The 54,827-nt window shown below is 66.3% G+C and carries 61 protein-coding genes and 1 pseudogene (2 of these 62 only partly in view); 35 read left to right on the forward strand and 27 right to left on the reverse strand.

The features are described from left to right. The 4 genes from sepX to G6N67_RS03870 all read right to left on the reverse strand — a co-directional run. A protein-coding gene (sepX, locus tag G6N67_RS03855; protein WP_036438174.1) for a divisome protein SepX/GlpR crosses the window boundary here: on the reverse strand, positions 1–14 show its beginning. 1,033 nt of this gene lie to the left of the window's left edge; only the first 14 of its 1,047 coding nucleotides appear in the window; it begins with the start codon at positions 12–14; the stop codon falls past the left edge of the window. A 244-nt stretch (positions 15–258) separates the two neighbouring features. After that, positions 259–912 (reverse strand): GNAT family N-acetyltransferase, encoded by a 654-nt coding sequence (locus tag G6N67_RS03860; protein ID WP_036438175.1) that lies wholly within the window; start codon positions 910–912, stop codon positions 259–261. A gap of 2 nt (positions 913–914) precedes the next feature. Continuing rightward, complete coding sequence (gene glp / locus G6N67_RS03865) at positions 915–2,174, reverse strand: molybdotransferase-like divisome protein Glp (protein WP_036438177.1); 1,260 nt, start codon at positions 2,172–2,174, stop codon at positions 915–917. Between the two features lie 45 nt (positions 2,175–2,219). After that, positions 2,220–3,155, reverse strand: coding sequence for a UTP--glucose-1-phosphate uridylyltransferase (locus tag G6N67_RS03870; RefSeq protein WP_051579076.1), 936 nt, complete (start codon positions 3,153–3,155; stop codon positions 2,220–2,222). A gap of 39 nt (positions 3,156–3,194) precedes the next feature. On the opposite strand from G6N67_RS03870, the gene G6N67_RS03875 reads away from it, so the two are divergent. From G6N67_RS03875 to G6N67_RS03895, 5 genes are all read left to right on the forward strand, one after another. Beyond that, complete coding sequence (locus G6N67_RS03875) at positions 3,195–3,782, forward strand: 5-formyltetrahydrofolate cyclo-ligase (RefSeq protein ID WP_036438180.1); 588 nt, start codon at positions 3,195–3,197, stop codon at positions 3,780–3,782. 19 nt (positions 3,783–3,801) lie between these two features. After that, positions 3,802–5,043, forward strand: a complete 1,242-nt coding sequence (locus G6N67_RS03880; protein WP_036438181.1) for a PucR family transcriptional regulator — start codon at positions 3,802–3,804, stop codon at positions 5,041–5,043. A 129-nt stretch (positions 5,044–5,172) separates the two neighbouring features. Next, positions 5,173–6,993 carry an amino acid permease gene (locus tag G6N67_RS03885; RefSeq protein ID WP_036438183.1) on the forward strand — a complete coding sequence of 607 codons (1,821 nt, stop codon included), beginning with the start codon at positions 5,173–5,175 and terminating at the stop codon, positions 6,991–6,993. Continuing rightward, positions 6,990–7,877 (forward strand): universal stress protein, encoded by an 888-nt coding sequence (locus G6N67_RS03890; protein WP_036438185.1) that lies wholly within the window; start codon positions 6,990–6,992, stop codon positions 7,875–7,877. Before G6N67_RS03885 ends, G6N67_RS03890 begins: the two co-directional genes overlap by 4 nt. 29 nt (positions 7,878–7,906) lie before the next feature. Further along, entirely contained in the window at positions 7,907–9,283 is a 1,377-nt protein-coding gene (locus G6N67_RS03895; RefSeq protein WP_036438186.1) for a sensor histidine kinase, read from the forward strand. Here the strand turns inward: G6N67_RS03895 and G6N67_RS03900 are convergent. The 3 genes from G6N67_RS03900 to G6N67_RS03910 all read right to left on the reverse strand — a co-directional run bounded on the left by G6N67_RS03900 (position 9,244) and on the right by G6N67_RS03910 (position 11,413). After that, positions 9,244–9,933 (reverse strand): response regulator transcription factor, encoded by a 690-nt coding sequence (locus tag G6N67_RS03900; RefSeq protein WP_036438188.1) that lies wholly within the window; start codon positions 9,931–9,933, stop codon positions 9,244–9,246. The genes G6N67_RS03895 and G6N67_RS03900 overlap by 40 nt on opposite strands. A gap of 121 nt (positions 9,934–10,054) precedes the next feature. Next, positions 10,055–10,708 (reverse strand): porin MspA, encoded by a 654-nt coding sequence (locus G6N67_RS03905; protein ID WP_036438190.1) that lies wholly within the window; start codon positions 10,706–10,708, stop codon positions 10,055–10,057. Positions 10,709–10,807: 99 nt separating this feature from the next. Beyond that, on the reverse strand, positions 10,808–11,413 hold the full coding sequence (locus G6N67_RS03910; protein WP_036438192.1) for a TetR/AcrR family transcriptional regulator: 606 nt from the start codon (positions 11,411–11,413) through the stop codon (positions 10,808–10,810). A 14-nt stretch (positions 11,414–11,427) separates the two neighbouring features. Between G6N67_RS03910 and G6N67_RS03915 the strand changes: the two genes are divergently transcribed. Further along, positions 11,428–11,832, forward strand: a complete 405-nt coding sequence (locus G6N67_RS03915) for a DUF6463 family protein (protein WP_131524797.1) — start codon at positions 11,428–11,430, stop codon at positions 11,830–11,832. Here the strand turns inward: G6N67_RS03915 and G6N67_RS03920 are convergent. After that, positions 11,829–12,530 (reverse strand): HNH endonuclease family protein, encoded by a 702-nt coding sequence (locus G6N67_RS03920; protein ID WP_230023780.1) that lies wholly within the window; start codon positions 12,528–12,530, stop codon positions 11,829–11,831. The genes G6N67_RS03915 and G6N67_RS03920 overlap by 4 nt on opposite strands. 62 nt (positions 12,531–12,592) lie before the next feature. Between G6N67_RS03920 and G6N67_RS03925 the strand changes: the two genes are divergently transcribed. Then, positions 12,593–12,913, forward strand: coding sequence for an FmdB family zinc ribbon protein (locus G6N67_RS03925; protein ID WP_036438194.1), 321 nt, complete (start codon positions 12,593–12,595; stop codon positions 12,911–12,913). A 72-nt stretch (positions 12,914–12,985) separates the two neighbouring features. After that, positions 12,986–13,639, forward strand: a complete 654-nt coding sequence (locus tag G6N67_RS03930; protein WP_036438197.1) for an SAF domain-containing protein — start codon at positions 12,986–12,988, stop codon at positions 13,637–13,639. Here G6N67_RS03930 and G6N67_RS03935 read toward each other — a convergent pair. Next, entirely contained in the window at positions 13,636–13,848 is a 213-nt protein-coding gene (locus G6N67_RS03935; protein ID WP_036438199.1) for a hypothetical protein, read from the reverse strand. The two genes, G6N67_RS03930 and G6N67_RS03935, sit on opposite strands and share 4 nt — an antisense overlap. Positions 13,849–13,982: 134 nt before the next feature. Here G6N67_RS03935 and mscL point away from each other — a divergent pair, with 134 nt between their 5' ends. Continuing rightward, positions 13,983–14,450, forward strand: coding sequence for a large-conductance mechanosensitive channel protein MscL (mscL, locus tag G6N67_RS03940; protein ID WP_036438201.1), 468 nt, complete (start codon positions 13,983–13,985; stop codon positions 14,448–14,450). 70 nt (positions 14,451–14,520) lie between these two features. Here mscL and G6N67_RS03945 read toward each other — a convergent pair whose 3' ends face one another. The 8 genes from G6N67_RS03945 to G6N67_RS03975 all read right to left on the reverse strand — a co-directional run bounded on the left by G6N67_RS03945 (position 14,521) and on the right by G6N67_RS03975 (position 21,124). Then, entirely contained in the window at positions 14,521–15,165 is a 645-nt protein-coding gene (locus tag G6N67_RS03945; RefSeq protein WP_036438203.1) for a porin MspA, read from the reverse strand. Positions 15,166–15,559: 394 nt separating this feature from the next. Next, the gene (locus G6N67_RS38755) at positions 15,560–15,718 is read right to left on the reverse strand and encodes a hypothetical protein (protein WP_165572182.1); all 159 of its coding nucleotides are present in this window, start codon (positions 15,716–15,718) and stop codon (positions 15,560–15,562) included. 135 nt (positions 15,719–15,853) lie between these two features. Next, positions 15,854–16,348 carry a MogA/MoaB family molybdenum cofactor biosynthesis protein gene (locus G6N67_RS03950; RefSeq protein ID WP_179976800.1) on the reverse strand — a complete coding sequence of 165 codons (495 nt, stop codon included), beginning with the start codon at positions 16,346–16,348 and terminating at the stop codon, positions 15,854–15,856. A gap of 80 nt (positions 16,349–16,428) precedes the next feature. Beyond that, complete coding sequence (locus tag G6N67_RS03955; RefSeq protein ID WP_036438205.1) at positions 16,429–17,790, reverse strand: S1C family serine protease; 1,362 nt, start codon at positions 17,788–17,790, stop codon at positions 16,429–16,431. Between the two features lie 158 nt (positions 17,791–17,948). Continuing rightward, positions 17,949–19,424, reverse strand: a complete 1,476-nt coding sequence (locus tag G6N67_RS03960; protein WP_036438824.1) for a HAMP domain-containing sensor histidine kinase — start codon at positions 19,422–19,424, stop codon at positions 17,949–17,951. 8 nt (positions 19,425–19,432) lie between these two features. Then, positions 19,433–20,119 (reverse strand): response regulator transcription factor, encoded by a 687-nt coding sequence (locus G6N67_RS03965; protein ID WP_036438826.1) that lies wholly within the window; start codon positions 20,117–20,119, stop codon positions 19,433–19,435. A gap of 153 nt (positions 20,120–20,272) precedes the next feature. Next, a complete protein-coding gene (gene rpmF, locus G6N67_RS03970; protein ID WP_036438829.1) occupies positions 20,273–20,446 on the reverse strand; it encodes a 50S ribosomal protein L32 in 174 nt (57 codons plus the stop codon). Between the two features lie 123 nt (positions 20,447–20,569). Then, positions 20,570–21,124, reverse strand: a complete 555-nt coding sequence (locus G6N67_RS03975) for a hypothetical protein (RefSeq protein ID WP_131524798.1) — start codon at positions 21,122–21,124, stop codon at positions 20,570–20,572. 285 nt (positions 21,125–21,409) lie between these two features. Between G6N67_RS03975 and G6N67_RS03980 the strand changes: the two genes are divergently transcribed. The 6 genes from G6N67_RS03980 (at position 21,410) to G6N67_RS04005 (ending at position 29,806) form a co-directional block, all read left to right on the forward strand. After that, positions 21,410–23,119, forward strand: a complete 1,710-nt coding sequence (locus G6N67_RS03980; RefSeq protein ID WP_036438210.1) for an acyclic terpene utilization AtuA family protein — start codon at positions 21,410–21,412, stop codon at positions 23,117–23,119. Further along, entirely contained in the window at positions 23,116–24,264 is a 1,149-nt protein-coding gene (locus tag G6N67_RS03985) for an acyl-CoA dehydrogenase family protein (RefSeq protein WP_036438212.1), read from the forward strand. Before G6N67_RS03980 ends, G6N67_RS03985 begins: the two co-directional genes overlap by 4 nt. Next, positions 24,261–25,856, forward strand: coding sequence for an acyl-CoA carboxylase subunit beta (locus tag G6N67_RS03990; protein WP_036438214.1), 1,596 nt, complete (start codon positions 24,261–24,263; stop codon positions 25,854–25,856). The genes G6N67_RS03985 and G6N67_RS03990 overlap by 4 nt, the downstream gene beginning before the upstream one ends. 91 nt (positions 25,857–25,947) lie before the next feature. Further along, positions 25,948–27,885, forward strand: a complete 1,938-nt coding sequence (locus G6N67_RS03995) for an ATP-binding protein (protein WP_036438216.1) — start codon at positions 25,948–25,950, stop codon at positions 27,883–27,885. After that, a complete protein-coding gene (locus G6N67_RS04000) occupies positions 27,882–29,039 on the forward strand; it encodes an acyl-CoA dehydrogenase family protein (protein ID WP_036438217.1) in 1,158 nt (385 codons plus the stop codon). The genes G6N67_RS03995 and G6N67_RS04000 overlap by 4 nt, the downstream gene beginning before the upstream one ends. Beyond that, the gene (locus G6N67_RS04005; protein ID WP_036438219.1) at positions 29,039–29,806 is read left to right on the forward strand and encodes an enoyl-CoA hydratase family protein; all 768 of its coding nucleotides are present in this window, start codon (positions 29,039–29,041) and stop codon (positions 29,804–29,806) included. Before G6N67_RS04000 ends, G6N67_RS04005 begins: the two co-directional genes overlap by 1 nt. On the opposite strand, the gene G6N67_RS04010 is transcribed toward G6N67_RS04005, so the two are convergent. Beyond that, on the reverse strand, positions 29,803–30,381 hold the full coding sequence (locus G6N67_RS04010) for a DUF4304 domain-containing protein (protein ID WP_229481281.1): 579 nt from the start codon (positions 30,379–30,381) through the stop codon (positions 29,803–29,805). The genes G6N67_RS04005 and G6N67_RS04010 overlap by 4 nt on opposite strands. Before the next feature lie 221 nt (positions 30,382–30,602). Between G6N67_RS04010 and G6N67_RS04015 the strand changes: the two genes are divergently transcribed. The 7 genes from G6N67_RS04015 to G6N67_RS04045 all read left to right on the forward strand — a co-directional run bounded on the left by G6N67_RS04015 (position 30,603) and on the right by G6N67_RS04045 (position 35,780). Continuing rightward, entirely contained in the window at positions 30,603–30,944 is a 342-nt protein-coding gene (locus G6N67_RS04015; protein ID WP_036438223.1) for a YciI family protein, read from the forward strand. After that, positions 30,899–32,134 carry an RNA polymerase sigma factor gene (locus tag G6N67_RS04020; protein ID WP_308289827.1) on the forward strand — a complete coding sequence of 412 codons (1,236 nt, stop codon included), beginning with the start codon at positions 30,899–30,901 and terminating at the stop codon, positions 32,132–32,134. Before G6N67_RS04015 ends, G6N67_RS04020 begins: the two co-directional genes overlap by 46 nt. 3 nt (positions 32,135–32,137) lie before the next feature. Continuing rightward, positions 32,138–32,434, forward strand: a complete 297-nt coding sequence (locus tag G6N67_RS04025; RefSeq protein WP_036438225.1) for a hypothetical protein — start codon at positions 32,138–32,140, stop codon at positions 32,432–32,434. A 2-nt stretch (positions 32,435–32,436) separates the two neighbouring features. Next, entirely contained in the window at positions 32,437–33,018 is a 582-nt protein-coding gene (locus tag G6N67_RS04030) for a carboxymuconolactone decarboxylase family protein (RefSeq protein WP_036438226.1), read from the forward strand. A gap of 13 nt (positions 33,019–33,031) precedes the next feature. Then, positions 33,032–33,526 (forward strand): nitroreductase family deazaflavin-dependent oxidoreductase, encoded by a 495-nt coding sequence (locus tag G6N67_RS04035; RefSeq protein ID WP_036438227.1) that lies wholly within the window; start codon positions 33,032–33,034, stop codon positions 33,524–33,526. 226 nt (positions 33,527–33,752) lie between these two features. Beyond that, a complete protein-coding gene (locus tag G6N67_RS04040) occupies positions 33,753–34,199 on the forward strand; it encodes an ester cyclase (RefSeq protein ID WP_036438228.1) in 447 nt (148 codons plus the stop codon). A 165-nt stretch (positions 34,200–34,364) separates the two neighbouring features. Further along, positions 34,365–35,780, forward strand: coding sequence for an FAD-dependent oxidoreductase (locus G6N67_RS04045; RefSeq protein WP_051579079.1), 1,416 nt, complete (start codon positions 34,365–34,367; stop codon positions 35,778–35,780). Here the strand turns inward: G6N67_RS04045 and G6N67_RS04050 are convergent. Then, entirely contained in the window at positions 35,746–36,639 is an 894-nt protein-coding gene (locus tag G6N67_RS04050; protein WP_036438835.1) for an aminoglycoside phosphotransferase family protein, read from the reverse strand. The two genes, G6N67_RS04045 and G6N67_RS04050, sit on opposite strands and share 35 nt — an antisense overlap. 84 nt (positions 36,640–36,723) lie before the next feature. On the opposite strand from G6N67_RS04050, the gene G6N67_RS04055 reads away from it, so the two are divergent. Further along, positions 36,724–37,749 (forward strand): GNAT family N-acetyltransferase, encoded by a 1,026-nt coding sequence (locus G6N67_RS04055; protein WP_081812728.1) that lies wholly within the window; start codon positions 36,724–36,726, stop codon positions 37,747–37,749. Positions 37,750–37,793: 44 nt separating this feature from the next. On the opposite strand, the gene G6N67_RS04060 is transcribed toward G6N67_RS04055, so the two are convergent. Together G6N67_RS04060 and G6N67_RS04065 are read right to left on the reverse strand one after the other, a co-directional pair. Next, positions 37,794–37,994: a hypothetical protein gene (locus tag G6N67_RS04060; protein WP_131524800.1), complete on the reverse strand. Its 201-nt coding sequence runs from the start codon at positions 37,992–37,994 to the stop codon at positions 37,794–37,796. 36 nt (positions 37,995–38,030) lie between these two features. Next, a complete protein-coding gene (locus G6N67_RS04065) occupies positions 38,031–39,089 on the reverse strand; it encodes an NAD(P)-dependent alcohol dehydrogenase (protein ID WP_036438231.1) in 1,059 nt (352 codons plus the stop codon). An 83-nt stretch (positions 39,090–39,172) separates the two neighbouring features. Between G6N67_RS04065 and G6N67_RS04070 the strand changes: the two genes are divergently transcribed. The 6 genes from G6N67_RS04070 to G6N67_RS04095 all read left to right on the forward strand — a co-directional run bounded on the left by G6N67_RS04070 (position 39,173) and on the right by G6N67_RS04095 (position 44,516). Beyond that, complete coding sequence (locus tag G6N67_RS04070; RefSeq protein ID WP_036438233.1) at positions 39,173–39,772, forward strand: TetR/AcrR family transcriptional regulator; 600 nt, start codon at positions 39,173–39,175, stop codon at positions 39,770–39,772. A 183-nt stretch (positions 39,773–39,955) separates the two neighbouring features. Further along, positions 39,956–40,219 carry a DUF6221 family protein gene (locus tag G6N67_RS04075; protein ID WP_036438235.1) on the forward strand — a complete coding sequence of 88 codons (264 nt, stop codon included), beginning with the start codon at positions 39,956–39,958 and terminating at the stop codon, positions 40,217–40,219. A gap of 148 nt (positions 40,220–40,367) precedes the next feature. Beyond that, complete coding sequence (locus G6N67_RS04080; protein WP_036438237.1) at positions 40,368–41,261, forward strand: acyl-ACP desaturase; 894 nt, start codon at positions 40,368–40,370, stop codon at positions 41,259–41,261. Positions 41,262–41,374: 113 nt separating this feature from the next. Then, positions 41,375–43,108: an amidohydrolase family protein gene (locus G6N67_RS04085; protein ID WP_081812729.1), complete on the forward strand. Its 1,734-nt coding sequence runs from the start codon at positions 41,375–41,377 to the stop codon at positions 43,106–43,108. Further along, positions 43,099–43,719: a TetR/AcrR family transcriptional regulator gene (locus G6N67_RS04090; RefSeq protein ID WP_051579081.1), complete on the forward strand. Its 621-nt coding sequence runs from the start codon at positions 43,099–43,101 to the stop codon at positions 43,717–43,719. The genes G6N67_RS04085 and G6N67_RS04090 overlap by 10 nt, the downstream gene beginning before the upstream one ends. Before the next feature lie 113 nt (positions 43,720–43,832). Beyond that, positions 43,833–44,516: a Crp/Fnr family transcriptional regulator gene (locus G6N67_RS04095; RefSeq protein WP_036438239.1), complete on the forward strand. Its 684-nt coding sequence runs from the start codon at positions 43,833–43,835 to the stop codon at positions 44,514–44,516. 5 nt (positions 44,517–44,521) lie between these two features. Here G6N67_RS04095 and G6N67_RS04100 read toward each other — a convergent pair whose 3' ends face one another. The 4 genes from G6N67_RS04100 to G6N67_RS04115 all read right to left on the reverse strand — a co-directional run bounded on the left by G6N67_RS04100 (position 44,522) and on the right by G6N67_RS04115 (position 48,539). Further along, the gene (locus G6N67_RS04100; RefSeq protein WP_036438240.1) at positions 44,522–45,325 is read right to left on the reverse strand and encodes a class I SAM-dependent methyltransferase; all 804 of its coding nucleotides are present in this window, start codon (positions 45,323–45,325) and stop codon (positions 44,522–44,524) included. Between the two features lie 601 nt (positions 45,326–45,926). Further along, a complete protein-coding gene (locus G6N67_RS04105) occupies positions 45,927–46,406 on the reverse strand; it encodes a hypothetical protein (protein WP_063835169.1) in 480 nt (159 codons plus the stop codon). A gap of 103 nt (positions 46,407–46,509) precedes the next feature. Next, complete coding sequence (locus G6N67_RS04110; protein ID WP_131524801.1) at positions 46,510–47,409, reverse strand: hypothetical protein; 900 nt, start codon at positions 47,407–47,409, stop codon at positions 46,510–46,512. Next, positions 47,406–48,539 carry a hypothetical protein gene (locus G6N67_RS04115; RefSeq protein ID WP_051579085.1) on the reverse strand — a complete coding sequence of 378 codons (1,134 nt, stop codon included), beginning with the start codon at positions 48,537–48,539 and terminating at the stop codon, positions 47,406–47,408. The genes G6N67_RS04110 and G6N67_RS04115 overlap by 4 nt, the downstream gene beginning before the upstream one ends. Positions 48,540–48,697: 158 nt before the next feature. Between G6N67_RS04115 and G6N67_RS04120 the strand changes: the two genes are divergently transcribed. The 4 genes and pseudogenes from G6N67_RS04120 (at position 48,698) to G6N67_RS38965 (ending at position 51,669) form a co-directional block, all read left to right on the forward strand. Further along, positions 48,698–49,345, forward strand: coding sequence for a hypothetical protein (locus tag G6N67_RS04120; protein WP_036430471.1), 648 nt, complete (start codon positions 48,698–48,700; stop codon positions 49,343–49,345). A 66-nt stretch (positions 49,346–49,411) separates the two neighbouring features. Beyond that, positions 49,412–50,861 (forward strand): annotated as a pseudogene (locus G6N67_RS04125) (DDE-type integrase/transposase/recombinase). Next, the gene (locus G6N67_RS04130; RefSeq protein WP_197747949.1) at positions 50,858–51,523 is read left to right on the forward strand and encodes an ExeA family protein; all 666 of its coding nucleotides are present in this window, start codon (positions 50,858–50,860) and stop codon (positions 51,521–51,523) included. The pseudogene G6N67_RS04125 and the gene G6N67_RS04130 overlap by 4 nt, the downstream one beginning before the upstream one ends. Then, a complete protein-coding gene (locus G6N67_RS38965) occupies positions 51,520–51,669 on the forward strand; it encodes a hypothetical protein (RefSeq protein WP_197747950.1) in 150 nt (49 codons plus the stop codon). The genes G6N67_RS04130 and G6N67_RS38965 overlap by 4 nt, the downstream gene beginning before the upstream one ends. A gap of 147 nt (positions 51,670–51,816) precedes the next feature. On the opposite strand, the gene G6N67_RS04135 is transcribed toward G6N67_RS38965, so the two are convergent. After that, positions 51,817–53,040, reverse strand: a complete 1,224-nt coding sequence (locus G6N67_RS04135; protein ID WP_036434050.1) for a TPR repeat domain-containing protein — start codon at positions 53,038–53,040, stop codon at positions 51,817–51,819. A 4-nt stretch (positions 53,041–53,044) separates the two neighbouring features. Then, positions 53,045–53,359: a WXG100 family type VII secretion target gene (locus G6N67_RS39615; protein ID WP_368859016.1), complete on the reverse strand. Its 315-nt coding sequence runs from the start codon at positions 53,357–53,359 to the stop codon at positions 53,045–53,047. A 411-nt stretch (positions 53,360–53,770) separates the two neighbouring features. Here G6N67_RS39615 and G6N67_RS04145 point away from each other — a divergent pair, with 411 nt between their 5' ends. Then, entirely contained in the window at positions 53,771–54,610 is an 840-nt protein-coding gene (locus tag G6N67_RS04145) for an AraC family transcriptional regulator (protein ID WP_036435883.1), read from the forward strand. After that, positions 54,564–54,827 carry the 5' portion of a VOC family protein gene (locus tag G6N67_RS04150; RefSeq protein WP_036434048.1) on the forward strand. The gene runs 138 nt beyond the window's last position, so only the first 264 of its 402 coding nucleotides appear in the window; its start codon is at positions 54,564–54,566; the stop codon falls past the right edge of the window. The genes G6N67_RS04145 and G6N67_RS04150 overlap by 47 nt, the downstream gene beginning before the upstream one ends.

A 54,827-nucleotide genomic window follows, 5' to 3' on the forward strand; every position in this document is an offset into this window, starting at 1 on the left:
GGGATGCTTGGCATGACGCCTGCTCCTTTCCCCTCCAGGCTAGGTCTCGCGACCAGCGCATCCGTAGCGGCGCGCCGAGCACAATTACACACCTGTAATTCGCTGGATACAAGCACCAACAGTCACAAATGTCACATCTGTAACACGATCCAGCCTCACTAGCTCCTCGAAATCGACGTAAACGTTGCGCATCGACGCGCGCCACGACATTTACGTCGAATTCGCGGCGCCCGCGTGTCGTCGCGTCGCCCGCGAGGCTCACGTCCAGCTGGCCCGGCCCGTCTTCACCAGGTGCTGCGCCGCGGACTGTTTGAGTTCCTCGACCGTGACGGCCACCAACAGATGGTCACGCCAGGCCCCGTCGACTTCGAGGTACCGGCGCAACAGCCCTTCCTCGCGGAAGCCGACCTTGGCGAGCACCGCCCGGCTCGCCGCGTTCTCGGGCCGCACCGTCGCCTCGACCCGATGCAGCCGCACCGCGCCGAAGCAGTGGTCCAGGCCGAGCGCGAGGGCCGCGGTCGCGATGCCGCCGCCCGTGTGCGCGCTGGCCACCCAGTAGCCGATCCACGCCGACCGCAGCGCACCGTGCGTGACGTTGCCGATGGTCAGCTGCCCGACGAAGTCACCGTCGAGCTCGATCACGTACGGCAGCATGCGCCCACTGCGAGCCTCGGCCCGCAGCCCCGAACAGATGGCCGGCCATGAGGAAACAGCGTGGCGGACATGCCAATCCACGCCGGTGACGGGCTCCCACGGTTCGAGGTGGTCGCGGTCGGCGAGCCTGGCGCGGCTCCACACCGTCGCGTCGCGCAGGCGCACGGGCCGCAACCGCACCACGCCCGACGGCACCCGCAGCGGCCCGACCGGATCCGGCCACCCCGGATGCGCCGCACTGGCCCGAAACAACCCCATCCTCAGCCGCGCTGGGCCAGGAACGCGACGTCGACCGTCTCTCCGGTACGGATCTGCTCGGCTTCGCTGGGCACCACCACCAGACAGTTCGCCTCGGCCAGCGTGGCCAACAGGTGCGTCGACGCGCCGGGGGCGCCACCCAGCGCCTGCACCAGGTATTCACCCGTGTCCTGATCCCGCATCAGCTGCCCGCGTAGGTATCCCGTGCGCCCCGGCACCGAACTGATCGGCGCGAGCGTGCGGGCCTGCACGATGCGGCGCATCGGCTGCCGCTTGCCGAGCGACAACCGGATCAGCGGCCGCACCATCACCTCGAAAACCACCAGCGCGCTCACGGGGTTGGCCGGCAACAGGAACACGGGCACGCGGTCACGGCCCAACTGACCGAAGCCCTGCACCGAGCCGGGATGCATCGCGATGCGAGCGACCTCCATGTCGCCCAGCTCGGAGAGCACCGAGCGGACACTCTCGGCCGCGGCGCCGCCGACCGCGCCCGCGATCACGACGATCTCGTTGCGGTTGACCTGACCTTCGACGGTTTCGCGCAGCTCACTCGGGTTGGTGCTGATGATGCCGACGCGGTTGACCTCGGCGCCGGCGTCCCGGCCCGCGGCCGCCAGCGCGTAGGAGTTGACGTCGTAGACCTGCCCGGTGCCAGGCGTCCGCGACACGTCGACGAGTTCACCGCCAACACACATAACCGAAAGCCGGGGCCGCGGGTGCACCAGCACCCGATCCCGGCCCACCGCCGCGAGCAGACCCACCTGCGCGGGCCCGATGATCGTGCCGGCACGCACCGCGACGTCACCGGGTTGCACGTCGTCGCCGGTGCGCCGGACGTAGGCGCCCGACCGCACACCACGCAGCACCCGCACACGGTTCTGGCCACCGTCGGTCCAGCGCAACGGCAGCACCGCGTCGGCAAGCGTCGGCATGGGCGCCCCGGTCTGTACCCGCGCGGCCTGCCGCGGCTGCAATCGGCTCGGCGTCCGGGCACCGGCCTCGATCATGCCCATCACGGGCAGGCTGATCTCGCCGCCTGCACTCTCGTCGGGGTCGCCGGACTCGCCGACCGCGAGCACGTCGACGCTGCGCACCGCATACCCGTCGATCGCCGCCTGGTCGAAGCCCGGCATGGGCCGTTCCGTCACGACCTCTTCGGCACACATCAGCCCTTGCGCTTCGGCTATGGCCACCCGCACCGGTCTGGGAGCCACCGCGGCGGCCGCCACCCGAGCTTGCTGCTCCTCAACCGAACGCACAACACGCCTTTCCGTCTGCCGGGCCCGACGCGCGGCTTGCTCGCGCTACTGCTGGCTCTCCGGTTCGGCCAGGCCCAATCGTTCGACCAACCACTGCCGCAATTCCGGGCCGTAGTCGTCACGTTCCAACGCAAAGTCAACCGCAGCCTTCAGGTAGCCGCCGGGATTTCCCAGGTCGTGTCGAGCGCCGCGGTGCACCACGACGTGCACCGGGTGGCCTTCCTCGATCAGCAGCGCAATGGCGTCGGTGAGCTGGATCTCGCCGCCCGCACCGCGCGTGACACGGCGCAGAGCGTCGAAAATGGCCCGGTCCAAGACATAGCGGCCGGCCGCGGCGTACGGGGACGGCGCATCGGCGGCCTTCGGCTTCTCGACCATGCCCTTGACGCGCAGCACGTTGGGGTTCGCCGCGTCCGGGACGGTCTCGACGTCGAACACGCCGTAGGCACTGATCGCGTCGCCCGGAACCTCGATCGCGCACAGCACCGAGCCGCCGCGCTTGGCCCGCACCTTGGACATGGTCTCCAGCACGCCGGTCGGCAGCACCAGATCGTCGGGCAGCAGCACCGAGATGGCGTCTTCGTCGGGCCCCAGGCTGCTCTCGACACAGCTGACCGCGTGGCCGAGGCCCAGCGGCTCGGCCTGAACCACAGATTCGACCTTGATCAGTGCGGGTGCCCGGCGCACCTTCTCCAACATCTTCACCTTGCCGCGGGCCTCAAGAGTGCCCTCGAGCACGAGATCCTCGACGAAGTGCGCGACGACACCGTCCTTACCCTCAGAGGTGATGATGATCAGCCGCTCGGCGCCGGCCTCCGCGGCCTCGGCGGCGACCAGCTCGATGCCAGGGGTGTCGACCACCGGCAGCAACTCTTTGGGGACGGTCTTCGTCGCCGGGAGAAAGCGTGTTCCCAGACCGGCAGCCGGGACGACAGCGGTATGCGGAATAGGCACCTCAGGGGCCTTGGAAGGCGTCGTCATCGTTCACACAGTAACGCCCACTCTGAAATGGTGTAGGGCGTGGCCCCACTGACAAAAGCCGAGCTGCGCAGCGGATTACTACGGGCCCGGCGGGCGTTGCCCCGGGCTGTGCGCGACGCCGAGGCCGACGCGTTGCGCGGTTGGCTGCCCGCACTGGTCACGGCCGGGCAGACGGTCTGCGCCTATGTGCCGGTTGGCGCAGAACCCGGCTCCCCCGCCATGCTCGACACTCTGCTGGAAGTCGGTGTGCGCGTACTGCTTCCGGTCTCGCACACCGATGTGAACGGGGTCGGCCTGCCGCTGCAGTGGGGCGATTACGTGCCGGGCACCCTGATCCAGGCCGGGTTCGGGTTGCGCGAACCCGCGCCGCCGTGGCTGCCGACCGAGGCGGTCGGCGAAGCCGCCGTGATCCTGGTGCCCGCGTTGGCCGTGGACCGCGCGGGCGTGCGGCTGGGCCGCGGCGCCGGTTTCTACGACCGCACGCTGGCTGCCGCGGCACCCTCCGCGAAACTGGTCGCGGTCGTGCGTGACGACGAACTCGTCGACGAGCTCCCCGCCGAACCGCACGATGTGCGCATGACGCACGCACTGACCCCGAACCGGGGCTTGGTGTGCCTGAACAGCTGAGTAGTACGACAATCAGCACGTGTCCGCCCCGGTAGATTTCAGCGCGCGCATCCAGCTGATCGTCGATGTCCTCGCGCAGTCCGTGGACCGGGCCGTCCTGCTCGACGACGAAGAGCTCACCCCAATCACGCACAGCCGTCAGCTCGGCGAACTCGACGACGTGCGGGTATACAGCGTCCTGCAGCGGGAGACCCGCGCCGAGGTCAAGGCCGCACTGTTCGACCACGGCATCGGTACCGCATCGGCGGCGCTGTGGACTCCGGCGTTCCCGGAGCACGGGCTCATGCCGCGGTTCTGCGTGCCGGTGCGCTCGGCCGCCGAACGCTTCGGATACCTGTGGATCCTGGATCCGGAGGCCACGCTGTCGGAAGGGGGCCAGCGGCTGGCCGTGACCGCGGGCGCCGACCTGCTGGCCGTGCTCGATCGGCGCAACGCCGCGATGCGGGCGCAGGAATCCGCGCAATACGAGCTGCTGAGCCGGTTGCTCGCGGCCGACACACCCGAGCGCGCCGAGCGGACGCTGCGCGAACTGCAGGCCAGGAACCTGGTGCAACCCGACGCCCAGGTCGGCGTGTTCGTGTTCGAACCCCACGACAAGGCCGATCCGGTCGATCGCAGCATGGCGCTGCGGTTCCGGTTGTCGGCGACCGACCGGTCGGCAACGTGGTTCACCATGACGGGTCCGCCGATGACGGTGCTCGCGGTCACCGCGCCGGCTTCGCAGGATCCCACCGTGGCGGACAGCGTCGTCAACGCCGTCGCGGCCGTGTACGGTGCCAGCCCCGCGATCGGCTCATCCGGTCAACGGCTACCCATAACCCAAGCGGCCCTTGCCTTTCGGCAGGCCAAGCTGGCCCTGACGCTGGCCCAGATCCGGGCCACCGGCGCGCAGGTCTCGTCATGGTCGGAGCTCGGCTCCTGGAAGACGCTGGCCCTGCTGGCCGAGGCGTACGGCACCGCCGAGCTCGGTGGCCTGGTACACCCGGGCGTCATCGGGCTCATCGAACAGGGCCGCGACGACCTGATCCACACGCTCGACGTCTACCTCGCCAACGGCGGCGACGCGCGCCGCACCGCCGAGGAGCTGCACCTGCACCGGTCCTCGCTGTATTACCGGTTGGAGAAGCTCACCGAGGCCATCGGCGGCGACCTCGGCGACGGCGAGATCCGGTTCGAGTTGATGTTGAGCCTGCGGTTGGCGCACTTCGCGAAGCTGTACCGGTCCCGTGCGCCGGTGCCGATCCGTCCGACAGGTGTCTGAACGGGTCGGCCAAATTTCGTACAGGTTCACCCCCAATTTCGCCCACCGGACACCCGTATCGGGCATAGCGTTCCTCTTCTACGAACTTGTGACCTGCCTCACTTCACACGGAAGAGTCGGTGACCGAAAATGGGCGAAGCCCCAGCACTGAAAAAGGCGCTCAGCCAACGACAGTTGACGATGATCGCCATCGGCGGCGTGATCGGCGCCGGCCTGTTCGTCGGATCCGGGGTGGTGATCGGTGCCACCGGCCCAGGCTCGTTCATCACCTATGCGCTGGCAGGCGTGCTGATCATCATGGTCATGCGGATGCTGGCCGAGATGGCGGTGGCCAATCCGTCCACCGGCTCCTTCGCTGACTATGCCCGTAACGCCATGGGCAACTGGGCGGGGTTCTCGGTCGGCTGGCTGTACTGGTACTTCTGGGTGATCGTGGTGGGCTTCGAAGCCATCGCGGGCGCCAAGATCATCCAGTACTGGGTGAGTGTCCCGATCTGGCTGACAGCCCTGCTGCTGTTGATCGCGATGACGGCGACCAACCTGTTCTCGGTGTCGTCGTTCGGTGAGTTCGAATACTGGTTCGCCGGCATCAAGGTCGCGGCGATCCTCGCGTTCATCGGCTTGGGCTCGCTGTACGTCATCGGCCTGTGGCCGCACAAGGACATGGACTTCTCCAACCTCACCGACCACGGCGGGTTCTTCCCGTTCGGGCCCATGGCCGTCACGGTCGGCGTGGTGACGGTGATCTTCTCGATGGTGGGCGCCGAGATCGCGACCATCGCCGCGGCCGAATCGTCCGATCCGGAGCGCGCCGTTGCAAAGGCCGCGAACTCGGTGATCCTGCGTATCGCGGTGTTCTTCGTGGGTTCGGCGTTCCTGCTCGTCACGATCCTGCCGTGGAACAGCGAGAATCTCGCGGCGTCGCCGTTCGTCTCCGCGTTCACCGAGATGGGCATTCCCTACGCCGACCACATCATGAACGCCGTGGTGCTCACCGCGGTGCTGAGCTGCCTGAACTCGGGCATGTACACCGCGTCGCGCATGCTGTTCGTGCTGGCCGCCCGGCGTGAGGCGCCCGCGCAGCTGGTCAGTGTCACGCGCCGGGGCGTCCCGGCGGCCGCGATCCTGACCTCGTCGGTGATCGGCTTCCTGTGTGTGATCGCGGCGGCATTCTCCGAGAAGACGATCTTCGCGTTCCTGCTGAACTCCAGCGGCGCCATCATCCTGTTCGTCTACCTGCTGATCGCACTGTCCCAGATCGTGTTGCGGTACCGCACAGACGGTTCCAAGCTCAAGGTGAAGATGTGGCTGTTCCCCTTCCTGTCCATCCTCACCGCGGTCGCCATGGTGGCCATCCTGGTGCAGATGTACCTGCAGGAGGAGGTGCGCTCGCAGCTGATCCTGAGCCTGCTGTCGTGGGCCGTGGTGATCCTGCTGTTCCTGGCCAACCGGTGGTTCATCAGCCGTCGCCCGCATGTGGAGGGCGTCGCACCGACCACCGCGGCACACCGCGTCCTGGTGCTGGCCAACCAGACCGTGGAATCCAAGGAGCTGCTCGACGAGTTGCGCCGCATCGGCGACGAGAAGGACGCGACCTACTACGTCGTGGTGCCCGCCAGCCCGATCGAAACCGGTGTGGCCGCCACGCACAGTCCGCTGGATGTCTGGGAGGCCACCAAACAGGCTGCGCAGCAACGGCTTGACCACACCCTGACGGCGCTGCGGTCGGAGAACCTCGAGGCCAACGGAGAGCTGGGTGACTATCGTCCGCTGCGGGCGCTGGCGGCGGCCGTCGACGCGTTCCATCCCGACCAGATCGTGATCTCGACGCTGCCGCCAGAGGAATCGGTATGGGAGCGCTTCGACGTCGTCGATCGTGCGCGCACCGATCACCAGATCCCCGTCACCCACGTGGTGGTGCGGGCACACGCCGAGGAACCGGCCTCATGACGATCCTGGCGGCGTTCAGCGCCAGCCGCCACAGCAGCGCTCCCCTACACCTGGCAACCCAGATCGCCCGTTCGACCGGCGACTCGGTGGTGGCGGCCGCGGTGGTGGAGCGGCCGTGGCCGCCCAAGGGTGACCCGGTCGAACAGGAGTACCTCGACTACATCACCACGCAGGCCACCCAGATCCTCGATCGCGCGGTCAGCGCACTGCCGAGCGATGTCGAAATCCCCACGGTGGTACACCAATCCACCTCGGTCCCGAGCGGCTTGCTCGAGCTGGCCGTGGCCCATCAGGCCAACCTCGTGGTCGTCGGTTCATCGTCGGCGGGCCTGCTGGGCCGGGTCGCGCTGGGCAGCGTGACCGAGCGGTTGGTGCACACCGCCGAGATGCCCGTGGCGATCGCGCCGCGCGGCTACTCGCAGAGCGCGGGCCGCATCCGTCGCCTCACCGCGTCATACGGCGGCGAAGCCGATGTCAACGGGCTCATCCCGGCGGCGGCCGAACTGGCCAAGGCCTGGTCGGCGACGTTGCGCATCGTGTCGTTCACGGTCCGCAACGTGGTGGCGTTCGCCGGCGTCATCGAGTCGTCGGCCGAGGATCTCGTCGTCCAGCAGTGGTCGAAGCGCACGTACGACGAAATAGTGAAGCGGCTCAACGAGGTTCGCGAGCGCATGGACGTTCCCGACGTAGACGTCGTGGTGGGCACCGGGCACGATTGGAACTCCGCGGTCCAGAGCGTGCCGTGGGCCGCCGGCGACATGCTGGTGATGGGCTCGGGTGCGGCTGCGCAGACCTCACATGTGTTCCTCGGGTCGGCCGCGGCCAAGATCCTGCGGCACGCACCGGTGCCGGTCATGATCGTGCCGCGCCACCAGCCGACATAGTCCCGCCGATGTGATGCACTTAGGCGGTTATGCCAAGAGGAGTAGCCGCCGCGTGGAGCATCTCGGGCCGTTCGGCGTTCGTGGCCGCGACGGTGGTGTTCGTCAGCCTGGCCGTGGCCGCGGCCGCACTGGCCACGGTGCTGTACCGGTCGATGCTCTCGGGCGTTGACACCGCTGCGGCCACCCGGGTGGTCGACGTCGCCGACGCGCTGCGCACCACCCCACCGACCGCGCTCGATCCGGCACTGATGGCCACCGACGAACGCATCGTCGCGGTCCAGGTCATCACGGCCGGCGGGACTGTGGTCGAACGCTCGTCGTCGGCCCCGCGGACGCCACTGATCCCGATCGACGAGGTCGGCGAGGGCATCCGGATCGGGATGCCCGAGCACGCATCGCCTTTCGGCCGGATCAGGTTCAGCGCGCAGACGGTCGACGGGGTCGGCGGCCGCTACACCGTGCTGGTCGGCGAGGGCAGTCTGCTGGTCGCGTCGACGGTCAAGACCGTCATCGTCGCGCTGGCGATCGCGGCTCCCATCGTGGTCGCGGTGTCTGCGGCCGCCACCTACCTGCTGGTGCGCCGGTCGATGCGATCGGTGGACGACATCCGGACCCGCGTTGCCGACATCAGCACGTCGGATCTCACCGAACGCGTGCCGGTGCCGGGCAGCCGCGACGAGATCGCGGCGCTGGCAGTCACGATGAACGAGATGCTGGCGCGCATCGAAGCCGGGCACACCGCGCAACAGCGGTTCGTCGGCGACGCGTCCCACGAGCTGCGCAGTCCGCTGGCGAGCATCATCTCGGCGCTGGAAGTGGCCGCAGCGCACCCCGAGCTCAACCAGGAGCTGGCGAAATCCACGCTGGCCGAAGCGCATCGCATGGAGGCGCTTGTCGCGGATCTGCTGTTGCTGGCCCGCGCCGACGAAGAGCAGCTGGCCGCCAACCCGACCGACGTCGACCTCGATGACGTCGCCGCGGCGGAAGTGGATCGCCTGCAACGGATCAGCGCGTTGCGAGTCCGCGCGTCGCTCGAGCCGGCTCAGGTGCGCGGCGCGGCGCCCGCGCTGTCCCGCGTGCTGCGCAACCTGCTCGACAATGCCGAGCGGCACGCATCCACGGCCATCGACGTCGAGTTGCACGCCCGCAAGACACAGGCCGTCCTCACGGTCGACGACGACGGGCCCGGCATCGCGGTCGCCGACCGTGACCGGGTGTTCGACCGGTTCGTCCGGCTGGATCAGGACCGCTCCCGCAGCGCAGGCGGCGCGGGCCTCGGGCTGGCCATCGTCCGCGAAATCGTTGCAGCACATGGCGGCACGGTGGCCATCGGCGAATCGCCCGGTGGCGGGACGCGGGTCACCGTTCAGCTGCCGCTGTCGTACGCGCCCGAGTCGAGCCGATAGCCCACGCCGCGAACGGTCTCGATGGTGTTGGTGCCGAACGGGATGTCGATCTTGCGCCGCACATAACCGACGTACACCTCGACCACATTGTCCGGTCCGTGATGGTGGGCGTCCCAAACGTTGCGCAGGATCTCGGTTTTGGTGACCACGTTGTCCTTGTTGCGCATCAGGTACTCGAGCAGCCCGTACTCTCGCGGCGTCAGCGAGATCTCCGTCCCGGCGCGTTCGACGACCCGGCGCGCGGGGTCCAGCGTCAGCGTTCCCGCACTCAGCACGGTGGGCCGCCGCGGCACCGAGCGCCGCACGAGGGCCCGCAGCCGGGCGACCAGTACCCGGAACGAGAACGGCTTGGTCAGGTAGTCGTCAGCCCCGAGGTCGAACGCGTCGGTCTGGTCGTACTCGCCGTCCTTGGCGGTCAGCATCAGCACGGGCGTCCACACGTTCTTGGCCCGCATGCGGCGCAGCACCTCGTAGCCGCTCAGTCCCGGCAGCATGATGTCGAGGACGACGACGTCGAAGTTGTGCTCGACGGCCAGCCACAGCCCGTCGACACCGTCGGACGACTCGACCACCAGAAAGCCCTCGGCCCGCAACCCGATGCTCAGCGTCGACGCCAGCACGGGTTCGTCGTCGACGACCAAAACCTTCATCACGGCCGATTGTCCAATACATCCGGAGGGCCGGCACGCCGCTCCCCGTCAGCGGGAGCAACGATGAGCGTGACGGGATGTAGTGGGCGGCGCACCGGCCTGGCCTTCGGCGGTCGTACGGCTAATTCATGTTCCAGGGCTCCCCGTAGGTGGTGACACTGTCACCGGTCGACGCGATCAGCCGGGCGAACGGACGCAGCAGCACACCACCGGCCGCACCGGTCACGGTGCCGTGCGCATTGGACACCGCCACACCCCCGCTCGGGCCCTTCACGTCGACCGAGAAGGTCGCCACTTCCTGGATACCAGGGCCGTTACCCAGATCGGCGGAAATCGAAACACCCGGGAACAGATTCGGCGTGATCACCTGCGCCAGCGGATCGAAACCGGCCGACAGCGGGTTGATGTTGACGTCGTCGAGCAGGATGTTGGGCGTGGTGTAGCTGAAGTTGATGCCGACACCCAACGACCACGGGAAACCGATCTGATAGCCGAGCTCCAACGTGCCCTCGAACTCCTCGGCACCTGGTCCGGCGACGATGTACTTGGCCCGGCCGGAGTGGAACCACTCCCGCGTCAGCCGGTTGCGGTCCAACGGGAACACACCGTTGAGGAACGTATCCCACTGCTGGATTGTCAGCGTCCGATCCTGGCCGTCAACCAGGCTCAGCTCGTCGTCCAAGCCGGCGTTGGCTGTTCCACCGCCCGCCAGTGCGGCAACCATTGCCGTCATCACCGTGACCGCCGCAATCAGCATGCGCCTGATGACCCTCATCGTCTCCCTAGCTGTCTCGTTTCTGCCACCGCTGAACAGGGCCAGATAGTGGCAAAAAGCCGCTGTGAGATCGCTAAGAACGCAGGTCCGGGCCTGGAGCTACCGCGGCCGCAACCCGGTGTCGAGAACTGCCATGATCCGCTCGGACAGGGCCGCGGCGTCGGTGTCTGGCACCTGACCGTCGCTGGCTGCCACGGCGAGTCCGTGCATCATCAGGTGGATCGTGAGCGTGACGTCTTCTATGGGCAGGTCGGCGATCTCCCCCGCCTCACGCGCCGAGCGCAGCGCCGCCTCGGCCTCCGCCCGTAACCGGCGCTCAGCCTCGACGAGCGTCGCGTGCCGCGCGCGGTCACCGAACATCGCACCCCGCATCAACCGGTACAACGCCTGTTCGGACACCGCGAATTCGATGTAGGCACAGGTCATTCGGTGCAACGTCTGGATGCCGGGCGGGCCTTCGGTACGGACCCGGACGGCGATCGCGGTCAACTCGTCGAAACCCTCGGCGGCCACGGCGGCCAGGAGATCCTCTTTGTCGGCGAAATGGCGGTAGCACGCCGCGGGCGATACGCCGACGGCCGTGGCGACCGCCCGCAGCGTCACGTCGCCCGGTCCGGTCTCGGCGAGTTGCGCGCGCGCCTCGGCGATCAGCGCCCGACGCAGATCACCGTGGTGATAGGTCTTGCGGCCCGGTGTGAACGTCATTAACATCCCCCCATGTGAACGCTCGTAACATTACCGCATGGGGCGGCAGGTTGGCCGTCGTCGGCGCCGTGGCGCACGTGTCGCTTGCCGCGAAGGCGCGAAAGCCGGTGTGGTCGCAGATCGCCGACGAGGGCATCGTCAACACGGTCACGTTGGAACCCACGCCCGAGCAGCTGGACAAGGCCGAGGCGTTCTGGTTCAGCCCCGGCAGCTTCGGGGTACCGTTCGGGCTGCTGGGTGCACTGGTTCTGCACATGACGCGACGCGGACAACCCGTGCCCCGCTGGCTCGGCTGGACGATTGCCGCGTGGGCTGGCGTGGCGGGCGTACTGCTTCCGAAATCCGGCGCGTGGGCCATCTTCACCGCGGGTGCGCTGTTGATCGCCGGGAATCGGAAGTCCTTGTCCGCCAACGGCTAGCAGTGGTCGAGCACCGCTGCCATCGCGGTCCTCTCCTTGGCCGATACCCACAACCCGTAGGCCGCCTTCACGTCGACCTGCCGGGCCACGAACTCGCACCGAAACGCCGCATTGGGCGGCAGCCAGCTCGCTGCGTCGCGAAACGCCTTGTCGAAGTTGGACTTTGACGCGACAGCAACCAGATTGCGCGGGTCGTTGGCAAAGTTCCTGCGGCGCACAGGATCCCATGCGCGAGCACCTTTGTACCAGGCGTCGGCCAACGACACCAGGTGGTCGACCTGGACCGCGCCGGAGGTCTGCGGGCCACGGGCGAACGGGAGCGTCGCACCGGTGTACGGGTCGTGCAACACCCCGGTCTGGGCGTAGCACGTGCCGGGCCGGATCACGAGCTCGGCGAGATCGCGGCGCAGGATGTCGTCGCGCGTGTTGCAGCCGTTGTGCCCGAACTCGACGTCGACGTCGTCGCTCCAGGCCTCACCGAAGGCCGACCGGTCGAAATCGGTCTGCCGGTCCCAGCTCTTCACGGGCAGACGTGTGAGCTGTGCGCGCGCGCCCGCGTAGTCCGCGGTGCCAACCGGCAGTGGCCCGACGGGCGGGCTCACCGGGCCCCGCCGCAGCCACGCCACCCCGAGCACGGCCGCGACCACGAGCGCCACCACCAGGACGGTCCATCCGCCCGAAGGAATGACGCGCCCCACATAGCGGTTCTAGCACTTGAGCCGGTAGAGTGCTAACCAGTTTGACCAACTCGGAGGTTTTCGTGCCTACCTATTCCTATGCGTGCACCGAATGCGACAACCGCTTCGACGCGGTGCAGGCGTTCAGCGATGATGCGCTGACCACCTGCCCCAAGTGCTCCGGAAAGCTGCGCAAGCTCTTCGGTTCGGTGGGAGTGGTGTTCAAGGGCAGCGGGTTCTACCGCACCGACAACCGCGACTCGGGCAAGAGCTCGTCCAACGGCTCGTCGAAGAGTTCCGAGTCATCGAGCTCGTCGTCCTCCGAGAAGTCCTCCAGCTCGGACAGCTCGAGCTCGTCGAGCACCAGCTCGAGCTCCGCGCCTGTCGCGGCAGCCTCCAGCTGACCTGACCGGAGTTATCCACAGGCGGGCGCCGACCCCCTCCCGCGACGCCGCGCAGGTGCCTAACGTGGCGCCATGGCCGCTTCCCTCAATCCGTCACCGATTCACCGGCTGACGGCCGCGTTGCGCCCTGACTGGTCGAAGACCGTCGCGGCCCGCAGGGTCGCCGCGGCGGCGTTGGTCGTGCTTGCCGCGGTCGCCGCAGTGCGGTCCGATCCGCACGGCGAGTACACCGACATCGCGGTCGCGGTCCGTGACCTCACTCCCGGGGTCGAACTGACGGCCGACGACGTCCAGCTCGCGAGCCACCGCAAGGCGACGCTGCCCGAGGGCGCTCAGACCGAGCTGGCCGCCGTGATCGGTACCACCCTCGCCGGGCCGGTGCGGCGCGGCGAGGTGCTCACCGACGTGCGCTTGCTGGGCCCCCGGCTCGCCGAGGCGACGGCTGGGCCGGATGCCCGGATCGTGCCCTTACATCTCGCGGATACCGCACTGCTGGACATGATTCGGCCCGGCGACGTGGTCGACGTGCTGACGGTCGGCGGTGAACAAGAGGACAGCAGGCCGCTCGTGGTCGCAACGGACGCGGTCGTGGTTCTGGTGTCCGAGAAACCCAAGGGGACGGGCAGCGGCACTGATCGCGTGGCGCTGGTCGCGCTACCGGCCCGAGCCGCCACCGAGGTGGCAGGAACCGGCCTGGTGCAGGCCGTCACCGTCGTCATGCATTAGCGCGGGGCAGGCGGCTGTGCCGGCCCGTGTTCGAGCGCCTCGAGCACCATGTCAGTCAGCTCGTCGGTGGTCGATGTCGCCGACGGCGCCGCCGGAGTGGTCGGGCTGGGCTGCGCCGGCTCGGCGACCGCGCCGGGCGCGATCGCGACCATTGCTGCGATACCGAAGGCCAATCCCGCCAACACCATCCGGATTCGTCGCCGGACCATCACAGCTCCGTTTCTTTTCGGACCCACATTCGACATTCGCGTGAAAGCTAGCAGTTCAAACCGGATGCCGCACGGCGAACTGGATTAATGTTCGGCTCATCCACTCATAGCACCAGCCCAGGAAGGGTTCGCGCATGTTGAAAGGCTTCAAGGAGTTCCTCTCCAGAGGCAACGTCATCGACCTTGCCGTCGCCGTCGTCATCGGCGCAGCGTTCACCGGTCTCGTTACGGCCTTCACCGAGAAGGTCGTCCAGCCCCTCATCGACCGCGTGGGCGCCGGACCGGGCAAGGAATACGGCATCCTCAAGATTTCTCTCGGCGGAGATCCTGAGACCTTCGTCGACTTCAACGCCGTGGTGTCGGCGGCCATCAACTTCCTGCTCGTCGCTGCGGTCCTCTACTTCGTGATCGTGCTGCCGTACAAGAAGTTGCGCGAGCGCGGCGAGGTCGAGCAGGCCCAGGACACCGAGCTGAGCCTGTTGACCGAGATTCGTGACCTCTTGGCCGAAAACGGCAACGGCTCCAGCGGCAAGCACGTCACCGGACCCGGCACCGGCCCGAGCCCGGACACCGCCGAGACGACGAGCGCGGACCGAACCTGAGCGAGGTTTCGAGAAACACAAAACAGCCCCCGGAGCGAGCCGGGGGCTGTTTTGTATTGCCTGGGAGATGTCAGTTCATGTTCCAGGGCTCGCCGTAGGTGGTGACGCTGTCACCGGTCGAGGCGATCAGGCGGGCGAAGGGACGCAGCAGCACACCACCGGCCGCACCGGTCACGGTGCCGTGCGCGTTGGACACCGCCACACCGCCGTTGGGGCCCTTCACGTCGACCGAGAAGGTCGCTACTTCCTGGATGCCGGGGCCGTTGCCCAGGTCAGCCGAGATCGAAACACCCGGGAACAGGTTCGGGGTGATGACCCGGCCCAGCGGGTTGAAGCCGGCCGACAGCGGGTTGATGTTGGCGTCGTCGAGCAGGATGTTGGGCGTGGTGTAGCTGAAGTTGATGCCCACGCCGAGCGACCAGGGGAAACCGATCTGGTAACCCAGTTCCAGGGTGCCCTCGAACTCGTCAGCGCCGGGGCCGGCGACGATGTACTTGGCCCGGCCGGAGTGGAACCACTCACGGGTCAGGCGGTTGCGGTCCAGGGGGAACACACCGTTGAGGAACGTATCCCACTGCTGGATTGTCAGCGTCCGATCCTGGCCGTCAACCAGGCTCAGCTCGTTGTCCAGACCTGCGTGAGAGGTGCCCGTGCTCGTGAACAGCGCGGCAATCGCCGCAACCATCGCGATCAGCACCCGACTGATTGCCTTCATGTTCTCCCTAGCTATGTCGCGGTGGTCACCGTAGTCGGTGGCCACCGAGTTGTTTTGTGGTGCCCGGCCCTAACGCAAAACCACACACCTTGCAAGACCTTCATGTGACCGAAATTAGACAGATCACATGTTGCTCTTACGTTTCGCTCATCGTTGACACGAGGAACATAACGGGGAGGCATTCGACCGGCAACGCAAGCACATATGAGCAAGCCTGTATACGGTCGATCGATCAAAATTTGCTGGCGGCATCTGAGCACCACCGCGGGCAAGGCAGGACGCTGGGAGTTATGTCACCCGGCAATGGAGTGATGTGGTTCGCCTTGCTAACGAGCGATGAGCCAGATCACACCTTCCCACCACGCGTTTTGGGCGTTGAAAGCGGAATCTGGACTCATTCATGGTGAGGCGGAATATTGCTCCGCAACCACCGATCGTGCGCGTCGTCGTCGTCTGGCGAAGACACGTCGCGTTCATCGGGCGGCACCTCCGGAAGCACCTCACCGAAGATCGAGTTAACTGTGCGGCGTGAAGCTTTGGCCGGATCGTTCATCGGAATTCCCCTTTGTGACGAGATCACATTTTGGCTGTGAAGCTTGTTTACCTGCTGGTAACCCTCTCGCCCCACGCCCACAGCATTCGCCAGCTCAAACGAAAACGGTGGCCGAAGGCCACCGAATCGGGTTCGTTAGATCTCCAAGCTTGATAGCTGGCCGATTATCTGCACAGCCAGCGGGCTCAACGTGGCCATCCCGTCGCGAACCGCGGCCCGCGAGCCGGCGATGTTCACGACGAGCGTGCTTCCCGAGATTCCGGCAAGCCCGCGGGACACTCCTGCATCGACGATGCCTGCGGAAAGTCCGGATGCCCGCAAGGCTTCGGAAATGCCGAGCAGTTCGCGGTCGAGGATGTCCGTGGTCGCCTCGGGGGTCACGTCGCGCGGTGTGACTCCAGTGCCGCCGACCGACACCACGAGGTCGACGCCGCCGATGACGGCTGTGTTCAACGCGTTGCGGATCTCGACTTCGTCGGCCGCGACCACGACGACGCCGTCGACCACGAACCCGGCTTCGCCGAGCAGTTCCGTGACCAACGGACCGCTGTGGTCCTCTTCACCGTGAGCAGTGCGATCGTCGACGACGACAACAAGTGCCCGGCCCACCAACTCCCCTGGTTGTTCCATGCCTGCAACCGTATATGCGGGGGCGGACAGCGGTGCGACCACTCGCAGCGACAGTTGGCCCTGGGGCTGGGTCAGCGTCCTCACTGCTCAGCCTTACCCAGCGTGACGTCGATGGTTTGTGGTTTGCCAGCAGGGTCGAGGTAGGTCAACCTGACTTTGTCACCGGGTGCTTTGGACCGCACCGCGGCAACGAGAGCGTCGGCGCTGTTGATCACCCGATCGTCGACCTTCGTGACCACCACGCCGCTCGGCAGCCCGGCAGCCGATGCCGCGCCACCATTTGTGACCTCGACGATCTTGGCGCCGTCGGTCGTCTTGTCGTTGCTGACCTGCACACCGAGCGACGCGTGCGAGGCCGAGCCGTTCTGGATCAGTTCGTCGGCGATCCGCTTGGCCTGATCGACGGGAATCGCGAAGCCGAGCCCGATCGACCCGCTCTGCGCCTGCGGTGAGTCACCGCCCATGGTCGCGATCGCCGAGTTGATGCCGACGAGTTCACCGTTCATGTTGACCAGAGCGCCACCTGAGTTACCGGGGTTGATCGCGGCGTCGGTCTGGATCGCGTCGAGCACGGTGTTCTGGTTGCGGGTGTCACCGCCCGCCGCGACCGGCCGGTTCAGCGCGCTGACGATGCCGGTGGTCACGGTGCCTTCCAGGCCGAGCGGCGAGCCGATGGCCACCACGTCCTGGCCCACGCGCAGGTTCTGTGAGGAACCGAGGGTGATCGGGGTGAGCCCGGAGACGTCCTGCGCCTGCACCACCGCGATGTCACTGCTGGGATCGGTGCCCACCACGGTGAACGGCTTGGTGGTGCCGTCGGAGAAGGTCACCTTGGTGCGTGCGCCGCCGGGCACGCCGGGGCCTTGCTTGGCGCCCTCGACGACATGGTTGTTGGTCAGGATCAGGCCGTTGGCCGTGAGGATGATGCCCGAGCCCTCTTCAGAGGCCCGGCCGAGATCGGTCTCCAGCTTGACCACGCTCGGAACCACCTTGGCGGCCACCTGCTCGACCGAGCCGGCGGGCAGCGCCGCCGCGGGAATGCTCGGGGCCGCGCCGTTGAGGCCGGTGCCGAAGCTCGGGCGGTCGTCGTGCACCAGCGTGGCCACCCCACCGCCGATGCCGGCCGACACCACGGCCACCGCGAGCGCACCCGAGGCCAGGGCCAGCTTGGACCGCTTCTTGTTGACCACAACGGGCTGCGGCGCGATCGGCATGTGCGGAGACGACCGGTACGGGTCGTACGCGCCGCGGTAGGCCTGCGTCTGCTGCGGTGGCTGGTGCGGCTGCGGTTGGGGCGGCAGCTGAGGCTGCTGCGGCTGACGCGCGTAGCGCCAGTCGTACGGCTGCTGCTGATAGGGATCGGGACGGCCACCCGGGTAACCGGGCGCGCCGGAATGCTGACCCGGCTCCTGCGGCTGGGAATACCTCGGGTGATTCGTCATCTGCTGTAGTGCTCTTCTCTTGTATGGGTGGATCAGCGGTCGAGCAGTTACTTCAACCAACGAAGTAGGTGGCCACAAGGTTGCCCAGGTGGACTGAGAATCCACTTAGAGAACGTTTTGGACCATCCATGATTCGCCCCCGGTCGTCGTTAACTGTCTCACTTTTTGTCGGCGCTCATGACATGCCCACTGCTGTCGTCGAGCCTGGGCGCCGCCGGGGCTTCGGGCAACGGCTGGCCCGGCAGCATCACGTGGATCGACGCACCGGGCGGATTGCCACCCGGCACTGTCTCGTCGATGCGTAGTGCCCCACCGTGTTTCATCACCACGTGCTGCACGATCGCCAGGCCGAGGCCCGAGCCCGGCATGGCCCGCGCGGCAGCCGAACGGTAGAAGCGGTCGAACACCAACCGGCGTTCCTGCGGCGGAATGCCCGGCCCGTGGTCGGCCACCACCAGTTCGGCGTGGGCCGGGTCGACCTGCCGCAACCTCACCTCGACCCGACCGCTGGGCGGGCTCCACTTGGCGGCGTTGTCGAGCAGGTTGAGAACCGCGCGGCCCAGCCCCGCGGCGTCGCCGAACACCTGCCAACCGATCACGTCGACGTCGAAGTCGATGTCGTTGCGGCGCCGCCGGACCCGCTCCAGGCTGCGGTCGACGACCTCCGACATGTCGACCGGCTCGTGGATGACGCCGCCCGCGTCGTCGCGCGTGAGGTCCACCAGGTCACCGACGAGTGTGGAGAGTTCTTCGATCTGGGCGATCACGTCGGCGCGCAGCCCGGCCATCTCCTCCTCCGGAAGGCGCGGCGCGCCAGGGGCTTGCGACGCCATCAGCAGTTCGACGTTGGTGCGCAGTGAGGTCAGCGGCGTGCGCAGTTCGTGGCCCGCGTCGGAGACCAATCGGGCTTGGCGGTCCCGGGATTCGGCCAGCGCGCGCAGCATCATGTTGAAGGCTTCGGTCAGCCGGGCCAGCTCGTCGCTGCCGACCACGGGGATCGGCCGCAAGTCGTCGGTGCGCGCGACGCGTTCGGCGGCCTCCGTGAGCCGCCCCACCGGTCGTAGCCCGGCCCGGGCGACCGCACCACCTGCCATCGCGGCCACGGCCACACCCACACCGCCGACGATGAGCAGGATCGTGCCGAGCCGTCTGAGCACTTGTCCGGTCGGTGCCAGGCTCTTGGAGATCAGCAGTGAACTGCCGTTGGCCAGGTGCACGGCCAGCACCCGCTGGTGGTTGGCGGTGCGCAGCGACATCAGCAGTTCGCCGGAGACCACATCTTTTTCCTGCTGGCCCAGCGGCAGGGTCTGGCCCTGCTGATTGGCGGTGTAGATGGCCCGGCCCGGAATCACCAGCATCGCGTTGACGTCGGAGTACGCGGTGCCCTCGATGGCCTTGCCAGGATCGGCGGCCAGCGATCCGCTCTCGATGAGCAGCCGAGCCCGGCTGTGCAGTTGATTGTCGATGTCGTCGTACAGCGCACGTGACACCACGGCGTACACCGCGACGGCCATCAGCACGACCACCATGGCCACCATCGACATCGCGAGCATCATCACGCGCCAGCGCAACGACAGCGAACTGGTGTTGGGCAGTGTCGTCGACCGCCAGAGATTGTTCGGGTTGATCGCCATCACGGGTATCAGGGCGGGGTTTCGCGCAGCACGTAACCGACCCCGCGCACGGTGTGGATCAGCCGCGGTTCACCTTCGGCTTCGGTCTTGCGGCGCAGGTAGCCGATGTACACCTCGAGCGCGTTGCCCGAGGTCGGGAAATCGAATCCCCACACTTCTTCGAGGATGCGGCTGCGGGTCAGCACCCGGCGGGGATTGGAGATCAGCATCTCCAGCAGCGAGAACTCGGTGCGGGTCAGGCTGATCTGCCGCGTACCTCGCGTGACCTCGCGGGTCACGGGGTCCAGCGTCAGGTCGGAGAACGCCATGATCTGCGAGTCGGCACCGTCGTCAGACACGGTCCGGCGGAGCAATGCACGCATCCGGGCCAGCAGCTCTTCCAGCGCGAACGGCTTGGGTAGATAGTCGTCGGCCCCGGCGTCGAGGCCCGCGACGCGCTCCGACACCGAGTCGCGCGCGGTGAGCACCAGGATCGGCAGGTCGTCGCCGGTGCTGCGGAGCCGCCTGCACACCTCGAGGCCGTCGAGCCGCGGCATCATCACGTCCAACACCACGGCATCGGGCCGATCGCTGGCAATCAGTTCGAGAGCCTCGACACCGTCTTGGGCCAGCTCGACCGAGTATCCGTTGAAGGAAAGCGACCGGCGCAGGGATTCGCGCACAGCGCGATCGTCGTCCACGACAAGAATGCGCACAGCCACAGTCTCAACCTGTCGTCTGAGAGTGGCCTAAGAGGCGCGCCGCAAAATTGCCTAGCGTTTGCCCGCCGCTACCGGAAGCCTTACGAATGGATGACACGACAAAAAGCGCTACCACGAGTGGCAGCGCTTTTTGTGGACGTCGCGGATTTAGCGCTTGTCGAGGTCGACCAGGCCGAGACGGGCGGCCTTGAGCAGACGACGCGGCACCTTGTGCTGCTGACCGGCGACAGTGACGCCGACGAGACCGGTGGCCTCGGCCTTCCACTGCGCGCGCCGGCTACGGGTGTTCGCGCGCGACATTCTGCGCTTGGGCACAGCCATGACGTGCATCTCCTTGCTTGGGGTGTTGCCGCAGGCGCCAACAGGCGGCGACGATTGCACTACAGAGTAACGGTTGACCTGCGTCGGCTCCAAAACGGCCGGGCTCGCGTCATCGGATCGGCGTCAGCTGCGGCACTTGCGCACGCCGGTGGGCAGACCGCTCTCGTTGGCGACCTTCAGCCCGCACTCCCGGATGTTGACGGTCTGCGCGTACACCTGCCCGGGAACGGTGACCTGGCCGTTGCGGCCGCCGGTCCCGGTGTTGAGGACGCCGGTCACGTAGCCGTTGGTGCCGTCGCCCTGGTAGTACTGCACACCTTCGTCGTCGACGGTGATGGTGCCGCGCGTGCCGAACGCGCGGTGGTACTGATCGCCGATCGGCGAACCGTTGACGGCGGTGTTCAGCGCGCTGCCGTTGTTGAAGACCGTGTCACCGACATTCTGGATCGCCCGAACCCCGGGTGCGGGGTTCTTGAAATCGGGCCGCGCAACCGCGTCGGCCGCGGTCTCGACCTTGTGCGGCGTCTCGGGTTCCGGACCGGCGGCGTTGTCGACACCCGGAGCCGCGAACGCCAGGCCGACCGGACCGGCGACCGTGAGCGACGCGCCCGCGACCACACCACCGAACAGCACGCGCGCCCGGCGCGACCGATCCGACATTGCCCTGTGACGTCCCATGAGTTCCCCTCGCTCGGAAATTTTCTGCGATATCTGACCACGGCAAATGCCCCGCGGCGAGGGTTCACCCAGCCGCTTCCCAGGATTGTTTGCGTTCGCAAATTTACGGCGGCGGCAATTGGGCGGATACCTGCGCGGATGCCCCGAACCTGCGCCCAAATCCACGATCTCGCCGAAACTGTCGCGCGCGAGCCGGCACTTGGGCCACCCCTTGACGCGGGACCGGTGGTACCGGCTAACGTAGCTGACCTACCGGTTGGTAGGTCACTGGCGACGGAGGTATGCGTGGCGTCTGCAGGCCCAGGTGCAGTACGTATCGGCAACTGTTCGGGCTTCTACGGCGACCGGCTCGCCGCGATGCACGAGATGCTCACCGGCGGGGAGCTCGACTATCTGACCGGCGACTACCTCGCCGAACTGACCATGCTGATCCTGGCCCGCGACCGGGCCAAGAACCCCGAGCGTGGCTATGCCAAGACCTTCCTGCGCCAGTTGGAGGAGTCTCTCGGCCTGGCACTGGACCAGGGCGTCAAGATCGTCGCCAACGCGGGCGGGCTCAACCCGGCCGGGCTGGCCGCCGCGGTGCGGGCACTGGCCGAACGGCTCGGATTGAACGCGCGCGTCGCGCATGTCGAAGGTGACGATCTGGTCGCACGGGCCGGTGAGCTCGGGCTCGGCACTCCCCTGGCGGCCAACGCGTATCTGGGCGCGTGGGGCATCGTCGACTGCCTCTCGGCAGGCGCCGACGTCGTGGTCACCGGGCGGGTCACCGACGCCTCGGTGATCGTGGGCCCGGCAGCCGCGCACTTCGGTTGGGAGCGAACCGATTACGACGCTCTCGCCGGGGCCGTCGCGGCCGGGCACGTCATCGAATGCGGAACGCAGGCCACGGGCGGCAACTACGCGTTCTTCCAGGAAGTGCCTGATCTTCAGCACCCCGGCTTCCCCATCGCCGAGATCAACGCCGACGGCTCGTCGGTGATCACCAAGCACCCCGGCACGGGCGGCCAGGTCAGCGTCGGCACCGTGACCGCGCAGCTGCTCTACGAGATCACCGGCGCGCGGTACCCCAATCCCGACGTCACGCTGCGGGTCGACTCGATCCAGCTGAGCCAGGACGACGACGACCGCGTGTCCATCACGGGGGTGACGGGTGAGGCGCCACCGCCGACGCTCAAGGTGTCGCTCAACAGCATCGGCGGTTTCCGCAACGCGGCCACATTCGTGCTCACGGGCCTGGACATCGAGGCCAAGGCGCAGCTCGTGCGCAGCCAGCTGGAGGCCGGGCTCAAAGTCAAACCGGCGGAACTGGAATGGTCGCTGGCTCGCACCGACCATCCCGACGCCGACACCGAGGAAGCCGCCAGCGCGCTGCTGCACTGCGTGGCCCGGGATCCGGATCCCAACGTCGTCGGACGCCAATTCTCGGCGGCCGGAGTCGAACTCGCGCTCGCCAGCTACCCGGGCTTCACCACCACCGCCCCACCCGGAGACGGGCAGGTGTACGGAGTGTTCACGCCGGGATACGTCGAGGCGACCAAGGTGCCGCACACCGCGGTGCATCCCGACGGCACGCGCGTCGACATCGCTCCGGCCACCGAAACGCTGGAGGTGACAGCGGTTTCCGAGCCGGCGCTGCCGGAGCCGCTGCCGCCAGGTCCGACTCGACGGGTTCCGCTCGGCACGATCGCCGGTGCCCGCAGCGGCGACAAGGGCGGCTCGGCCAACGTCGGGGTCTGGGTCCGGACCGACGAGGAATGGCGTTGGCTGGCGCACGCGCTGACGGTCGAAACCCTTCGCGAATTGCTGCCCGAGACGGCGGAGCTGCCGATCACCCGGCACGTGCTGCCGAAACTGCGGGCCGTGAACTTCGTGATCGAAGGCATTCTCGGGCAGGGCGTGGCCTATCAGGCCCGGTTCGATCCACAGGCCAAGGGGCTGGGCGAATGGTTGCGCAGCCGTCATATCGACATCCCGGAGGAACTCGTCAAGTGAGTATCTGGAACACCCCCGAGCGCGAGTCGCTGCGGAAAACGGTGCGGGCCTTCGCCGAACGCGAGGTGCTGCCCAACGTCGCCGAGTGGGAGCGCACCGGCGAACTCCCCCGCGAACTGCACCGCAAGGCCGGCGAGGCCGGACTGCTCGGAGCCAACTTCCCCGAATCCGTCGGTGGCGGTGGCGGTGACGGCGCCGACGCGGTCATCATCTGCGAGGAGATGCACTACGCGGGCGCGCCAGGCGGCGTGTTCGCGTCGCTCTTCACGTGCGGGATCGCCGTGCCGCACATGATCGCATCGGGCGACGAGCGGCTGATCGAGACCTACGTCAAGCCCACGCTGCGCGGCGAGAAGATCGGCTCGCTGGCCATCACCGAACCCGGCGGCGGTTCGGACGTCGGGCATCTGACGACCAAGGCCACCCGCGACGGCGATGACTACATCCTCAACGGCGCCAAGACCTACATCACGTCGGGCGTACGCGCCGACTACGTCGTGACCGCGGCGCGAACGGGAGGCCCCGGCGCGGCGGGCGTATCGCTGATCGTCGTGGACAAGGGCACACCCGGATTCGAGGTCAGCCGCAAGCTCGACAAGATGGGTTGGCGCTCAAGCGATACCGCCGAGCTGTCCTACACCGACGCGCGGGTGCCCGTCGCGAACCTGGTCGGCGCCGAGAACTCGGGCTTCTTCCAGATCGCCGCGGCGTTCGTCTCCGAACGTGTCGGCCTGGCCGCGCAGGCCTACGCCAGTGCGCAACGCTGCCTCGACCTGACCGTCGAGTGGTGCCGTAACCGCGAAACCTTCGGCAAGCCACTGATCTCCCGCCAGTCGGTGCAGAACACGCTCGCCGAGATGGCCCGGCGCATCGACGTCGCGCGGGTCTACACGCGCAACGTCGTCGAGCGCCAGCTCGCCGGCGAAGAAAATCTGATCACCGAGGTGTGCTTCGCCAAGAACACCGCGGTCGAGGCCGGTGAGTGGGTCGCCAACCAGGCCGTGCAGTTGTTCGGCGGCATGGGCTACATGGCCGAGTCCGAGGTCGAGCGGCAGTACCGCGACATGCGCATCCTCGGCATCGGCGGCGGCACCACCGAGATCCTGACGTCGTTGGCCGCCAAGACATTGGGGTTCCAGTCATGACCACGCTGAAGTCCACGATCGACCCTGGTTCTCCGGCGTTCGCCGAAGCCGCCGAGGCGATGACCGCCAAGCTCGCCGAACTCGACGCCGAACACGCCAAGGCCATGGCCGGCGGCGGGCCCAAGTACGTCGACCGCCACCACGGCCGCGGCAAGCTCACCGCGCGCGAACGCGTCGAGCTGCTGGTCGATCCGGATTCGCCGTTCCTGGAGCTGAGCCCGCTGGCGGCCTGGGGCAGCGACTTCCAGGTCGGCGCGAGCATCGTGACGGGCATCGGCACCATCGAAGGCGTCGAGTGCCTCATCGTCGCCAATGACCCGACGGTCAAGGGCGGCACCAGCAACCCGTGGACGCTAAAGAAGATCCTGCGCGCCAACCAGATCGCGATGGAGAACCGGTTGCCGGTGGTCTCGCTGGTCGAATCGGGCGGCGCGGACCTGCCGACGCAGAAGGAGATCTTCATCCCGGGCGGGCAGATGTTCCGGGATCTCACGCGGCTGTCGGCGGCCGGCATCCCGACCATCGCGCTGGTGTTCGGCAACTCCACGGCCGGCGGCGCGTACGTGCCGGGCATGTCCGATCACGTCGTGATGATCAAGGAACGCTCGAAGGTGTTCCTGGCCGGCCCGCCGCTCGTGAAGATGGCCACTGGCGAGGAGTCCGACGACGAGTCCCTGGGTGGGGCCGAAATGCACTCCAGGACATCGGGTCTGGGTGACTATCTGGCCGCCGACGAACTCGACGCGATCCGCATCGGCCGGCGCATCGTGGCGCGGCTGAACTGGCGCAAGCAAGGCCCTACGCCCGCACCTGTCGTCGAACCGCTGTACGACGCCGAGGAACTCGTCGGCATCGTGCCAGCCGACCTGCGTATCCCGTTCGACCCGCGCGACGTGATCGCCCGAATCGTCGACGGCTCGGATTTCGACGAGTTCAAGCCGCTGTACGGGTCGTCGCTCGTGACGGGCTGGGCCACGCTGTACGGCTACCCGGTCGGGATCCTCGCGAATGCCCGCGGTGTGCTGTTCAGTGAGGAGTCACAGAAGGCCACCCAGTTCATCCAGCTGGCCAACCGGGCCGATACGCCACTTCTGTTCCTGCACAACACCACCGGCTACATGGTGGGTAAGCAGTACGAAGAGGGCGGCATGATCAAACACGGCTCGATGATGATCAACGCGGTGTCCAACTCGAAGGTGCCGCACATCTCGCTGCTGATCGGCGCCTCCTACGGCGCGGGCCACTACGGCATGTGCGGCCGCGCGTACGATCCGCGCTTCCTGTTCGCCTGGCCGTCGGCCAAGTCGGCGGTGATGGGTGGCACGCAGCTGGCCGGTGTGCTCTCGATCGTGAGCCGCGCGGCTGCCGAGGCCCGCGGTCAGCAGGTCGACGAGGCCGCCGACGCCGCGCTGCGCGCCGCGGTGGAGGCCCAGATCGAAGCCGAGTCGCTGCCGATGTTCCTGTCCGGCCGGCTGTACGACGACGGTGTGATCGACCCCCGCGACACCCGAACGGTCGTGGGAATGTGCTTGTCCGCCATCGCCAATGGCCCGATCGAGGGGACGTCGAACTTCGGCGTCTTCCGGATGTGAGAGGCGCGCCCGTGTTCCCGCCGACACTACGCATTCTGCTGACATTCGGGCCGGATCCCGCCACAACCCGTAGTTTCGGCGGAGGAGGAAAATGATCACCAGAGTTCTGGTCGCCAACCGCGGCGAGATCGCCCGCCGCGTGTTCGAAACCTGCCGCCGCCTGGGCATCGGCACGGTCGCGGTGTACACCGAGCCCGACGCCGGTGCACCGCACGTCGCCGAGGCCGACGCCCGCGTGCGCCTGGAGGGCACCAACGGCTACCTCGACTCCGCGCAGATCATCGCAGCGGCCCAGGCATCCGGCGCCGACGCGATCCATCCCGGTTACGGATTCCTCTCCGAGAACCCCGATTTCGCGGCCGCCGTGATCGACGCGGGCCTGACCTGGATCGGGCCGCCCGTCGCGGCAGTGCAGGCCATGGGCTCCAAGATCGAGGCCAAGAAGATGATGTCCGCGGCCGGTGTGCCGGTGCTCGACGAGCTGTCGCCGGACAGCGTGACAGCCGAGCAGCTGCCGGTGCTGGTCAAGGCGTCGGCAGGCGGCGGTGGCCGCGGTATGCGGGTCGTGCGTGAACTCGACGCGCTGGCAGGCGAAGTCGCAGCCGCCCAGCGGGAGGCGCAGTCCGCGTTCGGCGATCCGACCGTGTTTTGCGAGCGCTATCTGGCCGCGGGCCATCACGTCGAGGTGCAGGTGCTCGCCGACGAGCACGGCACGGTGTGGGCGGTCGGCGAACGCGAATGCTCGATCCAGCGGCGGCACCAGAAGATCATCGAAGAGGCGCCGTCGCCGCTCGTCGAGCGCACACCGGGCATGCGCGCCAAGCTGTTCGACGCCGCCCGGCTGGCCGCCGAGGCCATCGGGTACACCGGTGCAGGCACGGTCGAGTTCATGGCGGACGACGACGGGGACTTCTTCTTCCTCGAGATGAACACGCGACTGCAGGTCGAGCATCCGGTGACCGAGGCCACGACGGGCCTTGACCTGGTCGAGCTGCAGATTCACGTCGCCGACGGCGGCCGGCTCGACGCCGAACCGCCGGCTTCGCGCGGGTCGGCCATCGAGGCGCGGCTCTACGCCGAGGATCCCGCCAAGGGCTGGCAGCCGCAGGCGGGCACCGTGCACCGGTTCGACGTGCCGGGGCAGGTGCGGGTCGACACCGGTATCGAGGACGGCTCGGTGGTGTCGATCTTCTACGACCCCATGCTCGCCAAGGTCATCTCTTCCGCACCGACGCGCAGGCAGGCCGCCACGGTGCTCGCCGACGCGCTGGCGCGCACCAAGATTCACGGGGTGCGCACCAACCGCGATCTGCTGGTGAACGTGCTGCGGCACCCCGCGTTCCTCGACGGGGCTACCGACACCGCGTTCTTCGACACGCACGGTCTCGATGTCCTGGCCGCGCCGTTGACCGACGCCGACGCCGTCACGCTTTCGGCGATCGCCGCGGCCCTCGCAGACGCCGCGCACAACCGCGGCACCGCACGGGTTTTCGCGGCCGCTCCCAGCGGCTGGCGCAACATCGCGTCGGGTTACCAGACCAAGTCCTACCGCACTGCGGCCGGTGACGACATCGCGGTGCGTTACCGGTTCACCCGCACGGGCCTGGATCTGCCCGACACCGACGGGGTTTCCCTGGTCTCGGCGGCGCCCACAAGCGCGGTGCTCGCCGTCAACGGTGTCGAGCGTGCATTCGACGTGGCGCGCTACGGCGACCAGGTGTTCGTCGACTCCCCGCTGGGCCCCGCGCAGTTCACCGCGCTGCCCCGCTTCCCCGACCCGAACGACGCCGTCGCGCACGGGTCGCTGCTGGCGCCGATGCCCGGCTCGGTGGTGCGTGTGGGCGCCGCCGTCGGTGACACCGTCACGGCCGGTCAGCCGTTGATCTGGCTGGAAGCCATGAAGATGGAGCACACCATCGCCGCACCGGAGGACGGGGTGCTGGCCGAGCTCAATGTCACCGCAGGCCAACAGGTCGAGGTCGGCGCCGTACTTGCCCGGGTCGAATCCCAAGAAGGAGAACAGCAGTGAGCTTCATCGAAACCGAGGAACAGCAGGCCCTGCGTCAGGCGGTCGCCGCGATGGCCGCCAACTACGGCCAGGACTACTACCTGGAGAAGGCCCGCGCCGGCGAGCACACCACCGAATTGTGGAACGAGGCAGGCAAACTCGGCTTCATCGGGGTGAACCTGCCCGAGCAGTACGGCGGCGGCGGCGCGGGCATGTACGAGCTGAGCCTGGTCATGGAGGAGATGTCGGCGGCCGGGTCGGCCCTGCTGATGATGGTGGTCTCCCCCGCGATCAACGGCACCATCATCTCGAAGTTCGGCACCGAAGAGCAGAAGAAGCGCTGGATCCCTGGCATCGCCGACGGCTCTATCACCATGGCCTTCGCCATCACCGAGCCCGACGCGGGCTCCAACTCGCACCGCATCACCACCACGGCCCGCCGAGACGGCAGCGACTGGATCCTCAAGGGCCAGAAGACCTTTATCTCGGGCATCGACCAGGCCCAGGCCGTGCTCGTGGTCGGCCGAACCGAGGATCACAAGACCGGCAACCTCAAGCCCGCGTTGTTCGTCGTGCCCACCGACACTCCGGGGCTGAACTGGACCAAGATCGACATGGAGATCGTCAGCCCGGAGAGCCAGTTCCAGGTGTTCCTGGACGACGTGCGGTTGCCCTCCGATGCCTTGGTCGGTTCCGAGGACGCCGCGATCGCGCAGCTGTTCGCCGGGCTGAACCCCGAGCGGATCATGGGCGCGGCCAGCGCTGTCGGCATGGGCCGGTTCGCGATCAACAAGGCCGTCGAGTACGTCAAGACCCGCCAGGTCTGGAAAGTGCCGATCGGCTCGCACCAGGGGCTGGCACATCCGTTGGCGCAGAACCACATCGAGATCGAACTCGCCAAGTTGATGATGCAGAAGGCCGCCACACTCTACGACGCGGGCAACGACGTGGGCGCGGCCGAGGCCGCCAACATGGCCAAGTACGCCGCGGGCGAGGCATCCGTGCGGGCCGTCGATCAGGCCGTGCAGTCGCTCGGTGGCAACGGCCTGACCAAGGAGTACGGCATCGCGGCCGCGGTCAACGCGTCGAAGCTGGCCCGCATCGCGCCGGTGAGCCGTGAGATGATCCTGAACTTCGTCGCGCAGACGTCGCTCGGCCTGCCCCGGTCCTACTGATGGCTGAACTCGTCCAATACGCAGTTGACGGCGCCGTTGCGCGCTTGACGCTCGACTCGCCGCACAACCGCAACGCACTGTCCACGGCCCTGGTCGGCCAGCTCCACCAGGGGCTGGCCGATGCCGCCGCCGATCCACGCGTCCGCGTCGTTGTGCTCGGCCACACCGGCGGAACATTCTGCGCCGGTGCGGATCTGAGCGAGGCCGCCGGACAGGATCCGGGTGACATCGCAGTCGACCGGGCCCGCGAGATGACCAAGACGCTGCGGCTGATCCTTGAGTTGCCGGTTCCCGTCATCGGCGCGATCGACGGTCACGTGCGCGCAGGCGGCATGGGTCTGGTGGGTGCGTGCGATCTCGTCGTCGCCGGGAACAACAGCACGTTCGCGCTGACCGAGGCCCGCATCGGCGTTGCACCGTCCATCATCTCGCTGACACTGCTGCCCAAGATGACCGCACGCTCGGCCGGCCGCTACTTCGTCACCGGCGAGAAGTTCGGCGCCGCGGAAGCGGCTGACATCGGGTTGATCACGCTCGCGTCCGACGATGTCCCGGCGACTGTCGCTGCGCTGACAGCGGAGATCGCCAAGGGTTCACCGCAGGGCCTTGCGGCGTCGAAAGCGTTGACCACCGCAGCGATCCTGCGCGACTTCGACGCGCTGGCCGAGGATCTCACCCGGCAGTCGGCCGAGCTCTTCGTCTCCGACGAGGCACGCGAAGGCATGATGGCGTTCCTGCAGAAGCGCCCGCCGAGCTGGGTGGGTTAATCCGGCACGACCGCGTCGAGCACTCCCCGCTCGACGAGCGTCTCGGACCGGGATCCGGTTGCCTCGGTGAGCTGGCTGTTGAAGATCTCCCATCGGGGCTGGTGACCGAACTGCTCCCGAAGCGCCGAGATGTACTCGGTGAGCGCATCGATGTCATCGGTGGCGGCCAGGTACGCACACGTGTGCTCCATGGCGGCCAGCTTGTTGTTGGCAATTGCCCAGCGCACCAATTCGTCAGTGGTGGTGATCTTTTCGGTGACCATCAACACCTGGTCGAGCCCTTCGCAGAGCCGCTCCGCGAACGCCGTCATGTCCGTCGTATCGTCGAACGCCAGCTCGTGCGGCAGATTCTCCACCACGCCCTCCCAGCGCCGGCTCAGCAGGCACAACGGGCGTTCGCACACCGCGTCGACGTCGGCCGAGCCGACTCCGATGTTGACGAAGAACCCATGCCACGGAGTGACCCCGTTCCACCGGTTGCCTTGAAAATCGATCACGTCGTACAGCGGGCCGCGCTGCCTGCGGAAGGCCCGGCCCGACCGGGTGAACCCGCGCGCCTTCAGGAACGGACGCACGCCCTCTGACAGCAACACTTCGAATCGACGCCTGAAAGACGCCCCCCGCGCCTCCGATTCGACCAATCCCCACCCCCTCGATGGAATCGCCGGCAAATGAATCCTAAGCACGCCGCCGAGGCGCTGACAGCGGCAATCTGGAGGCCGAGCCCCGGATGTGTCCTGTTCCATGTTCTGCCGATCGTCTGTCTAGTAGAGATACGACGAGGAGGCTTGAAGGCATGAAGTACGTGTTGTTGTTCGTCGAGACCGAGCAGTTCGCCAACGAGCTCGCGGGCTTGGATCCGGCCGAGCGGGAGCGGGCATACGAACGCGTCAACGAATGGTTCGCGACGCACGCGGACAAGTTGCGCGGCGGCAGCAAGCTGCAGTCCCCCGAAACCGCGACGACCGTGCGCCTCGACCAGGGCGAGCCGGTCATCGTCGACGGGCCGTTTGTCGAAGGCAAGGAGGTCATCAGCGGGTACGCCGAGATCGAGGTCGCCGATCTCGACGAGGCGCTGCAGATGGTCAAGACGTGGCCGGCCTGCCCGATCGTCGAGATCCGCCCGCTGCTGCCGTGATGCAGGCGTCGCACGCCGAGCTGTCGCGCGTCGTACGCGAACACGCGGGCCGGCTCGCCGCCTCGCTGATCCACCTGACCGGCGACTTCGCGGCCGCGGAGGATCTGGTGCAGGACGCGGTGTTGGCTGCGCTGCGGCACTGGCCGCACGAGGGCATCCCGCAACGTCCGGACGCCTGGCTGTTCACGGTCGCGCGGCGCCGCGGTCTCGATGCGCTGCGCCGCGAGAACAACTACGCAGGCAAACTGGCCCTGCTCGAAGCGCCGGTCCAGCCTGAGCCCGACGAGCGGCTGCAACTGATCTTCACGTGTTGCCATCCCGCGCTGACGCGGGAGGCGCAGATCGCGCTCACCTTGCGGGTCGTGTGCGGTTTGACCACCGCGCAGATCGCGCGCGCGTTCTTGGTGCAGGAGTCGACGATCGCACGACGGATCTCCCGCGCCAAACGCAAGATCACCGACGCCGGGATCCCCTACCGCGTCCCGGCCGACGACGAACTCGGTGCGCGCCTGACCGAGGTGCTGACGGTGATCTATCTGCTGCTCAACGAGGGCTACCTCGCCACCGCGGAGCGAGCCCAGTCGCGCGATCTGGTCGATGACGCCGAGTGGCTGGCCTCGCTGCTGCACACCCTGATGCCGACCGAACCCGAGGTGGCCGGGCTGCTGGCCCTCATCCGGCTGCATCGCGCGCGTGGCGCGGCCCGCTTCGATCACGACGGCGGATTGGTGTTGCTGCGGGACCAGGACCGGTCCTTGTGGGACGGTGCGGCGATCGCGGACGCGACCCGACTGCTGGTCCGCGCCGCGAAATACCAACGCCCCGGCCCGTACCAATTGCAGGCGGCGATCGTCGCCTGCCACGCCGAGGCCGAGTCGTGGGAGACCACCGACTGGGAGCAGATCGTGTTGCTCTACGACATGCTGCTGCACCTACAGCCGTCGCCCGTCACCCGTCTGCACCGCGCGATCGCGCTGCGCTACACCGCAGGCCCGCAAACGGCGCTGCGCGAGCTCGACGACCTCACCGAGTCGCTCGACCGCTATCACCTCTACCACGCGGCACGCGCGGACCTCGAGCGTGAACTGGGCCGTCCCGACCAGGCCCGGGCCGCCGATCAACGTGCCCTCGAACTCACGGCCAATCCGGCCGAGCAAGCCCTACTGCAACAACGAATCCTGTGGAGCTGAACCATGTCTGACGTCACTCAACTGCTGCACACACTGGTCACGCGCGTTCGCGACGGCGCGGGGAAAGCGCCGGTGCAACTGCGCCGGGCCGCGTTCGACAACACCGGCCTGGACGAGCCCGTGCACACGTTGGTCGAGAAGGTCGCGTATCAGTCCTATCGCGTAACCGACGGCGACATCGCCGACGCCCGCACGGCCGGTTTGAGCGAGGACGAGATCTATGAGGTCGTGGTGTGCGCCGCGGTCGGCCAGGCCTGCCGGCAATACGCGGCCGCGCGGGCCGCAGTGGCGGGGGCGTGACCATGCGACTCACGATTCTCGACCACGGTCACACCCTCGGCAAGAAGGCCATCTTGGCGCTGATCCGGGTGGTTTCACGCCAGCCGGTGGTCGACGCCGTCAAGCTCGTGATGTACCGGCCCGAGTTCTACGGCGCCGCCGCCGGTGCACTCACTCAGGAGGCGATGCGCGGCCCGTCGGCCTGGTCGGTCGGCGATCGCGAGCTCATGGCGGCGTTCGTGTCGAAGGTCAACGAGTGCCCGTTCTGCGTCGCCGCACACACCGCAACGTCGAGCACGTGGTACGGCGACGACGCGAAAGTCGCTGCGACACTGAGAGATCTCGACACGGCGCCGATCGAGGAGCCGCTGCGCGCGACGCTGCGCCTGCTCGGCAAGCTCACCCGGGAGAACGCCATCGAGCCTGACGACGTTCGTGCCGTGCTCGCCGCGGGTGTCACACGGGAGCAGATCGAGGACGCGTTGGCGGTGTCCTTGGCGTTCAACATCACCGACCGGCTGGCCAACGCGTTCGGGTTCGATCTGGCGGGCCCGGCCGCGATGGACGCCGGTGCGCAGCACCTGTTGAAACGGGGCTATCGGTAGGCACAGTGGAGGTATGCCGAAAAAGTATCGAGTGAACGGATTCGTCCGGTTCAACAACGCGGCGATGCGCGCAATGCTGAGAGCCGGCGTGAAGTTCGGGACGTTCGCGACGCTGACGGTTCCGGGCCGAAAGACCGGACGGCCCATCAGCACCCCGCTTGTCGTGTTCACCTACAACCACCACCGCTACCTCGTCGCGTCGTACGGCGTCGTCAACTGGGTCCGTAACCTTCGAGCCGCCGCGGGCAAGGCCACGTTGAGCCGCGGGAAGCACACCGAGCAGATCACCGCGACCGAACTGCCACCCGACGAGGCTGCCGAGATCATGCGGTACTCGCTGCACCACGGTCCGCCGGGGATTCCCGCACCCATCGTCCGCGTGTATCGCCGCTTCTCGGTGCTGCCCTACCTCGAGGTGGACCTGGACTCGCCGCCCGAAGAATTCCGTCGCGCCGCACCGAAGCACCCGGTTTTCCTGGTGGAGCCCCGTTTGCACCGGACCACGTAAATTTGGCGAAGTGCGACCACTGCACGCCGGCGGCTGGCCGACTGCCGAATTGGGCCCAGCCGTCGCACGTCGTAGCAGGTCAGCGGCATGCGGCGGGCCGAAAGTCGTTGATGCGGCAGACACAGCACAAAGCCGCCCGAATCAGCCAGCGACATTCCGCCGCAACCGACCTACGGTTTTCATGCGGACGTTCTCTGCCGTGCGGTAATCACCGAAAGGCCGGATCATGGCCGAAGATCAGAACAAAGCTGTCTCCCGCCGAATCTGGGAGGTATTCGCCTCAGGCGACCTCGCCGAGCTCGACGACCTCGTCGCTCCCGGCGCGGCGTACCACGACACGCAGGATCCGTTCGGGGATCAGCGTGGACCCGATCACATGAGAAGCCTCATGGACATGTATCGGAAGACGTTCTCCAACATCAGGTTTGACATCAAACAGCAGGTCGCTGAGGGTGATTACGTGTGCACCCTGCTCGAGGCACAGGGCGACGACACGGGTGGGCTCATGGGGCAGGCGGCCACCGGCCGGCACGCCAGGATCATGCTCACCATCACCGATCGCCACGAAGACGGCAAGATCGCCGAAAGCTACGCCACCTGGGACACCCTGGGAATGCTCCAGCAGCTCGGCCTCGTACCGGCGGCAGCCCAACAGCCGGCACCGTCCGCCTGATCTGCGCGGTTTGTGACGCCAGGGTCGTGATTCCCGACGCACCACGGCCCTGGCGTCGAAATCTGGTGTGCATCCACCCCTTAGAATTACCTTAATAAAGTCTTATCTTTCTTAGACTTGAGGTACCGTGGCCCCACGCGGGCACCACGGAGGGGAAACGTGAGCATGATCGGCGAACACGCAGTGATCACAGGCGCCGGAATGGCCGGCCTACTGGCGGCCCGGGCGGCATCGGAGTTCTACCGTTCGGTCACCATCGTCGAGCGAGATGTGTTGCCCGACAGCCCCGTCCACCGCAAGGGTGTGCCGCAGGGCCGCCACCTGCACAGCGTGTTGAGCCGCGGTGTCAGTGTGCTCGACATGCTCTTCCCTGGTTTCGTCGACGAACTCGGCGCAGCCGGAGCGGTGGTGGTCGATGACCCCGATCTGTCGCGGGTCTATGCCCGTGTCGGTGCCCACGAGTTGAGCCAGTCAGGCACCCTCGCCGATCCGGCCGCACTGCGGTTCTATCTCGCGAGTCGGCCGTTCACCGAGTTCCACGTCCGGCGACGTGTTCAGGCACTCGACAACGTGACGTTCCTGGACGGCCATGACGTGGCCGGGCCGGTCATCCAGGCCGACGCCATAACTGGTCTGCGAATGATCGACTGCGCCAACCGAACTGAATCGGTATTGGACTGCGACCTGGTGATCGATGCGGCCGGGCGGGCGTCGCGCACACCCCTGCTGCTGGAGAGCCTGGGCTATGGCAGGCCGGCTGAGCAGACCGATTCCTCCGATTGGGCGTACTCCAGCCAATTGATGACGCTGACGGAGCCAGGTTTCCCCGAACGGATGGCAATGGCCAACAACGGAAGCCGCAGGCCACGGGCGCTGTTGTTGGCCCAAGAACACGATCACTGGATGCTGGCCATCGCGCGAGCCGCTGAAACCGGCCCTCCACCATCAGATTTCGCGGGCATGCTCGCCACAGCCGGTGAGATGCTGCCCGCGAGAATCATCGCCGGTCTTCGCCGCGCCGAGCCCGTCGGCGAGGTTGCGACAGTGCGCAAAACGCAGGCCGTGTGGCGTCGCTACGACCTGATGCCACGGTTCCCCGCCGGGCTTCTGGTGACCGGCGATGCATTGTGCAGCCTCAACCCGCTCTACGGGCAAGGCATGACGATGGCGACGCTGGACGCACTCACCATGCGGGAATGCCTGCGGGCTGGTCCAAGCCGGCTCCGTGAACGCTACTTCGCTGCCACGGCCAGACATCTCTCGTCCACGTGGGCGTTGAACCAGACCAATGACCGGATTCCACCGCCGGCGATTGCACGGCCGAAAGCCGCGGAGAGACTTCAGAAATGGATGCGGTTGGCAGCAATCGAGGCTGCCGGTTCTGACATCCGGGTCACCGAGCAGCTCCTACGGGTGAACGGCCTCATCGACCCGCCTGCGCGCCTGCGACACCCGGCACTGGTGTCGCGCATCCTCATTGGCAAGATTCGGATGTGCAGTCGTGGTACGGATCGGCGAACAACATCTCTGGTGTCGAGAATCGTCGCTAGCCGCGATCCGCGGCCACACGTTGCAGGGTGAGCCGGCACGATTCGCTGAAGCTCGGGTTGGAGTCCGCGTAGTACCAGACAGCACCCATGGCCTGCTGGAATGCCCACGCACGGCCCCGGAGCCATTCCGCGTCGTCACAACCGAGGTGATCCCGTAGGCGCCGGCGTGGTCCCGAGTCCAGGAGGTGCCACGCGGCCACCAGGTCGAGTGCGGGATCAGCCGCCCCCAGTCCGCCGACATCGAGAACGCCCACAAGGCGCCCCGCGCCGACCAATACGTTCGGTGCGATGAGATCGCCGTGGGTCATGACGTCGGGCGAATCTCCGCGCGGAAGGGTCCGCATCTCGGCCCAGATCTGCCGATAGGTCTTGACGTCGAGCAGACCTCGGCTGTGGCACAGGGATTCCTGCATCCAGTCGTCGTGCCCTGACAGGGCACCGCCGCGGCCTGTCCCGGCAAATGTGCGGCCGCGCGTGTCCATGGCCCGTACCGCGGTGATGAACGTCGCCAGGTCCGTGGCGAATTCCGGCGACGAGCTGAGGTTGTCACCGGTGGCAGGGTTGCCGGGCAGCCACGTGTAGATCGACCAGGGCATGGGGTAGCCGGCTCCGGGTTCGCCTATCGCGACGGGCCGAGGCGTGGCGAATGGGGTGTGGCCGAACAGCTCTTCGGCGACTGACGCTTCGTGCTCCAGTTGTCGCCGTGCCACCGCTACATCGCCGGCCTGCAGCGGAAATCGAGCCACGAGCTGATCGCCCAGCCGAAAGATCGCGTTCACGGTCCCCGCACCGCGCACGGCTGCTATCCGCACGTCGCGCCAGCCGGGGAACTGCTCGGAGAGCAATGTACGCACCGTGGCAGGCGTGACCGCCAGTTGCCCCGGGTGCATCTCCACGGTTGTAGCGTCACAGGTAACACCGGCTCCGACAACCGATTTACGTCGCTGCCCGCCACTGCACAAGAGGAGACGTCGATGCGGTACGCCGCGATGGCATGGTCGATCACCACCCAGCGCCTCTGCCTGCAATTGCGCGACGAATGCGATGCCGAGTGGAACCACGAGCTGCTCGGCGAGCACGAGGGCGGAACGGCACTGTCAGTGGACGATGTCCGGCGCCGTCTGGCCGAGCAGCGAATCCGCGCCTTCGGCAACGGCATCGGGCTGCTGACCATTCGACGTCGCGTCGATGGTGAACCGCTGGGATACTGCGGCCTGATCATCGGTCGATGCAGCCTCGACGAACCAGAGATCGCCTACGAATTGCTGAAACGGTTCCACGGTCACGGTTACGCGACCGAGGCTGCCCACGCGGTGATGGGTGCGGCGTTCGCAACGGGGCGCACCCGGATCTGGTCAACAGTCGGCGCATGGAACGCGCCGTCTCTACGGGTCTTGGAGAAACTAGGGTTTGACCGTCACCACGAGACCACCGACGAGGTAGGCCGGCCACTCGTATACCTGGTGCGAGAAGCGGAGAAAGGTGATGGGCTCCGGGTGAACCGCTGCGAGGATCCCGGCATCCCCGCCGACCCTGCGGTGCGGCTGCGTGCCGCGACTGCCGCCGATCAGGCGTTCGTCATCGAGATGGCCCGCCACGCGTGCGTCATCGAGGATTGGCCGCTGCCCGATCCGGATGACGACGAAGTCCTCAGCATGTTGCCGGCGCCAGGCGAGGTACCGATCATCGCCGAGGATCTGGCCGGTGAGCCGGTCGGAGCGGTGTGGACGTGGCATAACGATCCACCACTGCGTGTCGATGCCTCTGGTGCGTCTGTGCCGGAACTGTGCATCGGTGTCGCTCCCGGCCGGCGCGGAGCAGGTATCGGCGGCATGCTGTTGGACGCGTTGTTCGCCCGTTGCGCGCAGACCATGGATGTGATGTGCACCAACGTCCATTTGCGTAACCCCGCTCGACATCTCTACCGGCGCAAGGGTTTCAAGCTGGCCGGCCAAGGACGCGGGCCACTCGGCGTGGCGATGATCAAGGAATTCGGCTGACGTCGTGGCTCTTTGGCCGCCAACGCGCCCAGATTAGTTCTCGGCTAGCCGAACACGGTTGTGATCGTGGCGCCGGCGATCATGATCACCAGTACCGCACCGATGAGCTGGAAACCGAAGCGCAGCATGCGCGTTTCTTCGTCGCGCGAGCCGGCCCCGGCCACCACCGACAACGTCTCGGGCACCGAAGCGAACACCGCGTGCCGGGAGCCACTGTTCCAGATCATCGCCCACGACGGCGGCATCACCGCCTCCTGACAGCGTGGTCCGGATGGGGATGGTCACTGAATTCGCGCTGTGGCCTGACCGACGGGGTTGTCGAGGTCGGCGAGGTCGAGGACGAATCGATACCTCACGTCTCCTACGGCGAGTCGGTCCAGCGCTTCTTGTGCTCTGGACGAGGGCAGAACCTCAACTTGGGGCGCAACGTTGTGTTCGGCGCAGAAATGCAACAGTTCCGCAGTTCGGGGCAGGCCGCCGGTGCCCGATGCGGTGAGCCTTTTGCGGCCCTGGCTCAGTTCGAGCAGGCGGGGGCCGGTCATCAGCGGGTTACCCACCACGCACAGGGTGCCGTCGAGCCAGAGCAGTCTGAGCAGTGACGACAGGTCGTGGTCTGCGGGGATGGTGTCCATGATGAAGTCGAAACGGCCGGCGGCTTGGGCCATTGCAGCGTCGTCGGTGGTGACGATCAGGCCGGCTGCACCCAGTGCCCTTGCGTCGTCGATCTTTTCGGCCGAACCACTCAGTACGGTGACCTCAGCGCCGAGCGCGACACCCAGCTTGACTGCCAGGTGCCCGAGTCCGCCGAGGCCGGCGACGGCCATGCGCGTGCCAGATCTGACCCCGGCGGCGAGCATCGGCTCCCATACCGAGATACCGGCGCACATCAGCGGTCCCGCGGAAACCGGATCGAGCCCATCAGGGAGCCCGAAGGTGAACTTCTCCCGCACAACGTATTCGCGGCTGTAGCCGCCCGGGAGGTTCTCTTGACCTCCATAAGTGCTGACCGCGCCGAGGCTGCAGTAGTTTTCCTGGCCGACGGAGCACATCGCACACTCGCCGCACGAGTCGACGATCGTGCCCACCGCCACAGCATCGCCGACTGCGAACCGCGTCACCGCAGTGCCGGTCGCGGTGATTACGCCGGTGAACTCATGGCCGGGCACCAGGTTCTTCTCCCCGAGCATCCCGTGGATGCGGTGCAGGTCGCTGTGGCAGACGCCGCAGTAGTCGACCCGGATCGCGACATCGTCGGGGCGCAGGTCGCGGCGCTCGATCGACACTCGCGTGAGTGCATTGCTGGCCGGGTCTTGACTCTGCCAACCCGTGGTGAGTCTCATGGACGATCCTCTCGACTAAAACGGAATACGGATTCACTATAACGCTAAGATGAATCCGCATTCCGTTTAGGTAAGATCTCTGCATGCCGCCTGACCGCCACCCTCGGACCGCCTCGCGTGGTCCGCGTCGAGATGCGCTGCGCAACGACGCTGCGGTAATTGCGGCAGCCCGCGCGGTGTTCGCCGAGCAGGGGCCGCAGGCGAGCATGGAATCCATCGCCGCCCGCGCCGGGCTCGGGGTGGGCACAATCTATCGGCGATTCGCGGGAAAAGAAGAGCTCCTGGATGCGATCGCCCAGCTGTTCGTCGAGGAACTCGACCAGGCCGCCGCGAAGGCACTCGACTGCCCCGATCCAGGCACGGGTTTACAGGAATTTCTCGACTTCGTCGTCGACTTCAATGCCGAAAAGTACCGCTATGCGGCAGCTTTGGCGGATCGGACGACCGGCGCGGACGTCACTGCGAGCACCAGCGACAAAGTGCGCGAGCTCACGTCAAAGGCAATCGATGCCGGTGTGCTCGCACCTGATGTCACCGCCGAAGACATCAAAGCGCTGATCGTTGCGCTCCGAGGCGTCGTCGCGACCCGCCCCGGCGCCGAGAACAGCGCCGGACGACGTTTCGTACGCATCCACCTCGCCGGACTCCGCGGCAACCAAGGACGCGACGAAATCCCGTCCTGACGTTCCCTTACGACCTCGGCACGGAGCTGGCGGCCGAGTTCCGCGATCGACTCTTCGCCGTTGAACCGAACGCCGTCTTCACTGTCGCGGTCAAACAGTAGTCTCCGCGTCAGCGGAAAAAGCTGAGGTCGCATGGCTTTGAACATCTTTCGCGCCTCCTGACCGAATTGGCACAATGGCGGCATGAACGTCGTGCGTTTCGTTCTTGCTCGGATCGCCGAAGACGAGCGCGGAGAGCTCAGTTCATTGCGTCGGGGCGGTGCACCGTCACGTGGTCTGCGTGAGGCAGCGTTCAAACGTCGTCTCGTCGACGACGCGCTGCGAAACGTCCAATGGAACTTCGCGCACGGTGAAGATGACAACCTCCACCTGAAGCAACCCATCCTCGGGCAGTTGGCCATGGTGTACGCCGACCATCCTGACTTCGATGCTCGCTGGGCGAGGTGACGCTGGCCAGCGCGCGACCAATTCCGAGTAGCGAGAGCCTGATTCAGGGCCGCAGTTGCGGTTGACCAACAACCTACGGATGCGTAACCTACGGTACCGTAGGTTGCGCGTCGGCTCACAGATACCGGCGCGGGGACGGAGCCGAACGATGCTGGACGTGCTGCACGAACTCGAACCGGTCGTAGCGGAAAATCTGGAACGCCACTTGTCGATCGTCAAACCGTGGGATCCGCACGCGTATGTGCCGTGGAGCCGGGGGCGCGATTTCGCATTACTCGGGGGCGAAGATTGGAAGCCCGAGGATTCCCCGCTCGATCCGGTAGCCAAGGCCGCACTCACGGTCAATCTGCTGACAGAGGACAACCTGCCCTCTTATCACCGCGAAATAGCCACCCGCTTCGGCCGCGACGGCGCGTGGGGCACCTGGGTCGGGCAATGGACCGCCGAGGAGGGACGCCACAGCATCGCGCTGCGCGATTATCTCGTCGTCACCCGTGGTGTCGACCCCTCCAAGCTAGAAGCGCTCCGGATGGAACACACGATCGCCGGTTACGACTCCGGTGACAAGTCTCCGCTGGAGGCATTGGCGTATGTGTCATTCCAGGAGCTCGCGACGCGGGTGTCGCACCGCAACACCGGCCGAGCCTCCGGATGTCCCATCGCCGACCAGTTGCTCGCGCGTATCGCGGCCGACGAGAACTTACACATGGTCTTCTACCGCAATCTCATGGCAGCGGCATTGGACATCGCGCCGGATGCGGCCATGCAGGCGATCCGGGACGAGGTCGTCGGCTTCGTGATGCCCGGTGCAGGCATGACCGATTTCCAGGAGAATGCCATCCTTATCGCGAAAGCCGGAATCTACGATCTGCGGATCCACCATGACGAGGTTCTGCAACCGATACTGCGGTTTTGGCGGATATTTGATCGCGACGACTTCGGAGCGACAGGCGAACAGGCGCGCACCGAGTTGGCGCAGTTCCTCGACCTCGTCGACGAGCGGGCCCGCTACTACGAAGAGAAAGCCGCAGCGCGTCAATAGGTTGCGCCCGTTCTACAACGGCGCTTGACCGGCGCGGTCAGCACTACCGAACTCATCGATCCGGTCGTACTCTACTTATTAGACCGACGTCGGTTTAATAAAGGAGTGCAGCGGTGCCTGACCTTCCGAAGTGGGACGTCCACCACCACATCGTTCCGGACTTTTACGTCGACGAGATGCGGCGGCGAGGCATAACCGACGTGAGTTCACTGCGCTGGCCACGGTGGTCACCGCAGTCATCACTTCGTGCGATGGACAAGTTCGACATCGAAAAGGCGTTCCTGTCGGTGTCCGCGCCGGGTGTCTACGTCGACGACACTTCGGCGGCACGGTCAATCAGCCGGCGCTGCAACGAATTCATGGCCACCATGGCGGGCGACCACGCCGGCCGGTACGGCGCGTTCGCCGCGCTCCCCCTGCCCGACGTCGACGCGGCGATCAGCGAAGCCTGCTACGCACTCGATGCACTCGAGTTCGACGGCGTCGGCCTGCTGTCAAACGTCGCCGGTCTCCATCTGGGCGATCCCCGGTTGCGCGAGCTGCTCGCCGAGCTCGACCGCCGCGGCGCCGTCGCATACGTGCACCCCAACGGCCTCGCGCAGCGCACCGATCATCGGCTGCTCAATCCCCTGTATTGGTGGCAGAACGACACCACCCGCAGTCTCGTCGAATTCGTCGCCGCCGGGCACCACCGGGACTACCCCAATATCCGATGGATCTTCGCCCACGGGGGCGGCGTGTTTCCGGTCGCCTACCGATCCATCGTGCAAGCGCTGTCCCCCACCAACCCTGACATAGAAGCCGAGCTACTGCATTGGCGGAACAATGTTTTCGTCGATACGGCCTCCAAGGCCTTCGATGAACAGATCCCCCAGATCATCAACCTGTCTGGCGCTGGGCATGTGTTGTTCGGCAGCGACCTCGGGTGGGCACCGAAGTCTGCGGTCTCGACGCTGATCAAGCACTGGGACGGCGCGGAAGCCAAGTTCGGCATCAGCGCGACGGACCTCGCAGCGATCTACCGGGACAACGCGCGGCGCTTGTTCAACCGCCAGCCCCCGCCGGTCGCCACGCCACAGCGCGGCGGCGCAGTCCAGGTACCCCCGCACGACGTCTACGAACGGCACTGTCTACCGCAGGCTACCGTCGACACGCTGCGCGAAAACTATCCGGATATCGACCTCACCGGACTCGAAATCTGGGACGAGCCACGGGAACTCGCGCTGGCACGCAACAAACGCGTCATGCTCAGCCCCCACATCCCGCCCCTGTGGCAACTGTCGCCGCAGCAAGTGGCACCGGTGCTACACGACCACAACCGGGAACTGAGCGCGATCCGTGAACGAAACCCGCAGAAATTCAGGGTCTTTGGCGTCATCGATGCCCGCGATTCGGTGGGCGCAGTCGCCGAGATAGAGCACTGTCTCGACGCCCTGGGCCTCGACGGCATCTGCCTTTCGACGCGGATTTGCGACGCCGCATTCACCGATCTCCTCGACCAGAGCGTATGCCGCAAACTCGTCGAACGCCGCGCCGTGGTCATGATCCACCCGCAAGATGCCACCGGAGCGCCACTGGCCAACGAAAACTATCTCGACGCGGTGGCGTTCATGGCAAAGGCGTTCTACCTCGGGGCCTACCAACGCGAGCTACATCACGTGCGCCTCGTTCTGACCCATACCTGCGGAACGCTGCCCTACCTTGCCGAGCCGCTGAATATCCTGTACTACATGACGGCTCGGCGGCGACACATCGCGTCCTACGTGCTGGACAATCTCCTGACACACCGCGCCAAAGGATTCCACGCTCTGATGAACACGACGACAACCCAAGAGCTATGGCCCTAGGCCGGCCCGCGCACGGGCATGACCGGCGTCGGAACGAACTCATCGACACCGCCGAACAGCTCTTCATCGAGCAAGGCATCCGCGATACCACCGTCGACGACGTCCTGCGCACCGCAGGGATCTCCAAAGGGGCCTTCTACCACTACTTTTCGTCTAAAGACGACCTGATCGCGGCCAGCATCGAACGTCTGGTGGACGGTTTGACCCAAGCAATCCAGCCGGTCGTCGACGACCCGGACTTGAGCGGGGCCGAAAAATTCAGCGCATTCTTCGCCGTGAAGTCGCGCTACCAAGCGGCCCACGAACGTTACGCGCAGTTGCTGGCCACCCTGATGCAGTCCGACCTCAGCCACTACCGGTTCTTCGTCACGGCGTCGCGACGCCTCGCGAAGCCGTTCGGCACGATACTCAAGCAAGGTGCGGACGAAGGGAGCTTCCGCATCACCCATCCGGCCGAGACGGCCGAAATCCTGATCTCCGCGGTCGGCGCGCTCGCTCTGAATCCCGAGGCGGCGAGCGGTACCCCAGAACGGACAGCGAGCTACCGCGACGCCCTGCACGGCATGGTGGCCAAGACCATTGGCGTCGACCCGTCGAGCTTCGTACTGTAGAGGTCACAACCCGACGCTCGGCCGCTGCGGCATGTGTTTGCTACCGTTGAGTAGGAAGTCGGGGCGACGGGGCCGCCGAGCAAGCAACCGAGTCGAATCCGAAGATCAGCACAATGGACGAGGCCATAGCTCGCGCCAGCATCCTGCGCAGTGTCGACCCTGCCACGGCGTCGGCTCTGATCGCGCAGTTCACCGCCGTCGAGTTCGCCGCAGGCAGCCACATCTTTCACGAAGACGACCCTGGCGATCAGCTGTACATCATCGGTTCCGGCAAGGTGAAATTCTCGCGCCGGTCCCCTGACGGCCGGGAGCACGTCGTCACGGTGATGGGACCGTCCGATATGTTCGGCGAGTTAGCCGTGTTCGATCCCGCGCCCCGAACCTCGACAGCGACCGCGCTCACCGACGTATCGGCCGTGACACTCGACCGCGACGCCATCTGCGGCTTGATCACCAGCCGACCCGGTGTCGCCGAACAACTGCTACGCATCCTGGCGCGCCGGGTGCGCCGCACCAATGACAACGTCGCCGACCTCGTTCTCGTCGACGTGCCCGGACGCGTGGCACGCAAACTCTTGTCGCTCGCGCAACGGTTCGGCTATCAGGAAGACGGCCATGTCCGCCTGATCCATCACCTCAGCCGCACCGAGCTCGCGCAACTCGTCGGCGCCACACCGGAATCCGTCGACCGGGCCCTTACCGACTTCCACCGCAAAGGCTGGCTCCGAGTCGAGGACCAGGCCGTCGTGATCGTCGATTCCGACCGTCTCCAACAGTGTGCCGCGCTCGTGCCGTGAGTCTGCTACCGCTTGGTGGCGATCAGCACGTGCAACGTCACCGGTTCGTCGTACCGTCCAGCCGGGTCGATCGCGCGCAGAGCATCGGTGACCTCCAGCTCGAACGCTGAGCGCCTGTCGCCGAGCAGCCGGCGAAGCGGCAGTGACGTCGAGTAGAGGTACCCGATGGCCTGCTCGACTGTCCAGCTACGGGTGAACTCATACGTCCGGTGCTCCACACGACTGAACGCAGAGCGGGCAAGAACGTCCTCGTGCGGCTCTGGACCACCAGCCACGGTCGGAACGCCGGCCTGCCAGTCAGGCGGCAGATAGCGCTGCTGTATGTCCTCGAGTGCGCGCTGCCAGGGCGTCGACGGCCGAACGAGGCAACTGTCGTTGGCGATCACAAGGCCACCACGATCACCGACGACGGCGTCGAGCGCAGTCAGGACTTGCTCGCGGTCCATCCAATGAAACGAGCGACCCATCGTCACCAGATCGAAGCGCCCGAGATCACTGGCAAGGTGCTGTGAACTGCCTTGTGCCCACGTCACATTGGTGATCTGAGAGGCTTGGGCTTGATTGGCCGCTTCGTCCAGCATCGCAGGCTCGGGGTCGATGCCGACGGCCTCCGCAACGTGTGCTGCCAGCGGCAGGATCAGTTGGCCGGTGCCACAGCCCAGGTCGAGCAGTCGTTGGGTGCCGTCGAGGTGGAACCGGGCGATCAGGTCAGCGAAGAACACATCCGGATAGTCCGGCCGGTATCGCGCGTAGTACCAAGCAGTTCCGGCGAAAAGCGTGCGGCCGTCACCGCCCCGGGATCCGGTCATGTCACTCCCCGACGCCGATCAACCCGTGTTGGGTGTCGACGTCGACAGCGCTGCGATACGCGTTCACAGCGCCTCTGAACACGAGGAGCAAATCATCCCTCTCGGACAGGGAATTTAGGTCGCCCTGTTAGGCGGGTTCCTGTTTTGATGCAGCGCAGCGAAGGACTCTTTGGGCGTTCTGCGGCCCGTCTCCCAGACATCGAGCGCCTCCTCAGGGCTGATAAAGGATGCGAAGAACAAGACTGACAAGTCTGGGCCTACGAGCACCGACCCGACGCCTCGAATATCGCTAGAGACTCCAATGATCCCGTCGCGGACGTCGTACGCCCGGCCGGCGGCAACATCGAAGCCCATGTTCAAGCACTCTGCGGCGACAGCGACTTGTTCAGGCGTCATTTCGGTACCCCATGTCCCAATTGGTCACTGGGCCGTTCGGCAAGTCCACATTGGGTGGCCACCACAGGATCTGCCCAGTTTGTCCACTTTTGCCGTCGCAGTAACCATTGAACCGCGTCCGGCGCCCGGTGAGCAATTGAACTCCGACGGCCGAATCATGTACCAATTCGGGGCGTAAACGTACAGTCCGCCGTGCGCGGACGGTCTAGCTTTCGCCCGTAGTGAGCAATGGGCTCGCCGTCCGGCACAACGCACCGATGGGAGCGATGACGGCGTCGGTCTTTGGATCGACCCACGTCGCGTGGTTGTCGATAATCAGCGGCACCAGGACTCGGGTGCCCGCGATAGGCCATTGCACGAACTCATAGCCCGCCAGCTCGCTCTGAACATCATCGGCCAACCACACCGTTGCCTGTGCCACTGTGGTGTCCAGACGAAAACTGTTGCACCGCTGATAGGCATTCACGTCCGCGTCGCCGCCTAGCGCGAAGCCCACGCAAACCCACCCGTTGTCGGACGCAATCTTCCACATCACGTTGTCAAAGCCGATGCGTCGACCGTTCCGACGACAGCCAAGGTCGCCGGCTACGGCGCGAGTCGCGGACGCCCACGCGACGGGAAGATCATCTGGCGGCTCGTTGCCAACCGAGAACTGCCAGCACAGGTCCGGCGCATCCCATGACATGGGTCGACGGTCGCATACCGTGTCAACCCACCTCGACCCCATTTCCGTGTACGAACTGCACTGGGAGGGCTCTACCGCGATGTCAGGTACAACGACTTCGCAATCATGCGACATCGTCGGGCCAACCAGGCACCGCCGGTTCCGCTACGGGTGGAGTCTGGAGTTTGCTTGCGTAAATCGCTTGGCGTTGGGCCGCGTCGTGCGGCATCTTGTCGCGGCATTGCTGCCTGCGTTCCTGCCAGCCGTCATACGTCTTGTGCCCCCAGGATCCGCCGTCGTGAGCGCCGGTGATCTGCCAGGGGCCGAAAACGTCGCCCAGGGGGGCGGGGTTTGGGCCTCGCTGCGGCGCGGCCGGGGCCGCTGGCGCGTCCGGTTGCGGTGGTGTCGGGTGGTCGGTGAACTCCACCCGCCACAGCCTCACCGTGGAAAGCTCTCGGTCTACATCGGGCTCCCATGCGGAAAAGATCGACGAGAACGTGCCGGTGTCGTCGGCGCCATAAAGCGTGTTGTAGCGGCCATCGCATACGTAGGCTCGGTATCCGCTGCCGTCTTCTGTCGGGCTGAGTTCGAGAATGTGAAAGTACTCGTTGCCGTAGAAGCGGCTGTTCGGCGGGAGCGGTTTGTAGGTGACCGCCGGGAAATCAGTACTGGGTTGTATGTTCCACAGTTCTTGGGGAAGGTCCGATCTGGAGTCGTCCCGCGGTTTGCCGGGGTGGGGTACGGCGCGGGCGAAACCGGGGTAAGCGTCGTGGGGGTCACCCGTCATGTCGCCGATCCGGTGCGACTCCAGATACGCGCGTAGCGGCACGGCCGGACCGGACACGAGGTCGATGCCAGGTTCGGCGGTCCATCGAAACCTGAAGTCGTGCAGCCGTTCCGGCCAGTTGGCAAACGTGGACTCGGCCGGTTTCAGTTCTGGGTTACCCGCAGTACCGCATCCCGTTAACGCAACCCCGGCTAGTACGAGGGCGATACACAGACGCCTGACCGAAGGTGCGGTCATTGCTCGGGCTCTTTCTGTTGGACCTTGGCGTCCGGGATCGGCAATGTCTTGGTGTAACCCTCGTCGTAGCGGTCGATACCGCCTTTGACGGTTCCGGGAAGGCTGTCGAAATAGGCGTCGGCAGCGGTCCGAAAATCAACCTGGCTAATCGCGTCGAACGGCCTAATCATCCCAGTCTTCGGGTCGATGAGGTTGTACTCGGCGAACTTGCTGGCGTCACCGATGTTGGCGTTGATGAGGTGTTGGATGACGGAGCGTTGGATGGCGTCGGAGCTGGAGATGGTCATGGGTTTGGCGGGGTCGGCAGTGGGTGCTTCACCGACGAACATCTCTTTGAGCGGGTCGCCGGGCATCTTTCCGAATCCGTCCAGAATCTCCTTGACGCCTGGGATTTGTCCGCCGAATTTCTTGGCGAGATCGAGCCAGTCACCGCGACTCTTGTAGGCGTCGACGTCTTGGAGGTTGCCGTACTTGATCGCGTCGTTGTCGGCGATATTGGCCGCCGAATCGATCACACCACGCAACGTGCCTGCACTGTGCAGATCCCCCGTTCGGACCGTGTCACCATCGATGACGGATTGCTCAAACCGGTGTTCGTACTGCAGCCCGTTGAGGTAGGCCTGGCTGTTGAGGGTCTCGGCGGCTTGCTTGTCGGTGTCGATCACCGCAAACAGGTCACGAGTGTTCGGCATCGCGGCGTCACTTCTCCCGTCGTCGAGTGCCTTGAAGCCGAGGGTGTTGTCGAGTTTGTTGCCGATCATGTCATCTAGGTAGGGCTTATTGGCCTCGGCCAGGCCTCGGGCGAGTTCGGGATTGACTTGACCCAATGATTGGCCCTCGGTGCCGGCAATGTCGAGGAGCTTGGACGCGTTGCCGGGGCTGCTCGCCCACTGATCGACTGCGTGCACGATCTCCCCAGCCCGGGTGGCTTGAGCCACCTGCGTCGGATCAGTCAGATCGGTCGGATTGCCCACCGGCGCCAGACCGGTCAACAAACCAGAGGCCGCCGCCCCGTCATCGGCCCACTGCCGCGTCAACATGTTCTCAATCATGGTCTTGTTCGGTGTGTTGCCGTCGGCGCCGGCCAGGGTGTTGACCGTCTCTCGGGATGACGACCACGAGGTACTCATCCGTCATTGAGCTTGCCGATGTGACCGTTGGCGTGGTCGCCAGGTTGATCTTGGTCGTGTGCACCATCAGTGTGACGAGGAACTGATGGGTCGCGCGGCACCCCGCTGAAGTCTTGGTGGGCTCGCAGGGTGCCGCGCTGTAGTGCACGGAGGCACCGATGGTGACGGTAGAGGCTGATCTGGTCTGCGTCGAGTCCCGGCTGGCGGCCGGCCAGATCCGCTGCCCGGCGTGCCCGCAGGGCGTGCTGGCTGGATGGGGATTCGCCCGCACTCGCCGCGTGGTGGGCCTGGGTCTGGCCGGTGCGGTTCGGCCACGGCGGGCGCGATGCCGATCGTGTCTGGTGACCCATGTGTTGTTGCCGGTCACGGTGCTGCTGCGCAGAGCGTATGCAGCCGAACAGATTTGGATGGCATTGGCTGCTCGCGCACAGGGGGTGGGGCACCGCCGGATCGCCGCTGGACTCAACGTTCCGGCGACCACGGTGCGGGGCTGGCTGCGCCGGGCCAGCGGCCGACTGGAGGCGATCCGGGCGCGGTTCATTCAGATGGCGGTGCTCATCGGGATCGACGTGACGATCCCCGACGAACAGAGCTATCCCTGGGGTGACGTGGTGGCCGCGGTCGATGCCGCGGCGGCGGCGATCGGGCAGCGGTTCGGGCCGGCCGGGTTGGTGGGCGCGGTGACGCCGGCGCAGGTGATGGTCGCGGTCAGCGGCGGCCGACTGCTGGCATCGGACTGGCCGGTGGCGTTACCGGCGCCGTTCACAACACCAGTTGCCCCTGATGCGCCACGTGGGAATCGGTGATCCTCGCGAAGGCACCTGCCCGACAAACAGTTTCGGGCCGGGCCATTGACTGTGTGAGGAGAGACGGTGTCGTTGGAAGAGCACAAGCGTCGGGAGCGGGCCCAGGCGATCGGCTTGTTCCGCTATCAGCTGATCTGCCCCGCCCTGGAGGCGGGGTTGTCGACCAAACAGCGGGGCCGGCTGGTCCGCGAGATCGCGCAGCGCACCCATGTGGACCCGTTCGGCACCCGGGTGCAGATCGCACGACCGACCCTGGACCGCTGGATCCGCCGCTACCGGGCCGGCGGGTTCGAAGCGCTGGTGCCCGAACCGCGGCGACTGGCCACCCGCACCGACGTCCAGGTGCTGGAGTTGGCCGCGTCGTTGAAGCGGGAGAACCCCTCGCGCACCGCGGCGCAGGTGGCCCGTATCCTGCGCACCGCCACTGGCTGGGCGCCCTCGGAATCCACGTTGTTGCGCCATTTCCACCGCTGCGAACTGATGGGCCCAGCCGCCGGGACCAGCGGTGAGGTGTTCGGCCGGTTCGAAGCCACCGACCCCAACGAGCTGTGGGTCGGCGACGCCCTGCACGGCCCGCGGGTCGGAGACCGCAAAACCTACCTCTTCGCCTTCCTGGATGATCACAGTCGACTGGTGGTCGGGCACCGGTTCGGGTTCGCCGAGGACACCGTGCGCCTGGCCGCCGCGTTGAAACCCGCGCTGGCCGCCCGCGGCGTGCCCGCCTCGGTCTACGTCGACAACGGCTCGGCCTTTGTTGATGCGTGGCTGCTGCGGGCGTGCGCGAAACTCGGAATCCGGCTGGTGCATTCGGCACCCGGCCGGCCGCAAGGACGCGGGAAAATCGAACGGTTCTTCCGGACGGTGCGCGAACAGTTCCTCGTCGAGGTCACCGACACCACCGTCGAGGACCTTGCCGCCGCCGGGGTCGACCATGCTGGCGCCCTGTTGGAGCTCAACCGGCTGTTCATGGCGTGGGTGGAAACCGAATACCACCGCCGGGTGCACTCGGAGACCGGGCAATCCCGCTGGCCCGGTGGGAGACCGGCTGGGAACGCGTCGGGCGCACCCGGCATTACCGACGGCAGCGGATCTGACCGAGGCGTTCCTGTGGTCGGAATTCCGGGTGGTGACCAAGACCGCCACCGTCTCCCTGCACGCCAACACCTACCGGGTTGACCCCGCCCTGGCCGGCCGCCGCGTCGAGCTGGTGTTCTCCCCGTTCGACCTCGAGATGATCGAGGTCCGCCACGGCGGCCAGAGTTTCGGTGCCGCGGTGCCTCACACCATCACCCGCCACGCCCACCCGAAAGCCCGACCCGAGACCGTCGAGACCCCGCCGGCAACGACGGGGATCGACTACCTGGCGTTGACCGCCGCCGCCCATCACGAGCAGCTACGCGACGATGAACGTATCGGCTATCACGCCCTCTACGGTGATCATCATCTGCCCGGTCAGCTCTCGCTCACCGACATTGACAACATCGATGGCGAGTTCGAGGACGGGGTGTCGGCGTGAGTATTCAACGGCTGCAATCACATTGGGGATTCACCCGGATGCCGTTCGGCCGGGATCTGGCCCCGTCGATGCTGCACCGCCACCCCGGCCACAGCGAAGCGATCGCCCGGATCGGCTGGTGTGTGGACCAATGCGCCATCGGGGTCATCACCGGCGAAGTCGGCGCCGGCAAAACCGTCGCGATCCGCGCGGCGGCCACCTCCTTGGATCCGGCGCGGCACGTCATCATCTACCTCGCCAACCCCACCATCGGAGTCCGCGGCATGCTTACCCACATCGTGGCCACCTCGGGCACACCCGGCGTTTCACACCGCCCGGCTGGCTCCCCAGGCCGCCGACGCCTTGGCCGCCGAGCACGCCGAACGGGGCCGCAACCCGTCCTCGTCGTCGATGAAGCCCACCTGCTCGACAATCATCAACTCGAAGCGATCCGGCTGCTCACCAACCACGACATGGACAGTGGTTCCCCGTTCGCCGTCGTCCTGGTCGGGCAACCCACCCTGCGGCACCGACTGCGCCTGGGGGTGCTGGCCGCGTTAGATCAGCGCGTCGCCGTGCGCTACACCCTGCCCGGCATGACCGCGGCCGACACCGCCGACTACATCGGGCATCACACCAAGATCGCCGGCCGCCCGATGCGCTGTTCGCCGATGACGCGATGACGCTGATCCACAACGCCTCCCGTGGACATCCGCGCGCGGTCAACAACCTCGCCCTACACGCGCTCACGGCCGCGTTCGCCGCCGGGCATTCCATCGTCGGGGAGAAAGCCGCCCGCATCGCCATCAGCGAAACAGCAACCGACTGAACCTAATCCGCGTCACCACGGCGACGACCACGTCACCGCGACGAGGATCCCGTCACCGAGATCACCAACGCCCCGCTCGCCACAAGCGAGCGGGGCGTTCTCATCACTACATCGTCATCAACACCGATGACGCCGACATCGTCATCTTCAGCGACGGCCAACAGCCAGGGTGTCGTGTAGCGCGATCTGGTCTCTTCCCGCCGCGGAGAGCACCGCCTGCAGCGTGGGATCGACCTGACCCTTGTTGAACGGCACCAAATCCTGGCCGAGGTTCTTCTTTGCCAGCTCGTCAGGGATCTTGGAGTTGTCCAGCATCACCTCGGCCTGTTTGAGCATGGCTTGATCGAACGAGGTTCCTTGCTGCAACGCAGGGTTACCCCGATTCGCCATGGCCGCCAGATCGGCCAGTTCCGGGCGCGCCCGACTGTAGGCACCCACCGGCGATTGCAGATGCTCCAGTGGGTATTTGGTCAGATCGCGGCGTACCGCGTCGGGCAGCGCATCGAAACTGCCCTTCGGCGGTACATATCCCGGATCACCGGGCTTGAGCGACGGATCGACTCCCGCGGCGCTGACATGTTCGTTGGACACGAGCTGCAACGCGTCCTGCAACCGATCTCCGTCAACCCCAAGGGAATCCATCAATGCGCGAATTTCGGGCGTGCTCTTACCATCCAGCGAGCGCGCCACCTGATTGAGATACTCCATCTGACTGGCCGGCAGCACCAGATTGCCCCGGGCGAGCGCATCAGCCTGCTCCGGTGTCAAGGTGGTGTTCTCAGTCAGCCTCGCCGATTCCTCCGGCGTGAGTTTGCCGTCCTGCAACGATTGTCCATCGGTGGAGCCTTGTTCAGCCGGGGTTTGCGGATCACCGCCGGCCGCGGCGGTCATCACCCGTCCGAGATCACTATCGGCCTCCTCGGCGGCGGCCAGCATCGCGACGATCCGGTCCTCCAGGTCGGCCATCTTCTCCCTGAGCTTGGTGACCTCGTCTTCCTCCCACCCGGTGGTGTCCGGCGGGGTGATGGTGTTGGTCTCCAAGTTGATTGACACCGCAGGCTCTGCTGCCGCGTCCTCCACGATCGACTTGAGTGAGTTTTTGACCGCGCGCACATCGCTGACGGACTTCTTCGTAAACAGCGAGGCTAAGGTGTCGTTTTGGGCCGAGGTCTCCAACTCGGTGGCCGACTTGTCTATCGCTTGCCGGGCTGCGTCGCCCGCATCGCCCTCCCATGTCGCCATGTCGTGCAGGCCGCGCAAGTCTTCAGCTGTCTGTCCGCCGGTGCGGGCTCGTTCTGCCAGCGCGTCGGCCACCTCATCGATCTTGTCAGGCTGCCACTGATCGACATCAGCCATCGACAGCTCGCCCACCGTGTTACAGCCTCATTGCTGCGGCCGTAGCTTCAACGTCTCCAGCCTCACCATCGTCGGTGGTGACATAGCTGGTTGCCGCCGATCGATACTTCGCGGCATGCCCAATCAACTCGGTGTAGCGAGCTGCGGATTCTTCCTCCCACTTACCGGTTGCCGTAGTGAGCGCGGCACCACTGGCCCCAATCCATCCGCTCTGAGCAGCGGCGATGCGTTCATGGACTGCGCCATGGGCGGACCGCAGACCTTCAGCTGCCACATCGATCCGGTCAGCGGCCGCTTGCACGGTCGTCACATCAACCCGTAGACCATCCGCCATCGAGACCCCCACCCCGCCATGAGCGACACCTGCAAGTTTGCTGATTGAAATCTATCAGGCCCGGACACACGCTGAGCGCACCAAGATCTGTCGCTCTACTGGCCCGGAGTTAGCGCCGACAACACCGGTCTGACTCGGCCATAGCTGCTGGGTCAGCACCCACGTCACCGGTTCCGCGCCGATGTGCACCTCAATCGGTTCGGAGCACCGATGTCGCACACGCACTTCGCATCACCCACCTGACCTGTTAGTTCGCGTTGTGAACACACGTCGTACGACGCGGAGTTGAATAGGTATTGGACCTGGCGTCACCGCAGTGCCGCGCTAGCGTTGCTGTTGATGGCTAGCGAAGCACAGCACAGCTGGGAGTTCGTGGTGGCGCCGCCGCGCAGCGCGCCAGGCGTCACTTCCATGGTGGGCTATCGGGCGCTGGAGGTGCCCGAGACGGTGCACCGCGGTATGCCGTCGTCGATGTTGACGTTCATTGTCAGCCTCGATGACGGAGTGGAGGCCGCATCGACCCGTGACGGGTTGGCTGCTGCACGGCCCAACCCGTTTGTCCTCGGCGGCCTGCACCTGCACGCCAGCCATGTGCAGCAGCGGCGTGGCCAAACCGGTGTGCAGCTGGCAGTACACCCATTGGCGTCACGCTCGCTGTTCGGCGTGCCCAGTGCCGAGCTGTCGGTCACCGATTACGCCGCGGTCGATGTGCTCGGCCGTCGCGCGGTCGAACTCGCCGAGCGTGTCGCAGAAGCGCGGCAGTGGCCCAAGGTGTTCGCGACCGTGGCTGATTTCCTCGTAGATGCCAGGCGGCGACGCGACGACGTGACCGTGCGGCCCGATGTCGCATATGCCTGGCATCTGTTGGAGCGTACCCAGGGTCGAATTCCGGTCGGCGACTTGGCAGATCGCGCGGGTGTGAGTGCACGGCACTTGACTACCCTGTTCCAGCGGGAAGTGGGCAGATCGCCGAAGACGGTGTCGATGCTGATGCGGTTTCAACACGCCACCAACAAGATCGCAGCGGCAGCGCGCCATGGCGGGGTTGATCTGGCCGCGGTTGCGGCGGAAACCGGATATTGCGACCAGGCTCATCTGACGCGCGAGTTCGTCCGGTTCGCCGGAGTGCCGCCGCGAGCCTGGCTGGCCGAAGAGTTCGGAAACATCCAAGACGGCGGACACAGCTTCGGGTCACAGTGGGACTATGACTACCTCGAATCCGACTGTCTGGTTAACACTTCAGGCGCATAACGCTCCCAAGCTCATCGACTACTACGTTGACACGTTCGGGTTTGTCGTCGTGGCCCGCTACGGCGACGGCGACAGAGTCGACCACGCTCAGTTGAATTGGCCCGAGGGCAGCGGCGGCATCATGCTGGGCAGCCACAAACCCGGCGCGGACTGGTCCCGTGAACCGGGAACCGCCGGCGGGTATGTCGTCACCAGCGACCCGGATGCGCTCTACGAG

This window comes from Mycolicibacterium mageritense (genome assembly GCF_010727475.1).
Classification (GTDB): domain Bacteria; phylum Actinomycetota; class Actinomycetes; order Mycobacteriales; family Mycobacteriaceae; genus Mycobacterium; species Mycobacterium mageritense.

What these genes read in the sequence shown, in the direction of transcription:
- G6N67_RS03860 (WP_036438175.1), bottom strand. Translation starts at nt 912, where the DNA reads ATGGGGTTGTTTCGGGCCAGTGCGGCGCATCCGGGGTGGCCGGATCCG.
- G6N67_RS03870 (WP_051579076.1), bottom strand. Translation starts at nt 3,155, where the DNA reads ATGACGACGCCTTCCAAGGCCCCTGAGGTGCCTATTCCGCATACCGCT.
- G6N67_RS03885 (WP_036438183.1), top strand. Translation starts at nt 5,173, where the DNA reads ATGGGCGAAGCCCCAGCACTGAAAAAGGCGCTCAGCCAACGACAGTTG.
- G6N67_RS03890 (WP_036438185.1), top strand. Translation starts at nt 6,990, where the DNA reads ATGACGATCCTGGCGGCGTTCAGCGCCAGCCGCCACAGCAGCGCTCCC.
- G6N67_RS03895 (WP_036438186.1), top strand. Translation starts at nt 7,907, where the DNA reads ATGCCAAGAGGAGTAGCCGCCGCGTGGAGCATCTCGGGCCGTTCGGCG.
- G6N67_RS03900 (WP_036438188.1), bottom strand. Translation starts at nt 9,933, where the DNA reads ATGAAGGTTTTGGTCGTCGACGACGAACCCGTGCTGGCGTCGACGCTG.
- G6N67_RS03905 (WP_036438190.1), bottom strand. Translation starts at nt 10,708, where the DNA reads ATGAGGGTCATCAGGCGCATGCTGATTGCGGCGGTCACGGTGATGACG.
- G6N67_RS03910 (WP_036438192.1), bottom strand. Translation starts at nt 11,413, where the DNA reads ATGACGTTCACACCGGGCCGCAAGACCTATCACCACGGTGATCTGCGT.
- G6N67_RS03930 (WP_036438197.1), top strand. Translation starts at nt 12,986, where the DNA reads ATGGCCGCTTCCCTCAATCCGTCACCGATTCACCGGCTGACGGCCGCG.
- G6N67_RS03935 (WP_036438199.1), bottom strand. Translation starts at nt 13,848, where the DNA reads ATGGTCCGGCGACGAATCCGGATGGTGTTGGCGGGATTGGCCTTCGGT.
- mscL (WP_036438201.1), top strand. Translation starts at nt 13,983, where the DNA reads ATGTTGAAAGGCTTCAAGGAGTTCCTCTCCAGAGGCAACGTCATCGAC.
- G6N67_RS03945 (WP_036438203.1), bottom strand. Translation starts at nt 15,165, where the DNA reads ATGAAGGCAATCAGTCGGGTGCTGATCGCGATGGTTGCGGCGATTGCC.
- G6N67_RS38755 (WP_165572182.1), bottom strand. Translation starts at nt 15,718, where the DNA reads ATGAACGATCCGGCCAAAGCTTCACGCCGCACAGTTAACTCGATCTTC.
- G6N67_RS03950 (WP_179976800.1), bottom strand. Translation starts at nt 16,348, where the DNA reads ATGGAACAACCAGGGGAGTTGGTGGGCCGGGCACTTGTTGTCGTCGTC.
- G6N67_RS03955 (WP_036438205.1), bottom strand. Translation starts at nt 17,790, where the DNA reads ATGACGAATCACCCGAGGTATTCCCAGCCGCAGGAGCCGGGTCAGCAT.
- G6N67_RS03960 (WP_036438824.1), bottom strand. Translation starts at nt 19,424, where the DNA reads ATGGCGATCAACCCGAACAATCTCTGGCGGTCGACGACACTGCCCAAC.
- rpmF (WP_036438829.1), bottom strand. Translation starts at nt 20,446, where the DNA reads ATGGCTGTGCCCAAGCGCAGAATGTCGCGCGCGAACACCCGTAGCCGG.
- G6N67_RS03975 (WP_131524798.1), bottom strand. Translation starts at nt 21,124, where the DNA reads ATGGGACGTCACAGGGCAATGTCGGATCGGTCGCGCCGGGCGCGCGTG.
- G6N67_RS03990 (WP_036438214.1), top strand. Translation starts at nt 24,261, where the DNA reads ATGACCACGCTGAAGTCCACGATCGACCCTGGTTCTCCGGCGTTCGCC.
- G6N67_RS03995 (WP_036438216.1), top strand. Translation starts at nt 25,948, where the DNA reads ATGATCACCAGAGTTCTGGTCGCCAACCGCGGCGAGATCGCCCGCCGC.
- G6N67_RS04005 (WP_036438219.1), top strand. Translation starts at nt 29,039, where the DNA reads ATGGCTGAACTCGTCCAATACGCAGTTGACGGCGCCGTTGCGCGCTTG.
- G6N67_RS04015 (WP_036438223.1), top strand. Translation starts at nt 30,603, where the DNA reads ATGAAGTACGTGTTGTTGTTCGTCGAGACCGAGCAGTTCGCCAACGAG.
- G6N67_RS04025 (WP_036438225.1), top strand. Translation starts at nt 32,138, where the DNA reads ATGTCTGACGTCACTCAACTGCTGCACACACTGGTCACGCGCGTTCGC.
- G6N67_RS04030 (WP_036438226.1), top strand. Translation starts at nt 32,437, where the DNA reads ATGCGACTCACGATTCTCGACCACGGTCACACCCTCGGCAAGAAGGCC.
- G6N67_RS04035 (WP_036438227.1), top strand. Translation starts at nt 33,032, where the DNA reads ATGCCGAAAAAGTATCGAGTGAACGGATTCGTCCGGTTCAACAACGCG.
- G6N67_RS04040 (WP_036438228.1), top strand. Translation starts at nt 33,753, where the DNA reads ATGGCCGAAGATCAGAACAAAGCTGTCTCCCGCCGAATCTGGGAGGTA.
- G6N67_RS04045 (WP_051579079.1), top strand. Translation starts at nt 34,365, where the DNA reads ATGATCGGCGAACACGCAGTGATCACAGGCGCCGGAATGGCCGGCCTA.
- G6N67_RS04050 (WP_036438835.1), bottom strand. Translation starts at nt 36,639, where the DNA reads ATGCACCCGGGGCAACTGGCGGTCACGCCTGCCACGGTGCGTACATTG.
- G6N67_RS04055 (WP_081812728.1), top strand. Translation starts at nt 36,724, where the DNA reads ATGCGGTACGCCGCGATGGCATGGTCGATCACCACCCAGCGCCTCTGC.
- G6N67_RS04060 (WP_131524800.1), bottom strand. Translation starts at nt 37,994, where the DNA reads ATGCCGCCGTCGTGGGCGATGATCTGGAACAGTGGCTCCCGGCACGCG.
- G6N67_RS04065 (WP_036438231.1), bottom strand. Translation starts at nt 39,089, where the DNA reads ATGAGACTCACCACGGGTTGGCAGAGTCAAGACCCGGCCAGCAATGCA.
- G6N67_RS04070 (WP_036438233.1), top strand. Translation starts at nt 39,173, where the DNA reads ATGCCGCCTGACCGCCACCCTCGGACCGCCTCGCGTGGTCCGCGTCGA.
- G6N67_RS04075 (WP_036438235.1), top strand. Translation starts at nt 39,956, where the DNA reads ATGAACGTCGTGCGTTTCGTTCTTGCTCGGATCGCCGAAGACGAGCGC.
- G6N67_RS04080 (WP_036438237.1), top strand. Translation starts at nt 40,368, where the DNA reads ATGCTGGACGTGCTGCACGAACTCGAACCGGTCGTAGCGGAAAATCTG.
- G6N67_RS04090 (WP_051579081.1), top strand. Translation starts at nt 43,099, where the DNA reads ATGGCCCTAGGCCGGCCCGCGCACGGGCATGACCGGCGTCGGAACGAA.
- G6N67_RS04095 (WP_036438239.1), top strand. Translation starts at nt 43,833, where the DNA reads ATGGACGAGGCCATAGCTCGCGCCAGCATCCTGCGCAGTGTCGACCCT.
- G6N67_RS04100 (WP_036438240.1), bottom strand. Translation starts at nt 45,325, where the DNA reads ATGACCGGATCCCGGGGCGGTGACGGCCGCACGCTTTTCGCCGGAACT.
- G6N67_RS04105 (WP_063835169.1), bottom strand. Translation starts at nt 46,406, where the DNA reads ATGTCATGGGATGCGCCGGACCTGTGCTGGCAGTTCTCGGTTGGCAAC.
- G6N67_RS04110 (WP_131524801.1), bottom strand. Translation starts at nt 47,409, where the DNA reads ATGACCGCACCTTCGGTCAGGCGTCTGTGTATCGCCCTCGTACTAGCC.
- G6N67_RS04115 (WP_051579085.1), bottom strand. Translation starts at nt 48,539, where the DNA reads ATGAGTACCTCGTGGTCGTCATCCCGAGAGACGGTCAACACCCTGGCC.
- G6N67_RS04120 (WP_036430471.1), top strand. Translation starts at nt 48,698, where the DNA reads ATGGTGACGGTAGAGGCTGATCTGGTCTGCGTCGAGTCCCGGCTGGCG.
- G6N67_RS38965 (WP_197747950.1), top strand. Translation starts at nt 51,520, where the DNA reads ATGACGCTGATCCACAACGCCTCCCGTGGACATCCGCGCGCGGTCAAC.
- G6N67_RS39615 (WP_368859016.1), bottom strand. Translation starts at nt 53,359, where the DNA reads ATGGCGGATGGTCTACGGGTTGATGTGACGACCGTGCAAGCGGCCGCT.
- G6N67_RS04145 (WP_036435883.1), top strand. Translation starts at nt 53,771, where the DNA reads ATGGTGGGCTATCGGGCGCTGGAGGTGCCCGAGACGGTGCACCGCGGT.